Here is a 55916-nt window from a genome sequence, read left to right as displayed (position 1 = left end):
ACGTCGTGGTCTCCAACTGCGTCCTGAACCTGTCGCCGGACAAGCCGCGCGTCTTCTCCGAGATCTTCCGCGTCCTCAAGCCCGGCGGCGAGCTGTACTTCTCCGACATCTTCGCCGACCGCCGCCTGCCCACCCCCCTCCTCGACGACCCCGTACTCGTCGGCGAATGCCTCGCCGGAGCCCTGTACACCGAGGACTTCCGCCGCATCCTGGAACGCGCCGGCTGCCCGGATGCCCGCACCGTCAGCGCCTCTCCGGTGGAGATCAGCGACCCGGACATCGAGCGGAAGATCGGCTTCGCCGCCTTCACCTCCCGCACCGTCCGCGCCTTCAAGCTCCCTCTGGAGGACCGCTGCGAGGACTACGGCCAGGTCGCCGTCTACCGCGGCACCATCGCCGAGCACCCGCACGCCTTCGAACTGGACGACCACCACCACTTCCGCACCGGTAAGCCGATGCTCGTCTGTGGCAACAGCGCCGACATGCTCGGCGCCACCCGCTACGCGGCCCACTTCACCGTCACCGGCGACAAGAGCCACCACTTCGGCCTGTTCCCCTGCGATCCCGTGGACGGGGCAGCCGTGCCGGCCATGGGCGCACCGTCGGGCTGCTGCTGACCGGCACGCCGGGCCACCGGGACGCCTGGCCGCCAGGGATCGCGCGCGGGATCGGTGTCCTTCAACGGCGGGGTCGATCCTGGCCCGGCGGCGTGGTGAGGTGATGAGCGAAGCGCCGTACCCGGGCCGACGCGAGAGACGGCGGTGTCCGCTGGGGATGGTGCCGGAGGGACGCCTTGACCAGCCGCAGCAGTTGCAGACTGCCGCTGCATGCCCAGCAGCAGGCGATGTGGGCGGCCACCCGCACGCGGTGCGCACCTGTGAGCTGCCCGTCGACGTACGCTTCCACGTCACCGCGCAGCCGCACATGCCGTATTTTCTCCCGGCACTCGGCCCACACTCGCCCCGGCCCGGGAACGCGCTGCCATTTCATACAGCGGAAACCCGTCCCGCGGCACGCGGCATTCCAGCTCCCGCACAAGCTCCTCCTCTCGCCGCTGACCACAGTGGCGCCGGGGACCTGAAAGCAGAAGGATGAAGAGGATGGAATGCGGGTCCGGGGAGAAGGGGTTTCCAACGTGTGGAAGACGAAGTGACAGCGCCGCCTGACCCCGCGGACCCTCGGGGTCAGGCGTTCGCCGCCTATGTGCTGCCGGAGGTGGAGGTACTGCTGCGGGTGGCGATGACGCTGACCGCGCAGCCGGCGGATGCCGAGGACCTCGTGCAGGACACCCTTCTGCGGGCCTACCGGGCCGTGGACCGCTTTGACGGAAAGCATCCGCGCGCGTGGCTGCTGACGATCATGCGGCGGGCCGAGATCAACCGTCACCGCCGCCGCCGTCCTCATCTTCTGGACGACCCGGACACCGATCTGGACCGGCTCAGTTCCACGGGCCCCAGCGGGTCGGCGGAGGAGATCGTGGTGGGTGAGGTTTTCGACGAGGTGGTGGACGAGGCCCTGCGCGCGTTGCCGGACAAGCACCGTCATGTGGTGCAGCTGGTGGACATCGACGGCCTCACCTATGCCGAGGCCGCCCGCTTGCTGGACGTACCCGAGGGCACCGTGATGAGCCGGCTGCACCGGGCGCGCAAACGGATACGGGCGCGGCTGGCCACGGCAGGACTGGTACCGAAGCGAGGTGTGATGTGAAGAGGCGTCCATGGTGGCGGCGTGCGGCTGCCGAGCGCCGAATGAACTGTCTGCAGGTCGCCCGCGTGCTGCAGTCCTACCTCGACGGCGAAACCGACGAGGTCACCGCACGCCGGGTCTCGGCGCACCTGGAGGACTGCCGCCGCTGCGGCCTGGAGACGTCCGTCTACCAGGAGATCCACAACGCGCTGGCCCGCCGCACGGAGCCCGACAGCCAAGCGGTGGAGCGCTTGCAGGCGTTCGGCGCATCGCTCCTGAGCGACCCGCCGACCGGAGACGACGACGCGGAACACGGCACGACGCCTGCGACAGGCCCGTAGAGAACTCTCCAAGAGGACGGCTTCTCAGCGGCTCCCAAAAGAACAAGACGCCTTCGCTTGGGGAGCAGGAGCGCTTCCCGACGGGGTGTGGATCGTCCATCGCCGGAGACGTGCCACTTGTGCTGGGCCGACCGGCGGTGTGCACGGCGCGCGCACGGACCGATGTGAGGGTCGGCTTCATGGCCGTGCTCGACGCTGGCTCCGCACTGGCCCGGACCTGCTGACCGGACTGCGGGGCTCTTAGCTATTCGGAAGACGGCGGGCGTGCCGCGACTGCGCCGCGTGCGTACGCTCAGATCAGGGCACAGAAGGGCTTCTACAGGCAACTGGCAATTCGTTCGCCTATAACTTTGGAGGACATTGTGCCGCGCCAGAACGCCCGCGACGTGCTCGTGTTCGATGTCAACGAGACGCTCAGCGACATGAGCCCGCTGGAGAGCCGCTTCGAGGAGATCGGCGCCCCGCCGTCCTTGTTCCGTCTCTGGTTCGCAGGCGTCCTCCGTGATGGCTTCGCACTCACCGCTGCCGGAGCGTTCGCGGAGTTCTCCGCCGTGGCGCGAGAGGGATTGCGGGGGTTGTTGCCGAGCGTGCCAGGGTGGTCCGGCGACGTCGAGGAGGCGGCCGGTCACGTGCTGGACGGGTTGTCCCGCCTGGAAGTGCACCCGGATGTGCCCGACGGTGTCCATGCTCTTCGAGAGGGGGGATTCCGGCTGGTGACCATGACCAACGGCAGCTCGCAACTCAGCGAACGGCTCCTTTGCCGAGCCGGGCTCACGGACTGCTTCGAGGGCCATCTGGACGTGAGCGGGCCACGCCGCTGGAAACCGGCCCGAGCTGCCTACCAGTACGTCGTGGAACAGACAGGAGTACGTCCGGACGAAGCAGTGATGGTGGCAGTTCACCCGTGGGACATCGACGGTGCACAGCGCGCGGGACTCCGCGGCGCCTGGCTGCGGCGGGGAGCGGCGCACTATCCGCAGGTCATGCTGAGTCCCACGTACACGGCCGAGGACCTACGGAACTCGGGCAGGCGGATGCTCGCCGACGGCAGCTCCGCCGTCCTCCTCGACCGTCGTGGGTCCATCGACTGGATGTGCGTGCCGCGCTTCGACAGCCCGGCCCTGTTCGCGCGCCTGCTCGACCCGGTTCGGGGAGATCCATGAGAGCGTGCAGGGCTTGGAGTCCAACCTCATCCGCACCCAGCGCCGAGCTGGGAAGGCCGACCGGCGCAACTACTCCGGCGAGCACCGCAGCCACGGCCCGCACTTCCTCGCCCTGACCGACGAAAACGGCCGCTTGATCTGGATCTCCTCCACCCGGCCCGGCCGCACCCACGACAACACCGCCGCCCGCAACGACCACATCCTGGCCCACCTGCGCACCGCCGGCTTCGGGGCGCTGGCCGACCTCGGCTTCCGCGGCCTGGACAACGACCTGCGCGACCCCGTGATCGTCACCGGCCACACCGCCAGCCGCACCCACAAACTCACCCCCGGCCAGAAGACCGCACACCGCGCCCTCGCCGTCGGACGGGCACCCGGTCGAGCACAGCTTCACTCACCTCAAGAACTGGCGGATCCTCACCAAACCCCAAACCGATCCAGACCGCGCCACCCAGCTCCTGCGCGCTCTGCTCGTCCTGACGAACATCGCATCCCGCTTACGACACTCCGACAAGACCTCGTCCACCAGCTCGGGCGTCACCCACCGCGTGACCAACCCCAGCCGCACTCGCTCAGATACCCCACTCCACGGATGCGCACCAGTCATAACGCCGCGACGCTCAGCCCGTCGCTACGAACTCTATGAACCCTCAAACAACGGCATTGGCCAGGTACTTCAAAATGGAACAAGATTGAGCACCGGCTGTTCTCCCACATCACCATGAACTGGCGTGGCAGGCCGCTGACCAGCCACGAAGTCATCATGAACAGCATCGCAGCAACGAAGACCCGCACCGGACTGACGGTGCACGCCGAACTCGACACCACCGCCTACGAGACCGGAGTCCGGATCGGTGAATGACAGGCGGACGCCCTGCCCCTGCGCCGCCACGAGTGGCACAGCGACTGGAACCACACCCTCCGCCCGAGGCGTTCGCCCAGGTCAATGACGCGCCGGACCCCTTCGACCAGCCCAGCCCCGATTCGACCAGCCCAGCCCGACCTCGCCTGGCTCTGGCACCCCGCCCTGACCGGAATACCGGCCCAGCAATGGGACACGTTCATCACCACGCTGACCGCGCTCCACGAAGACCAGCGTGAGAAGAACCTGGACAAACGCCGCGGCCACCGCCCACGGCTCCAGGCCCCCGGCACCGGCCGACGCCCCATACTCGCCCTCGCCGACCGACTCCTGGCCACCGTCCTCCACCAGCGGCTCGGCCTGCGCCAAGTCGCCGTCGCCACCCCCTTCGGCGTCCGCCCCGAGACGATCAACAGGCGCCTCCGCGATATCCGCCAGCTCCTGAAGACGATGGAGCACAGCATCGCGGCCGCAGGCTGCCAACTCGCCACACTGGCAGACCTCTACGACCACGCGAGCGCGGTCGGCATCACGTTCCCGCCGGAGATCAAGACGGCGAGTTAATGCTCCGCAGGCCCAAACGCAACGGCGTTGCTGTCCAAGTCGACAACGCCGCTCATTGGGTAAAGGAATCTCCCCCAGTCCCTGATCGCTACGGCGTGGCAAGGGGGACGTACTTGTAGCCCACGCCGACGGCCGTCGCGATGACCTCCCGGTACTGCGGCCCGAGCCGTCGGCGCAGCCGGGCGACATGCACATCCACAGTGCGCTCACCGCCGGGTGAATCGGGCCATATCGCTGCAATGAGCTGGCGGCGCGTATGGACATGATGCGGCCGAGAGATGAGGTAGGCCAGCAGGTCGAACTCCAGTCGCGGGAGATCGAGTTGGCGCCCGGCGACATGGACCGTGCGAGCACCGCAGTCGACCTGAACCGGGTCCGACAGCACGACGGGCGCTGCGGCCAGTTCGGCTCCGACCAGCGGGGCGGGCCCGGGCGACGGTACGAACACGAGGTGCACCTCGGAGTCGCTCTGGCGCACCGCGACGGGGACGTACCCCTGAGCGGCGAGCATCCATCGCCCGCCGGAGATCGGCTCGACGGTCACCGCGGGGTTGGCGGGTGGCCGACCCGACAGGGTGCGCTCTCCTGAGCCGGCTGGACGGTGCACTGTGAAAGTGCCTGCGGGCATTGGCTACTCACTCCCGTCGGGACGTGCGGAGCAGACGTTCACGGCATACGGCATGCCGACGCGAGCGAGGCCCCTGGCGGTGGACCAACGGTTGATCGGCACGCCTTCACTTCCCGTGAACGGGCGCGACAAACACTACACGTGATGACCCAAGCGCGGAAAGTGAACTCCAGGCACGAAGTCCCCGCCCGACAAGCTCACCTGGATCGCCGCCACTACGACGCGATCCGCGCCGCTCTGACCACCGGCATGAGCAACCGACTCATCGAGTCGACGAACACCAAGACCCGCCTGATCATCCGCCGCGGCTTCGGCCTCCACTCGCCGACGCCATCATCGCCCTCGTCAATCTCACCCTCGCCGGCGACAAGCCCACCCTCCCCGACCGCCGACTCACCACAAAGTGACCCACACATACGGCAGGAGAGCCGAAAAGGCTTGAGGTGACTGAGGGGCCCTGGGCTTCTCGGACAGCGGTGTTGAGGGTTCTCGTTATGCCGCCGCCTGCAACTCCTCGTACTCGGCGTGGACTTCTGCGGGAGTCTTGTAGCCGAGTCCGGAGTGGAGGCGCTTTTGATTGTAGAACATCTCGATGTAGCGGACGATCGGCCGGCGGCCATGTGCGCGTGTTGCGACCGCAGTTCGGTGCACGAGTTCGTTTTTGAGGGCGCCGAAAAATGATTCAGCCATCGCATTGTCCCAACAGACACCGGTGCGGCCGACCGACGTCCGTAGGCCCAACGAGCGGAGCTTGCAACGAAGTTCCCGGGACGTGTATTGACTGCCGCGATCGGAACGAAATATGCAGCCTTCGGCGAGGTCGATGTTCCGGGCCGCCATATCGAGTGCATCCGATATGAGAGAGGTCTTCATATGGTCGGTCATCGCCCAGCCGACCACAGCTTTGGTGTGGCAGTCGATGACGGTCGCGAGATAAAGGAACGTGACCAACTACGGCGCCCTCGCCACCTGCCAGCTCCTCAACACCGCCTGCGTGGACACCTTCGTCACCGGCCAGGTCCTCGCCGCGCTGGCCCCCGCCGCGGTCGAGGTCTCCCTGACCGCCGCCGGCCAGGTGCTGGCCGAGCGTGCCGAGCTGGAGAAGGTGTGGTCGCAGCGGCTGGAGCGGGCCGAGCACGATGCCGACCGGGCCCGCCGCTGCTACCACCTTGCCGAACCGGAGAACCGCCTGCTCGTCCGCCAGTTGGAGAAGGACTGGGAGAACGCACTCGCCGCTCAGCAGAGACTCCGTGAGGAACACGACCACTTCACCCACACCAGCCCCGCACCCTCAGCCCCGCCGAACAGCAGACCGTCACCGATCTGGCCAGCGACATCACCGGCCTGTGGAACGCGGAGACGACCACGGTCAGGGACCGGAAGGAGATCATCCGCGCGATCATCGACAAGATCGAGCTGACGGTGATCGGCACCAGCGAGCGGGTGAAGGTGACCATCATCTGAGCCGGTGGCACCACCACGACCGGCGAGGTGGTCCGGCGTCCACGACGTGGCGGAAGACGCCCCGGTCGGGAACCCGGTGGCGGTGGCACCCCCATGGATGCGCCGGATCGAACTCGCGCCGGTCAGGAAGCAACGCGCTGAACTGGTCCCGCAGCGGTTCGAACAGGGATGATGGAACGGTAGGCACGAATCCTCCGGCGATCGCTGAGCTTCGAGAGCTTCATAAACGCGAGAAGTCGTGCCTGCGAGCCATCGCTCTGAGCCGCACCTGGCCGACACCTTGGAGAACGAGAGTCTGTGGGCATATTCGGCTCACGGCAGGCCATCGTCCGTTCACCGAGTAGGTCGGTCGCAGCACACGTCGTCACTGACTCCCGGTTTGTACCGCGCTGCCGGTCGTCGCCACGGCATCGGACGGAAAGTCCTGCTGCGGCTGAGCGGCGGTCATCGCGGCCGATCGCTACTTGCTGGAGGTACCGCCCGCTCCGCCGAGATCGTCATGGCTCACGTGCTCGCCCGGTGTCGCCAGCTGGTCGACCGCGTCCGCGCCGACCACCGCGCCGGTGGACTTCTTGCCGCGCCTCAGCTCGCCTTCCAACCAGCTCGCGAAGGACGTGAGCGCGAAGTTCAGCACGACGAAGATCACCGCGACCACGGTGAAGCTGGCGATGGTGTTCGCACCGTAGTTCGCGCTCATCGGGCGGACCGACGCCAGCAGCTCGGAGAAGCCGAGCAGCGCGCCGCCCAGTGCTGTGTCCTTCACGATGACCACCAGCTGGCTGACGATCGCCGGCAACATCGCGGTGACCGACTGCGGCAGCAGCACGTGGCGCATGACCTGGTTCTTGCGCATGCCGATCGCCTTGGCCGCGTCGGTCTGGCCCCGGGGGAGGGACAGGATTCCGGCTCGTACGATCTCCGCGAGTACGGAGGCGTTGTAGAGGACAAGACCGGTGACCACGGCGTAGAGCGGCCGGCTGTCGGGGCTGATGTCGGTGAACTCGGAGTACGCCGCGTTCGCGAAGAGCATCAGGATGAGCACCGGGATGGCGCGAAAGAACTCCACGACGGTGCCGGCCGCACCCCGCACCCACCAGTGTTCGGAGAGCCGGGCGATGCCGAACAGCGCTCCGAGCGGCAGCGCGATGACCATGGCCAGCGACGCGGCGATGAGCGTGTTCTTGAGCCCCGGCAGGAGGTACGTCTCCCAGGCGCGGGAGTCCGCGAAGAAGGGCCGCCATTTGACCCACGCGAGTTGGTTCTTGTCGGCGAGGCTCTGGACCACCCACCAGATCAGGGCGGCGAGGGCGACCAGGAACACCACCGTGAGCAGCACATTGCGCCGTTTGGCACGCGGCCCCGGGACGTCGTACAGGACGGACTGCTCGCTCATCGCCTCACCGACACCTTCTTGCTCACCCAGCCGAGAAACAGCCCGGTCGGGAGGGTGAGACAGATGAATCCGAATGCGAAGAGGGCGGAGATGAGGATGAGTTGAGCCTCGTTCTCGATCATTTCCCGCATCAGCGCCGCCGCCTCGGCGACACCGATCGCGGCGGCCACTGTGGTGTTCTTGGTCAGGGCGATCAGCACGTTCGCCAGCGGGCCCACCACGGAACGGAAGGCCTGTGGAAGGACGATGAGCCTCAGCGCCTGGGTGAAGTTCAGGCCGATGGCACGCGCCGCCTCCATCTGGCCGACGGGCACCGTGTTGATGCCGGACCGCAGCGCCTCACAGACGAACGACGAGGTGTAGGCGATCAGCCCGAGTACGGCGAGCCGGAAGTTGATCGTCGTGAAGTTGTCGGCGCCGAGACTGACGCCGAGTGTCTGGAACAGGCCCAGCGAGGTGAAGACGATGATCACAGTGAGAGGGATGTTCCGGACCACGTTGACGTAGGCGGTGCCGAAGCCACGCATCAGGGGCACAGGGCTGACGCGCATGGCAGCCAGTGCCGTTCCCCAGATCAGGGCGCCGATGGCGGAGTAGAGGGTGAGCTGCACCGTCACCCAGAAGGCGGCCAGCAGGTCGTAACCCTCGAGAAAATCGAACACGGTCTCCCGGCCTTCCGCGTGAGTGAAGGGCGACGCGCGCCGCTTCGAGGGCGGCGCGCCGTGAGTCACCCGCTTCAGCTGACGATGACGCCGATCTTCGGCGCGGGCTCGTTCTTGTAGCCGGCCGGGCCGAAGTTCTTCTTGACGGTCGTGGCCCAGGAACCGTCCTTGACCATCTTCTCCAGGGCGGTGTTGATCTGCGCCTTGAGATCGCTGCCCTTCTTGACGCCGATGCCGTAGTTCTCGTTGCTCAGCTTGAAGCCGCCGAGCTTGAACTTGCCCTTGAAGTCAGGCTGAGCGGCATAGCCGGCGAGGATTGAGTCATCGGTGGTCAGGGCGTCGATGACCTTGTTCTCCAGACCGGTCAGGCACTCCGAGTATCCGCCGTACTCCTGCAGCTGAGCCTTCGGCGCGATCTTCTCCTTGACGTTCTGCGCCGAGGTGGAGCCTGTGACCGAGCAGAGCTTCTTGTTGTTGAGGTCCTCGGGCTTCTTGATGGAGTCGTCGTCCGCCCGGATCAGGACGTCCTGGTGTGCCAGGAGGTAGGGGCCAGCGAAGTCGACCTTCTTCTCGCGCTCGGGGTTGATCGAGTACGAGGCCGCGATGAAGTCGACATCGCCGCGCTGGAGCAGCGTCTCGCGGTCGGCGCTCTTGGCTTCCTTCCACACGATGTCGCCGGAGTCATGTCCGAGCTCCTTGGCGACGTACGTGGCCACGTCGACGTCGAAGCCCGTGTACTTGCCGTCCGGCGTCTTCAGGCCGATGCCCGGCTGGTCGAACTTGATGCCGATGGTGATCTTCTTGTCGCCCGAGCTCGTGCCGCCGCCGTCGTCGTCGTCCGAGCTGCAGCCGGCGGCGGTCAGGGACAGCACGAGCGCGGCGGCGGCCGCCACAGTGACCTTGTGAAGCTTCATGGTGATCATTCCTAGTGCTCAAGGGTCAGGACCAGTGGTGAAGGATGCCCGGATCAGTGGTGAAGGATCTTCGAAAGGAAGTCCCTGGCCCGCTCGCTGCTCGGGTTGCTGAAGAACTGAGCGGGCGTCGTCTCCTCCACGATGCGGCCATCCGCCATAAACACCACGCGGTTGGCGGCCGAACGGGCGAATCCCATCTCGTGGGTGACGACGACCATGGTCATTCCGTCATGGGCGAGCTGCTGCATCACCTCAAGCACCTCGTTGATCATCTCGGGATCGAGCGCAGAGGTCGGCTCGTCGAAGAGCATGATCTTCGGGTCCATGGCCAGCGCTCTGGCGATCGCGACGCGCTGCTGCTGGCCACCGGAGAGTTGCGCGGGGTACTTCTCCGCCTGGGAGGCGACACCCACCCGGTCGAGCAGCTGACGCGCCCTGTCCTCGGAGGCTTTCTTGTCCTTCTTGCGCACCTTGACCTGGCCGAGCGTCACGTTGTTCAGAACGGTTTTGTGCGCGAAGAGGTTGAAGGACTGGAAGACCATGCCCACATCGGCCCGCAGCGCGGCCAGCTCGCGGCCTTCGGCGGGCAGGGGCTTTCCGTCGATGACGATCTCACCGGAATCGATGGTCTCCAGGCGGTTGATGGCGCGGCACAGCGTGGACTTCCCGCCCCCGGACGGCCCGATAACGACGACAACCTCGCCACGGGCAATGGTCAGGTCGATGTCCTGGAGGACATGGAGCTCGCCGAAGTGTTTGTTGACGTCGCTCAGCACGACCAGATCGCCCGCGGCCGGGGTGGAAATTTCCTTGGTCACGGCTACTCCGCTCTTTGGCTTCATGGTCCGTCTTCCAAAGGGAAGCCGCACACCGAGAGCCGGGGGGTTACGACTACCGGTGGGTTGTGGACAGCGGAGTGGGTCGGCAGGAGGCCGGATAGCCGGGGTGGTTACGGAGACCGCTCGTCGTCCGTGTCCGCCGGCTCCGGGACCGCTGGAGGAGTACGCCGTCGGTTCGACGATCTGTTCGTCTCCCTGGCCCGGCGCCGAGGATTCCGTGAGTAGCTGACGGGGCTGCTGGCGCCGCGGGGCGGAACAAGACCCTGACCTGCCCGGTCGGGGCCGAGCCGGTGACCGGTGCGCAGCATCCGGCCGTGCAGCGGCTGCAGTTCTTCCTTTCCGAGTCCACCTGGGACCACGAGCAGATCAACACCCGCCGTCTGGAGCGGTTGCTGGCCGACGACCGTGTCGCGCCGCATCCGTACGGTGCGCTGGTCATCGACGACTCCGGCGATCCGAAGGACGGCACGGCGACCGCGCACGTGGGGCGGCAGTGGCTGGGCCGGTACGGCAAGACCGGCAGCGCCGTGGTGACGGTGACCACGCTGTGGGCGGACCACAGCGCGTACTTCCCACTGCACGCGGTGCCCCCCATTCGTCGTGCATCTCGACGAGGACGGCGGTGGTGAGGCGTTGGAGGGCTTCGGGGTGGGGAAGATCTGGACGACATCGACGCGGCACTTGATCTCCCGGTTGACCCACTCCAGGGGGTTGGTCGACTGAATCTTCTTCCAATGTCGCTCGGGGAAGCCCGCGAAGGCGGTCAGATCGGTCTTGGCCTCCAGGAGCATCGTCCTGACCTTGCGGAACTGTCGTCCGAGCATGTCAGCAACCGTGTCGAGCTGGGTGCGGACGGCCTCGGCGGTGGGCTGGGCGAAGATCGTGCGGATCGTCGGGGCCACCATCTCGGCGGAATCCTTGGGGATCACCGCGAAGACATTGCGCAGGAAATGAACGCGACAGTGCTGGTAGGCGATGACCAGGCGGACCCCGGTCAGACCCGCTCACGCAAAGAGCGCAGGAACTCGCTCCAGAACACCTCGGTCTCGCTGTCGCCGACCATCAGCCCGAGCACCTCGCCCGCCGTCCTCGGTGATGCCGGTGGCGATGACCACGGCCTGGGAGACGATCTGATGGTTCACCCGGGCCTTGCGGTACGTCGCGTCGAGGTGAATGTAGGGGAAGCGCGTGTGGTCCAGGGGCCGAGTGCGAAACACATTCAGTTCCACGTCGAGATCGCCGCAGATCCTGGAGACCTCGGACTTGGAGATCCCCGTGTCACCGCCCAGGGCCTTCACCAGTTCGTCCACGCCACGGGTCGACACGCGCCCCCTGCACGTACGCCTCCATGATGACCGCGTAGAACCCCCATCGACCCTCAACCTCGGACCTACGCATTACGATGCGTAGACCACGAGTGTCCGATTAGATCGAATTCCGAGTCAACGAAAAAAGAAACCCCAGATCAGAAGCCTGACCTGGGGTTCTCCATGGAGCCGCCTTCGGGATTCGAACCCGAGACCTACGCATTACGAGACCGTGAGAGTTCGTGCTGCCGGGTGCCGTGTTATGCCGTTGGGTGGCGTCGTGCCTGATCAGAGCACATACGACAGGTTGCCCCCTGTTACCTCGTGATGCACCGTCCAAAGGCGTCCGGCCACCGGCTGGCCACCGAGACGGGCACCGCAGGTGACAAGGCACCGCATCAACAGGGTTGTCAGACTCCTACAGACCGCACCGGGCACTCCTCCTCCGGCCAGGCCCGTACCTGCTTGTGCTGCTGCCGGTAGGGAGCGGCGGGCGGGACACTGCACGAGAGGCCATGCCGGCACAGCCAGTACCTCACCCAGCGCTCTGTCCTCGAGGCAAAGCCCTCCCTTCGTCATGCGCCGAGCACGGGGGGCACGATGGGCGAGGCTGCGCATCACGCTCGCAGGCCGCAGGCCGTTCTCTAGCTGGAGGAGGAAGGACACCGGGGAGTTGCTGAGGGTTTCGTCGCGCTGCTTGGTGCTCTGCCGCCGCTACCCCACCAGGCCGAAAGCGAGGCCGATGGCGGAGGAGTAGGGCAGACCTCTGGCCGCATCACCACCTACGGCTCCCAAGACTGCAGGGGCTTCGTCTGGACGTTGCGCACTCCAGTGGCCGCGTCAATCTTGAGGCTTTTCATCGCTGCCTTGAGGTCGTTCAGTGGGCGCTCGAAACGGGTCCGGTGCAACTGCCGCAGGCGGGCGGCGAGAACTTCGCGATCCTCGATCTCCGCGAGGTGCCCCTGCATCTCGCGTGCGACACTGTCGACCTCATCCATGAGAGTCTCGAATTCGGCCCCGTATTTCTGCCGGAGTTCGACCACCTTGCCGACTGACACATTCGTAAGGTCGGCTGGCAGGACCATCCGGACGGCCAGTTCAGTGTGATATCTGCGTTCACCTGAAACCGTATGTCGGCCACCTGCGCCTCGACAAGCTCCGCGTGCACCACATCGATTCGATGTTCGACGCGATCAACGAGCGCAACATCGAGATCCAGGAACAGAACGCCCAGCGGCGTGTCGTGCGCGACGAGCTCAAGGCCACGCCGAACAAGGGTGCCGAGAACCGCGCTCGACGCCATTGGCTACGAGCCCAGCTCGACGCCATGCCCCCTTTCGGCGGATTACCCGCCTCAACACCCAGCCACACCCTCGTCGAGGGCGATCAGGCGGATGTCGCTGTCGGACTTGGGGCGCCCTCGCGGTCTTCCCAGCGGACGCCGCAGCCTTCGCCACGTCGAGTGCCCCGGAAGGCGATGATGCGCCAGAGCGCGTAGAGCGGGTCCTGCTCGACGAAGTCGAGGAACGTTGCCGTCTGCTCGGCGGTCCAGACCATGACCGGCGAGGGTTTCTCGCCGGTCTCCTTCCAGCGCGCGATGCGCTCGTCGCTCCAGATAAGGGCCTTCGGCTTCGTCCCTGGCAGCAACTCGACGTGCGCGGCCGGATTGAAGGCCGGCATCACCTGTTGGGCGATGGTGACGTTCAGTGCGACGCGCAGGGTGTCCCGGACGGAAACCAACCAGGACCTCCTGGCTCAGTAAAAGCCCGCCAGCAACGGGAGCCGGAAGCGTGGGGCGAGGGAACCGAAGCCGTGGCGAAACCCGGCGAATACGCACGTCGACGGCGGAGCGCTCACGGCGTCCGCACGATGCCTGGTCTCGACGCAGGAGGTGGGGCGCCTCGGTCCGGTTTTCGGCGGCACCCTCCCGGCAACGAGTCGCTGAGGGAACGCCCCTGTCCCTTTCGTTCGGCGATGGATGGGAGAATCACTGGCATGGCGGACTTGGCGGTGTTCGAGGAGCAACGCAGTCGAATGTGGGGCGTGGCGTACCGCCTCACCGGCTCGGTCATGGACGCCGATGACGCGGTGCAGGATGCATGGCTGCGCTGGCAGTCCCTGCCGAACGGGGAAGCGACGCATCCGCGCGGCTATCTCACCACCGTTGTCAGCCGGATCTGCTATGACCAACTCGGTTCCGCGCGAGCCCGCCGCGAGTCGTACGTCGGGCCCTGGCTTCCAGAGCCGGTCGTGGCAGAGATCGGCCCCGAGGCATACGTCATATTGGACGAGTCGGTGGGGCTGGCGATGCTCGCTGTGCTGGAGCGGCTTACTCCCGCCGAGCGCACTGCGTTCGTGCTGCACGATGTCTTCGCAGTCCCGTTCCCGGAGATCGCGGATATCGTGGGCAAGAGCCCGGAAGCCGCACGGAAACTGGCCTCCCGGGCACGCAAGCGAGTACGGGCGCAGACCCCGCTCCGTTCCCCGGACCGCGGTGAGCACCGCCGGGTTGTCGAAGCCTTTCTCGCCGCCGCGACCGAAGGCGATCTCCAGGCATTGCTCAAAGTCCTCGACCCCGGGGTGGTCTGGCGGTCCGACGGCGGTGGCAAGGTGATCGCGGCCCGGATACCGGTGGTCGGCCCGGAGAAGGTCGCCCACTTCGCACGGCGCCTTGCCAGAGGATTTGACGCCGCCACGATGAGCGTCGCCGTACGGGACGTGAACGGTGCCCCCGGCCTGGTCTTCGTAGACCCGGCCGGAGGGCGTATGGCTGTCCTCGGCTTCACCGTGTACCGCGGTCGGCTCACCGCTATCGACCTCATCGTCAACTCCGACAAGCTGAGCCATCTCGACCCCGGCCGGATATGACTGGCTCACGGTCACAGTCGCCCCGCCTGCGTCGTCTCCTAGGCATGACAGCCAAAGAACTTCACAAGCGGCAGATCGTGGTGCTCGGCGCGGGTTACGCGGGACTGATGGCAGCCCTGCGCCTCGCACCTCACCACCATGTCACTCTCGTCGACTCGAACGCCGGCTTCAGCGAGCGGGTGCGGCTGCACGAACTCGCCGCCGGGCATCGTGAATCCGTAGCCCACCCGTTCACTGGTCTCCTGCACGGCACCGGCATCAGGCACGTCGCCACTTACGCCACCGCCATCGACCTCGCAGCCCACCAGGTCACCACCGCCGACGACCGCCACATCCCGTACGATCGGCTCGTCTATGCCCTCGGCAGCCACACACCGACCCCCGGCGGCTCCCGGGCCCACACCGCCGCAACGGCCTCCAGCCTCCGCAAGCGGCTGTTGAAGGGCCCAGGGAAACTCATTGTCGTTGGCGGCGGCCTCACCGGCATCGAAATGGCCGCCGAGCTCGCGGAGGCCTACCCTCGCTGGCAGGTAGGCCTGGTGACCGCCGGACTCGTCGGCGCGGGCCTCTCGGACCGAGGCCGCGCCCACATCCGGACGACGCTGACGACGCTGGGTGTGCACGTCGAGGAGGGACGCCGTGTGACGTCCGCCGACACGATCGACGCCGACGCCGTTGTCTGGGCCGCCGCGATGATCGCGAACACCCAGCTCGCTGCGACGGCAGGCCTTGCCGTCGACGACGCGGACCGCGTTCGCACCGACCCAGCCCTGCGCTCGCTTTCCCACCCGGAAGTCCTGGCCGCGGGGGACTGCGCCGCCGGGCACCGCATGGCCTGCGCCACCGCACTTCCCACTGGTGCGCACGCGGCGGCCACGGTCCTGGCCGAGGCGCGCGGCCAGGAGCCGGACGCACTGCGGCTCCGCCTCGTAGTGCAGTGCATCAGTCTGGGGCGCCAGGACGGCCTGATTCAATTCGTCCGCCCCGACGACTCTCCCCGAGTTCGCATCCTCACCGGTCGCAGCGCCGCGTGGGTCAAGGAACGCGTCGTACGCTCCACCGTCCGCTCTCTACAGCTGGCGGCAAAACACCCGCGCCTGGCCCAGTACGCTGCCGGGATCGGCTGAGACCCAACGGCTTTTTCCTTGCGGCCAAGGCATCAGACGGTCCGGCCCACCGCCCGGTCCACCAGGTTCCCGGCGGCGCCTGTGTACTGTCGCGGATCACACAGCGACGACAGCTCCGCGACGGTGAACAGGCCCTTGAGCTCCGGAACTTCGGAACTTCGGAGAGTGTGGCGGCCAGCGGCCGACCCGTTGTCTCGGTGGCGAGGGATGCCAGGCGGAGCAGTCGCTCGGCGGCCGATTTGCCCAGCCGAGGGGCCAGGACAGCGGTGATCCGTTCCGAGACGATCCGACCTCCGGTGAGTTCGAGGTTGGAGCTCACGCGGTCGGGTCGTACCTCGATGCCTTCGGCGAGCTCCACCGCGGTGTGGACGGCGCCGCCGGTCAGCCGCAGGCACTCCCGTAGCAGCTGCCATTCCGCGTGCCAGGCACCGGCGGAACGCTCGTCCTCACCGGCCAGAAGCTGCGTCAAGATGCCTGCCAGCCCCGGTACTTGGAGGGCCGCACTGCGAATGAGCGTCGCCAGCACCGGGTTGCGCTTGTGCGGCATGGCCGAGGAAGTGCCACGTCCGGTGGTGGGACTGATGGCCGCCTCCGGCACCACCGACATGGCGTCGCTCTCCGCATGGCAGGCCGCCGCCGTATCCGCGATACCCGCCGCGCTCTCCGCGCTCTCCGCGCTCTCCGCGCTGAAGTCCACCCTCGGCACCGTGCTCGGTCGGCCCGGCACCGCATCCTGGCTGCCGCTCAAGCGCGACCCGGCCACCCCCGCCCGCTGACCTGCGCCACGAGACAAGGAGGAGCCCTGTGCCGGAGGGAGAGGTCGCGCTGGCCCTCACCGAGCTTCGCAGCGCACTGGAAGTCGGGCTCGCGCGCATCGACGGACAACTGGCCCTGCTGGTGCAGCGATCCGACCAGACCGACAAGGCAGTGGAGGACCTCGGGGACAGGGTCACGTCCCTGGAGAGAGGCCGGTGGCCACTGCCGACCATCGCCGTTCTCGCGAGTGTCACTGCCGTAGCACTCGCCCTGTACGGGGCAGTGAGGGGCTGAACCCAATCCTCTCGTTTCGGAGGGCTGTCAGACCCGCGACCGCCGCACGCCCCGTTGGGGCAAGGGCACGCGGTCGTCGGCTGCCGGTTCGTACAGCCCTCGCCCAGCCGTCCCATCCCACCTCGGTCGGCGGCTCAGCTCTTGTCGACCTTGATGACAACCGTGCCGCACACCTTGTCGGCGAAGGTCTGCTTCTTTATGTCCCACAGCGGCCACAGCCAACCGAGGTAGCAGGCAATGCTGTCCAAGACATGCGCAAGCTTGCGCATGAACGCCATGCCGAAGCCGAGCGTGCTGCCGTCGGCCTCCCGGTGCAGGCTGATACCGAGGACCTTCTTGCCGGTCGTCTGACCGGTCTTGCCCTCCTTGTAAAGCTGGAAGATGCCCATGCCGAGGGCGTAGACCAGGCCGATCATGAAGAAGGGCCCGGGGTCGGCGTTCGCCGGGTCGTCGCTGTTGGCGAGGTCAATGAACCCCAGCGCGTACATCGGACCCACGATGATCAGCGCGTCGAGCAGGTGCGCCCCGACGCGCTGCCCCCAGTGGGCCAGCGGCGGCAGCCCTGCCCCCGGCATGCCGGGAATTCCGGCCGATGAGTACGCCCCGTACGGCTGCGGCGCGTGCTGCTGGTAGCCGTGTTGCGGCACCTGCTGCGGCACCTGCTGCGGGTAACCGGGTGGGCCCTGCGAAGGCTGTTGGCTGTAGGGGTTGTTAGGGTCGCCGAAGCTCATAGCGAAGTCTCTCCAGGCCTGAAAATAGGGGACAAAGCGGCCTGAGCGGAGGGATGTTCGCGGCATGAGCGGTTCGCCCCCGTGCAGCCGCGATCTTGCGCGCCCATCGTGTTCGAAACATCGACTGCTTGTCCAACTCGATCAGCAGAGTCCGCGTCTGAATGTTCATGCCGAGCCGCCATAGCAGCAGCTCACACCGCTCCGGACGGGCGTCGGCCTGGGATGAGACAGGAGCGGATGGGACGGGCGCGGTCCTACCGATTCAATGCCGCATATCGCGGGGAACGCCCTCTCATGCTCGGGTCTTGGGCCTGCGGCCAGGCCGGGACGGTCCTGGCCGCAGGCCCAAGACCCGAGCAGCCGCCATGGGCAAGATCACGCCACTTGATCCTCAACTGCGTTGCGCCTGCAACGTGTTTTCGATAGACATGAGCGTTACATGGCGTGACGTACGTGTTGCAGGCGGACACAGCGCCGCGTGATGCGTCGTTGTGCACGACTAATTCGGGGGTGAGTGCATGAAGTTCGACATGGGCAGTACGACACTGTCCGACCTTGGCAACAGCACGGTGGGGTCCACCACAGACCTGGGCACCCTGATCCGGTTGCTGATCGCGGCCGCCGATCCGCTGGAGGGGAAGTTCAACGGGGCCGGCAAGGCCGCGTTCGACTCCTTCAAGATACGTGCGGATGAGATCACGAATGCGTTGAACGGATCGCTGAACTCGATCCTGGGCGGGCAGTCCGGCATGGACACGGCCTTCGGCACCGGTGATCAGGAGCAGGAGTCCAACGCCCACCAGAGCATGGCCGGGGCCAACTTCGACGCGGCCCGGTTCTCCGGGCGATAGAGGGGGAAATCGCGATGGGGCAGAACCAGGACCGACGCAGTTACGACACGGGTGCCTCGGTGGAGGTGCAGGGCGGACTGCAGGGAATCATCGGCCAACTCGAGCTGGTGCTCGGTGACCGGGACCGTGCGGTGAAGGCCGCGATGACCGAGTTCACCGCCGACGGAGTCTCCGACGAGTACCACGGCAAGGAAATCCGCTGGAACAGGGCGGCGGCCGAGGTGCGCGAGATTATCCGGCTGGTGCGCGGCACGCTGGAGCAGAACGACGGGACCGCACAGAGCACACTGGCCCGGGCCAAGGCCGCGGTCGACGCGATCGGCTGAGCCGTGCGGTAGCGCAGCGATGGCAGGTGCTCGGGGGACAGCAGGGGGATGAGCATGCAGGGGTGGGACATCACTCCGTCCGGAGTCCAGTCCGTGACCTCACTGGTCGGGGATGCGATGGACGGCGTGGCCAAGAGCGTCAAGTCGTACGGGACGCACGTGAAGAGCGCGGCGAGCTCGGCCGGGACGATCGGCGGGGAGTCCGGCGGCACTGTGCCGACCGGGCCGATCGGGGCGGCGCTGTCGATGTTCGTGGAGAAGACCGCGACTGATGTGCTGTTCCTCGGAGCACGGGCCGCCAAGTCCGTGAATGGCGCGCGTGAGGCCACGGCGTACTACGTCGTTGGGGACCTCGACATAGCAGCGACCGTGGCGCACAACGCCCTCAGCGCGCCGGAAGTCAAGCTGCCGGAGCCAGACGGCCCGCAGGGGGGCAGTAAGTGAAGATGATCGAACCGTCGGGCATTCCGCAGTTCGTCGGAAACCTCGACCAGTTGGAGAAGGACGTCTCCGGGCTGCGCAGCGATGCGATCGGCACCCGCAACGGCGGCAGGGACGTGCACTCCCGTTTTCAGGCGCTGGGCGGCGTCTACAAGGCACCCGAGGCTGAGCAGCTCTTTGCCTCCACGCGGCCGGTGATGGACAGGGCCGAGCTCTTCGCCCAGGATCTGGAGACGGTGGCGGATGCGCTGGACACGTTCTCCATCGAGGCCCGCCCGCTCGCCAAGCAACTGACCCAGCTCAAGGATGATGCCGTTGCATTCGTCGACAGCGTCAAGGATGACGACGAGTGGACAGAGGACGAAAACAAGATCAGCCGGCACCAGGGGCTCCTTGACGGCGTGAGCGCCGCGCGGGCCGCCTTCCAGGAAGCCGAGAACAGAGCCGCCAGTAAGATCTCGGCCGTCGTAGGCGGACCGAAGTTCGTCTTCGACGACGGCAGCCACACCGTCAACGACAAGACGGTGATGTACGGCAACGACCTCGACACCCTCAAGCAAGCCGAGGAACTGCCCTGGGGTTCCCCCGTCTCCGAGACCCACTCCGGGTGGGAGATCGGCTACTGGGCCAAGAGCTATGTGTGGGACGGGCTCATCGTCGACAACATCTGGGGCGGCCTCAAGGGCCTGGGAACCCTGGTCGGTATCGGCGACGACGACACCAGCGATGCCTGGAGCCACCTCTTGGACGTCGTCGGCGGCATCGGTCAGTACACTGCCACGCCCTACAACTGGCTCATGGACCAGGCGTTCGGCGAGGAGCCCAAAGATCCAGAGGTGGAAAAGCAGAAGCAGGCCACCCGTGACTTCGGCAAGGCCCTGGTCGGATGGGACATGTGGGACGAGAACCCCGCCCGCGCCGCCGCGACCGTCACCTTCACCGTCCTCACCCTCGGCAGCGGAGCACTCGCCACCGGCGCCAAAGCGGGTAGTGGCGGCGCGCTCGCCAAGACCGCCGGCGCTGCTTCCAAGGTCGGCCTCTACATTGACCCGCTATCCGCCGGCCTCAAGCTCGGCGGGAAGGCGGTCGGTTCCCTGCCGAGGCTGTCCGAGGTCACGGCCGGGATCCGGCACACCTTCGACACCACGGCAACTTCGCAGCGCCTGCACAGCGTCATCGAACTCGAGAACGGCTCCAAAGTCGTTATCAAGGACGGCGAGTTCATTCCCGTCGACGCCAACGGCAGGGTCAACGCCGCCACACCGCGGCAGGAGACACCCGTCGGTGCGCACGCCACACCGGAGGAGGTCCCTGCTCGGCGGGATCTCGCAGCGGTCGGCGCGCACCCCCGCGCCCCCGAAGCCAGCGCACATGCAGGCGGGGATCTACCGCAGCGGGCCAATCACGAACCCCTGGTCCGGGACGGTAGTAACACTCCCCGAGGTGTGGGAGACACGGCCGGTGGTTCTGGCGCCGGCGCGCTCCCCGGCCGAGCCGGCACTTCACCTACGTCCAGTTTCGGCCAGAGTGTGCCCGGCCAACGTGGCGGCGGCAGCGGCAATGGAGCGCCCGGCGGCTACAGCGGCCCAAGCAGGTGGAACGGTGCCACCCCGGAAGAAATCATGCGGCACCAGGTCCACCGGGCGAACAATGAGCCCGGGTACTTCGAGAGGTACTACAAAACCAGGGGTAAGTCCATCGGCTACCGGAAGTTCGCTGACATCCCGGATGAGAGCGGTCTAGTCCCGCCTCAGCTGATCCCGGACCCGCATAACCCAGGCAGCAAGATATCCATCGATGACGCCCCGCCCCCCATCCCGGAGAAGTACATCGCCGGGGGAGATGTGACACGTACGCCGAAGACGGTGTCGAGCCCCGATTCGCTCAAGATACTCAATGACGCGGCCCAGACTCGACACACTTCTGTCACTGCGGATAATCTGTTCCACGGCACACTTAGTGACGCCGCGGACGCACTAAAGGCGGACAAGTCTCAGGCGAACATTGACGCCCTGAAAGCGGCGGAAATCGAGCACAAGCCGCTGCACGAAAGCATGACGAAGGACACTGAGGCATACGGTGAGGCCGTTGCCGAGCACCATGTGATTCCCGAGCACTATCCCAACGCCACACGGGAGACGCTCGCCGGGCCCAAGAACGGCAATGACCAGTTCGACCAGCTCTGGCGGCGAGAAGACGGCGGCTACGTCGTGGTCGAGGCAAAGAGCAGCGTCCGCACGGAGCTCGGTAAGCGAAACTTGCCGGATGGTTTTAGCGCCCGTCAGGGGTCGAAGGAATATTTCCTCGACATCTTGAATGAAATGCGGGAGCGCGGGCTCAACGGCAACGCGAATGAGACCAGGCTGTACAACGAGCTGTTGGATGCCCTTGAAGACGGCAAAGTCGATTACATCCTGGTCAAGGGGAAGCCCAACACAGGCGCGTATGCTGGCTACTACATGCGGCGATTCGATCTCGGGTGACGGAGAACTTGGTGACTGTAGAGGTAACGCGACACGGCAGTCCGGCGACTGTCGACAAGGAGGCTGTGCAGGAGCTCGGCAAGGGCCTGGCCAAGACAATCCAGAGACTGGATCGGAGGTTGGAGCGGTCACCGGGCATGTTTGGCGGCATCGCCATGAACGAGGCGCTCATGCATGTGCACGCGCGCCTGGCGCTCAATCCGAACGCCTCCCGCATCGAGACGTGGGAAGCCGTCGTCACAGCCATGCAAGCACACTCCGCGCTCTTCGCCTCGGCAGCCGCGACCGAGGGAACCGTCGAGTGCCGCATCGACCACGACATGCGGACCCTCCCCTCCACCGGGCCGCAGGTCTACGCCAACGCGGGCAGCTGGCTGACCGCGTTCTGGTTCGCCATCGTCTGCCGCGACCAGGCACGAATGACGCAGCTCTGCGAAGTTTCCCTTGATCTGCTGCGTGCCTCCGGGGCGCAGGGAGACGAGTACGTCTACCACTGGGTGGACTCCCTCCAGACGTACTGGCGTGAAACGCCGGGCCTAGTCGAGAAGTTGACCACGACGATGAACACCTCCTCCCCGGAGATCGCGACCATCGCCCCCCGCGATCTACTCCAAAATGTCCTTTACCAGCCGATCAACCTCTTCTATCGCTTCCTGCTCAAGGACCACGACGCCTTCAATCAGGCCCTGCTCGAAGCGGTGGAGGCACACAAGGCGTACTGGACCGCGGACGAGGACCGGGGCGGACGCATCGCTGGATATCTGGCCCTCGGCCCCCTCGCCATCGCTTGCCTCGCCTATGACGCCGGTTTCCCCATCGAGGTCGAGTCCGATTACCTGCCCAAGCATCTTCTCGAGCGCAGCTGGCTGGGCGAGTTCCCGACGTGACGGGCGACCAGCGCAGAACGGGTAGTTGCTAGCCGTGGCCGCGCAGGATTATGACAGTCAGTTGCTGGAGTCGGTGTCGGTGCGGCGCCGACGGCTGCGGGATGCCTTGTTGTTTGGCGCTCAGCGGCAGCGGCGTTCGGTGGATGAACGTCTGGGGAAGGCGTTGGCCGGGATTGTGATCGCGGCTGTATTGTGCGCAGGCTGCGTGGGCTGGTCGTTCATTTCTCACCGGCTCATCGGAAAGAGCCCGTACGGGCCTTCGGTCCAGCAGTCTTCTACGCCCTCCGTGGCGCCTTCTTCTCGACGATAGGTTCGAACGCGTGATATCTGCGGGGGCTATGAGCCGTACGGCGTTGAGCCGGATCACTCTGGTCGGTGAGCGGCAGCGTGTTGATCTTGTGCTGCCGTCGCAGGAGCCGATCGGCTTGCTGCTGCCCGAGGTGATGCGGCTGTTGGACGACCGGGTGTCGGGGCGGCCGATGCTGCGGCATCTTGTCACGGCGGACGGTTCGGCACTGGCGCATGACAGCACGCTGGAGTCGGCGGGTGTGCCGGATGGTGCGGTGCTGCGGCTGGTGCTGGCGGAGGACGCTCCGTCGGCGCCAGTGGTGCATGACGTGACCGACGAGGCAGCCGACGATCTGGATGTACGGGCGTGGAGGTGGCGGCCCTCGGCCCGGCGGAAGGTGGCGGGGCTCGCGGCCGTCGGCTGGGCGCTGGCGGCCGGAGCACTGGCCCGAGCCGAGTTCGCACTGTCCGCAGTGGGCGGTGCGCTCTCGGCCGTCGCCGTGGTGACGGCGCTCGTGGGCGTCCTGCTCGGAAGGGCTGGTCGGCGCGGCCTGGCCACCACGCTCACCGTCATGGGTGGTGCCACCGGCGTGCTGGGGGCCTGGACGCTGGCGGACGCGCACGACTGGTCCGGCGGAATGCGTCTGGCTGGTGTGGCGGCGGCCTTGGTCGTATCGCTGCTGCTTCTCGGCTGGGTTTCGCCGTTGGGCCGGGGCGGACTGGTCGGTGCGGGGGCCGTGGCTGGAGCGACGGCATGCTGGGACGTCGCGGTCGCGCTGCAGTCGGATGCCGGTACCGCTGTAGGTCAGGCGCGTGCGGGTGCGCTGCTGACGGTCGTGTCGGTGATGGTGCTCGGGCTGCTGCCCCGGCTGGCGCTCATGTCTTCAGGACTGTCCGGGCTCGACGACCGCCGCTCGGGCGGGGCGTCGGTGAGCCGGTACGAGGTGTCGACCGCGCTGGCGGCCACTCATCGCGGGCTGGTGCTCGCCTCGGTCGTCACGGCGGTCTCTGCGGCTGCGGCGGGAGTTCTGGTGCTGCGGACGCCAACGGTGTGGACCGTTCCGCTCGCGGTGATCGTCGCCGTCGTACTGGCTCTGCGGGCGCGGGCGTTCCCGTTGACCGCCGAGGTCGTGGCCTTGACAACAGCCGCTTCGGCGGTATCCGCGCGCCTGGCCTGGGTCTGGCTGGAACGTTACGGCGTGGCCGGCCCCCTGAGCCTCCTGGTAGTGCTCGCCATGGTTCCGCTAGCGGTGCTGTCGGTTCAGCCTGCTGAGCATGTCCGGGTACGGCTGCGGCGGTTCGGCGATGCGCTGGAGTCGATCGGCGTGATCGCTTTGTTCCCTTTGGTGCTCGGCGTGTTCGGTGTGTACGGGCGTCTGCTCGGCACATTCGCGTAGAGGTCCGGCGATGACTCAGGCGGACTGGCAGCGCGATGTGCTGCGCGAGTTGGGCCGGCAGGCTGCCACGGCCGATGAGCTTCCTGCACCTGACCGGCCTGCGCCCGGCCCGCTGGCCGCGCCCTCGCCCGCTTCCTCGGCTGCGACGCCCGGCGAACCACGTGGCGACCTCACCGGCCGAACGGTGGGTGCGGTCCCACCCCCCGGGCAGGCTTCACAGCAGCCCATCGTCCATGCCGCGCGGGGTTCACGGCTTCCCATGGTCACGCCGGAGTCGCTGCCGACCGTTGATCCCCGACTGGCCCATGCCATGGGGCGTCCGCACCACGGCGATTCGATCACCCGGCGTACCGGACGCTCGCTCCAGAAGCTCACCGCTTCAGCCTCACAGGAGGTGACCGAGGAGACGCGTTGCGCACGGGAGGTCCAGCAGCCGGTGACCACTGGGCGGGTAGTCGCGGTTACTTCGATCCGGGGCGGGGTGGGAAAGACCACGGTGGCCGCTTTGCTGGCCCGGACGTTCAACCATTACCGGCACGATCCGGTACTCGCGCTGGAGGCCGACGCCGCCCTCGGTACATTGCCCGTGCGCCTCGGCGCGGAGTCGGTGCGCTGGTCCTGCCGTGAGCTGGCTGAGCTGCTCACACCCTCGATGCAGTTGACTGACGTGACCGGCTACCTTGTGCCGGTGGCAGACGGCGGCTGGCTGCTGCCCGCCAGTCAGGGGCGGGTCGGCGCGCCGCTGGACGTGGCGACGTACCGGATGGTGTCCCTTGCGCTGCGGCGGTATTTCGCTGTCACGGTGGTGGATTGCGAGACGCTGCCGGGTGCGGTGGCCCGTACCGCGATGGACACCGCACATGCCCGGGTCGTCGTCGCACCGTTGACTGCCGAGGGTGTCAACGGCACCCGCGTTGTGCTGGACTGGCTGGCCCAGCTGCCGCATGCGGCGCTCGCCGGCACTGTGGTCGCCCTCACCGCGAACTCACCCGATATGACACTTGATCTCAAGGCGGCCACCGCGCACCTGCGGGAAACGGGAGTCACGGTGGTGGCTCTCCCCTACGACCGTCATCTGGCCCAAGGAGGCCCCATCCACACCGCTCTGCTCGGTCAAGCCACCCGGCAGGCGGCCACTTCGCTGGCCGCCGAGGCGATGGAGCGGGCGGTGAGAGCGCGATGACGCTGCGGCTGGTCCACCGCCCGGCGCGCTCCAACCGGCCCCTCGCCCCGGCGCAGCCCCGCACCATTGAGCCGCCGCCGAATCTACCCGAGGGCAAGACGGGCAGTGCCGCGACCGCACTGTTGCCGATGGCCGGCGTGATGGGCTCGGTCGTGATGATGACCGTGATCCGCTCCAGTCAGTTCGCGGGCCTGGGCGCCGTGGTGCTGGTGATCGCACTGATGGGCGCCGTGGCGCTGTTCCTGTCCCAGAGGGGCAAGGCGCAACGCACCCGGCGCACCCAGCGCGAACGGTATCTCGAGTACCTGGAGGAGCAGCGCGAAGAGCTAGGGACGGCGATGCGGGAGCGCCGCCGGGCAGCCCGACTGCTCAGCCCACCGCCACAAGCGTTGTACGACCTCGTGCGGGATCCGGCGCGGCTGTGGGAACGCCGCCGTACGGATACGGACTTCCTACGGGTGCGCGTCGGAACCGGGGAGGTACCGACACAGCAGCTGTCGATCGGCCAGAACAGCGCCGGGGGCGTGCTGACGCCGCCCGACCCGTTCATGCTCAACGAGGCCCGCGCGCTGGTGGCCCGGTTCGCCACAGCGACGGAATCTCCGCTGACGGCGCCTTTGGACCGGGCTGGGAACGTCAGTATCGTCGGGGAACGCGAAGGTGTACTGCGCGTTGCCCGGGGCCTGTTGATACAGACTGCCGTCACACACGCACCCGACGACGTGGCGATCGGGCTCGGCGTGCCCGGCGAACGGTTGCCAGATTGGGACTGGGCCAAGTGGCTGCCCCACGTACTGGATCCACAGGAGAGCGACGGACCGGTCTCGGCGCGCCGGATCGCCCCCAGCCTGCCTCAGCTGGCCCGGTTGATCGCCGCCGAGCTGCGTCAGCGGTCCTCTTACGCCGCAGAGGTGCGGCGGGGCCTGTCCGACAGGAACGCTCTGAAGCTCGCCAGTCGGCTGGTGGTGGTCAGCGACGAGTACGGGGAGACCGCTGCCGAGCTGCCCCGCCCTGATGCGGCTGTTTCCCTGGCCGACATGGGCGTCACCGTGCTGCACCTGTTGGAGCAGCAGGTGCACGAGCCGGATCAGGTGACCGTGCGCATCACGGTCGACGGCGACCAGGTTGTGATCGAGGATCTACGGACTCCCGACGACCCGGCTGCCTCCGGGACCTCGGATGTCATCAACGCCGCGGGAGCCGAAGGAGTCGCGCGCATGCTGGCTCCGCTGCGGCTGTCCGCCGAGTCGGTGGCCGACGGCACCCCGGTGTCCGGACCCGTTGATTTCCCCACACTGCTGGGGATCGACGATCCCGCAGTCTTGGACATCGACCGGCTGTGGGCGCCGCGCGGCGAGCGCGCGTTCCTGCGTGTGCCGATCGGCGTGAACGACCGGCACGAGCCGGTGCTGCTGGACCTGAAGGAGTCCTCCGAGCTGGGCATGGGCCCGCACGGTCTGTGCGTGGGCGCGACCGGTTCCGGCAAGAGCGAACTACTGCGCACCCTCGTCCTCGCCCTGGTGACCTCCCATCCGCCGGAGGATCTGGCGATGGTCCTGGTCGACTACAAGGGCGGCGCGACGTTTGCCCCGTTCGCCGATCTGCCGCACGTCGCCGGGGTGATCACGAACCTGGAAAACCAGGCCGGGCTCGTCGAGCGCGTCCACACCAGCCTCGCGGGCGAGGTCAAGCGCCGCCAGCAGGTACTGAAGGACGCCGGCAACGTGGCGGACATCGGCCACTACGCGGCGCTGCGCGCCAAGCGCCCGGACCTGGACGCGCTCCCTCACCTCTTCGTGGTGATCGACGAATTCGGTGAGCTTCTCACCGCCAAGCCGGACTTCATCGACCTGTTCCTGTCCATCGGTCGCATCGGCCGCTCCATCGGTGTGCATCTGCTGCTGTCCAGCCAGCGCATCGAGGGCGGCAAGCTCAAGGGCCTGGACACGTACCTCTCGTACCGGCTCGGTCTGCGGACCTTCTCCGCCGACGAGTCGCGCACGGTGCTGGACACCACCGACGCGTTCCATCTGCCGCCGCTGCCAGGTTTCGGCTATCTCAAGGTCGACACATCGACGTACGAACGGTTCAAAGCGGGGTACGTCTCCGGCACCTACCGGGGCCCGGCCCTGGCTGAGGTGGTCGACAACCGACCGCTGGCCCTGGCATACCCCACCTTCAACTCCCCTGCCAACAAACGGATGTCGGAGGCCGGAGCCGAGCCGACGATGCGAGAGAGGGAAACCGGCCCGACTGTGATGTCCACCATGGTCGACCAGCTCCGTACCGCTGCCGAGCCCGTACGCCGCGTATGGCTGCCCCCGCTGCCCGGCGCCATCAGCCTCGACTCGGCCGCAGGGCCCCTCCAGGTCTCCGAGCGCGGTATGCACCTCGCCCACCCCACAGGCGCGATGCGGGTGCCGCTTGGGCTGCTCGATGACCCCGCCCGGCAGTGGCAAGGCCCGTGGACGCTCGACCTCACCGTGTCCGGCGGCCACGTCGCAGTCATCGGCGGCCCTCAGTCGGGCAAGACCACCCTGCTGCGCACCCTCGCGCTCTCACTCGCTCTGACCCACACCCCGACCGAAGTCGCCTTGTACGGGCTGGACCTGGTGGGCGGCGGCCTCTCAACCCTGGCTGGCCTGCCGCATGTAGGCGGTATCGCCGGACGGGCCGACCACGAACGCGCGGCGCGCACCGTCGCCGAGGTCCGTGCCACACTCGCCGCCCGCGAGGAACTCTTCCGCGAGCACGGCATCGACTCTCTCGAGCAGCTCCGCCACCTGCGCGCCCAGGGCCGACTGCCCGAACTCGGCGCCACCGACATCGTGCTGCTCATCGACGGGTTCGGTGCGCTGCGCGATGAGTTCGCCCATCTCGACGACACCATCGCCGACCTCCTCAAGCGCGGCAGCGGCTACGGCATCCACATCGTGGCGGGCATGCTGCGCTGGAACGACGTACGCATCGCCACCCAGTCGATGTTCGGCACCCAGCTCGAACTGCGCCTCAACGACCCCTCCGACTCCTCCATCGACCGCAAGCTCTCCGAGACCCTCGCCACCGACACGCCTGGCCGTGTCCTCACTGACGGCAAGCTGTTCGCCCAGGCAGCCCTGCCCCGTATCGACGGCAACCCCTCCTCCGGCAATCTCGGACCGGCCCTGGAAAATGCGGCGCGGGCGATCCGCACCACTTGGCACGGCGAACTCGCCGCTCCCGTACGGGTCTTGCCCACGCGGTTGCCCGTGCAGCTGCTGCCGTCTGTGACCGCCGAGCCGAAGCGGATCCCGATCGGTGTTGACCAGGACGCGCTGGACCCTGCCCTCCTCGACCTCTTCGTACACGACCAGCACCTGCTGATCCTCGGAGACAACGAATGCGGCAAGACCAACCTTCTGAGGCTCGTGGTCCAGCAGCTTATCGACCGTTACAGCGACGACGAGCTGGTCTTCGCCGTCTTCGACCCGCGTCGCGGACTGCGCGGCGTCGTCCCCGAGCCGTACCGCGGCGGCTACGCCCACAACGCCAAGATCAGTGCGGGGCTCGCCTCCGGAATCGCCACCGAGCTGGAGAAGCGCCTGCCCGACGAGAACGTCGACCACGACACCCTTCCAGACGGCCCTGCCTTCACCGGCCCCCGCATCGTCATCCTCGTCGACGACTACGACATCCTCACCACCGCCGGCCAGCAGCCCCTCGCCCCCTTCCTGCCCTACGTTTCGTCCGCGCAGGACATCGGCCTGCACTTCGTCGTCGCCCGCCGCGCCGCCGGCTCCTCGCGCGCCCTGTACGAGCCCTTCCTGACCACCCTGCGTGAGACCGGCACCGCCGCACTCGTGATGACGGGCGACCGGACCGAGGGCCAGCTCTTCCCCGGCCTGTACGCGTCCGCGCAGCCATCCGGCCGGGGAACGCTGGTCCGCCGCGGTCGTCCCCACCAGCTCATCCAGACCGCCCTCGTGCCCGAGGCAACAGAAACAGAGCACCCGTGACCAAGGACGTCATCGCCCTCACCCCGCAGATGCCCGACATTCGCACGATCCTTGCGGGCCTCTACGCCGGAGGGCCCGAGGTGGCAATCAACACCACGGCAGACGGAGCCGTCATCCAACTCTGCACCCCGGGCGGACGCTCCCTGGTCTCCATCGAAGCCCCGATTCTCCTCCAAGTGCCGGGCGAGACCAGACGGCTCCTTGACGCCGACACGGGCGCCTGGGACAGCCCACTGTGGTGGACCGAAGCCCGCGCCATCACCACCGCCCCCGAGGCCGAACTTCTCGCCCAGTCCTTCGCCGGCCGCCTCGTCTCCGTACTCAGCGGCACCATCTGGCCCGCAGGACCGCTAACGACCGACGTCGTCCCCCTCACCACGGACACGGCCGCCACCCCGCCCACCGACACCGCCCCCCTGGGCATCGACGTGTTCACCGACAAGGCTGCGGTTGTCATCCAGGACCGCCCCGTCGTCGCCATGACCAGTTGGCTCTCGGAAGCCCTGCGCGTCGCCAATGCCAGCGACCGCGCCCTCCAGATCGTCACACCCAAATCCTCCCGCCTCACCCTCCCCACCCGCATCGCTCTACGCGGCCACCCCAACCGCTGGGTCGTGCAAGACCCCCAAGGCGGCTACTACGACGGCCTCTCCGGCGCCGTACTGCACTGGCACAACGGAGTCTTCGCCCCCGCCCGAACAGACGCCGGCGCCACCCCCGTCGCTCAGGCGTTCACCCAGGCCTCCACCACCGGCGAGTGCCAGCTCATCGTTTCCCTCCGCACGCGGTACGCACCGGAGGCCGACCTCATGCTGGGCTCCGCACTCGAAACCGCCTGGGAACATCTCACCGGCGCGCCTCCAGCCGGCTGGAGCACCGCCGAGCCGGTCAACCTCCCTTGGTCTCCCCGTGTGTTGACCGACCTCGCCCGCAATCGCGCTCCCCAACCCACGTGGCTCGTCGCCGTCGGCCACCCCGAGCGCCCCGCAATCGCCACCGTCCACATCACTCGCACCACAGCAGGCGTCGAGGAAGACATCACCCTCGCTCTGGGGTACGGTCCCGGCGAGATCCCGCCCCTTGGCGCCGTCGAAGGACTCGCCGACACGCTGGCCGCCGAGCACCACCTGACTTCGATGCTCACTTCGCTCCGTCCCGCGTGCCGCGACCTCACCGTCCCGCCGCAGTTCGAGGCGCCCCCCATACCTGTCGCCTTCACTCTCGGCACCGACACAGTCCACGAAGTCGGACTGGCCCATGCCAGCCGCCCACCCCTGGCGCCGCACCCGATCCAGATCGGCCCAGCAGCACGTCCCGCCCTCCACTACCTCCTCGGCGACGGCACCAATGCTCAGGCGGGGACCATGCTCCAACAGTTGACACAGCACCTGAAGAAAGCGCAGATGGGCCACACCGGCCGGTAGAAGCGCGGATGGCTGGGCGCACGCAGTCCAAGAGCGTTCCACACCCATGTGCACCGATGAGGCGGATACCGTTCACGGAGAGCGCGCCGGGCGGGCGTCCGCATGGGGGATGGCTCATACGGTGACCGCGTGCCGGAAGCAGGAGGGCGACTCCGTTCCCATCGGTTTGGGTCCATCGAACAGCGGTCCGCTGGACGGCCCGCCGATCGACACCCATTTACCTATCCCAGCGCCCGAAGTGCGGGCCGCCTATTTCTCTCGGTTCGCCGCCGAGCACGACCGTGCCGGGCAGTTGGAGACTGTCAAAGCTGAACTGCTCGCCGACCTCGGTACGTCCACTCAGGTCTTCACCATCGTCACGCTCGTCCCAGATCTGGGAGGCGGGATGACGATCGGCACGGCAACCGTGAAGGCGTATCAGGAGCAGACGGTCGGAGGCAGCCCAATGATCGTCAACGGCAGCGGGATCAACTGGATACGCGCACAGTTGGGTGCGGGACGGTTGACCGCAGACGGCTCGTCCGGGCCCGATCAGAAGGCCACGTGATTGGCCTGTCATCTACATGCGACAGGATCAGGCGCCTTCGCGGCCACCGTGGACCGTACGGGTCGAGGCAACTCGACCCAGGCCGACGTCGGCGATGAGCATCTCGCCGACGAACTGCTCAGCACTTGCCGAGCAGGCTCCGGGCCGACGCAACTTCGATCGCTCTTTCAACGGAGAGAGCTGATAGTGCGATTGTCCGGATGGCACAGTTCTTGCCCAGAGCCCGCCTGCGATCACAAGCCTGACCACAGGGCCATCTGCACCGTGGCGGCACGCTCGGCCACCAGATGGCCACCACGCCGACCCGAACGGACTGAAGTGGACGGACGGCAAAGAACAAAAGGCCAGGTCACGGCCCTGCAGAGCGGATTCAGTACGCACGGTCAAACATCGACCTACGCATTGCGATGCGTAGATCACACGCGCCCGTTCAACCCGAATTCCAAGGTCACCGAAACGAAGAAACCCCAGATCAGAAGCCTGACCTGGGGTTCTCCATGGAGCCGCCTTCGGGATTCGAACCCGAGACCTACGCATTACGAGACCGAGAGCGCTCATGTCGGATGGTGCCGCACGGTGCTGTCTGATGACGTTTTGCCTGATCAGGCCATGCCCAGCAGGTTTCCGCGTGCGGCCTCGTGCTGGCTTGTCCGAAGGCGTCCGTCCACCGGCTGTCCACCGGAGCGCGTCTGCAAGCCGCTCCCAGTGACCGCCTGGTTGCGCTGCTGGACCGGCCGGTAACCGATTCCGTGCGCAGTCCGACGTACTTGTCGGGGACCGACAAACCCCAGTCGACGGTCGACGCTGTGGCCGGGTGGTCACCGGTAGGTCACGGCACGTCGATGCCCGGTTCGCTGTCGGGTCGGCATCGCGGGCACGGCACGAATCCGGGGCCGGTAAGAGCAACCCGCGCCTCGTCGGCCCTGATCGCCGACAACGCTTCGCCGCTCACCGGGCAGTCGGTCAGGCAGAGCACGGCGGTCCGTGACCACGGTGGCCGCTCGTCGACGAGGTAGCCGATTCGCGGCTGCGGGGCAGCCACGAGAGGTATCTCCGCGCCGCTCATGCGGCGCCACTCGACGACGCGAGAGGAACGCCTCACTCAGCTTGCCCTGGGACGGTTCGCTCATCGAGTCCCAGGAGGTCAGCACGCTCGTCGCGCTCGCCGTCGAACCACGTTGGTAGGCCCTGCGGGCGCAACGCACCCTGCACTTCTCGACGGAAACCGCCAGTGGGTCGTCACCGCGTACGCGCTCGCCTTCGACACGCTGCTACTCGCTCATCGCCTCATCCCACCGGCCATCACAGCGAATCGGTAGGGGACGGAACTCCACAACCGCCACCGTCCGAACGGAGCAGAACATGACCGAGACGAAGACGCAGGCACCCACGAGGGCCCGCCGGTTCATCACCCCGGCCACGCCCGCGCCAGGGCATCCCGCAGGTCCGCCAGCGACCCGGGTCCCAGTTGGCCTGCCAGAACCTGTTCCAGGTCATCAAGAATTCCTGACGCGACGTCACAACGCCGACGCCCCGCGTCGGTCAGTCCGATCAGTGTGCTGCGCGGGAATCCCGGCCCCGGCGCACTGGTCAGCAGGCCTTCGTCGAGGAGCTGCGTGACGGCGCGGTGCATCGTCTGGCGGGTGACGCCGGCGCGGCGGGCGAGTTCGGCGATGCTCAGCGGTGCGTCACGGCCCAGGTGTGCGAGTACGGCCGCGTGGGCCGGCGTGATGGAGTCCACGCCGGCGGCGTCCAGTCGCTCCATCAGCTCGTCGGAGAACCACCGGACACCCCGTTGCATGAGTGTGAGGAGGGGCGGGTTCACGTCCGGGGCATCCTCGGCACTCATTGCTCGCGTTCCTTTCAATCATGTAACCTCCTGCGTCAGCATCGCTGACGCAGGAGGAGTTGATAGCCATGACAGGCTATGACGTTGATGTCCTCGTCGCCGGGGCCGGCCCGGTCGGACTCACAGCGGCACTGCAACTGGCCCAGCGCGGCGTTTCGGTTCGCCTGGCGGATGCCGCGCCCGGCCCGGCCACGACCAGCCGCGCGCTGGGTACGCACGCCCGCAGCCTGGAGATCTACGATCAACTCGGGATCCTCGGCGACATCGCTCCGCACGGAACGAGGATCAACGGATTCATCCGCCATCAGGCCGGCTCCACGACCCGGCTCGACTTCGACTACGGCGACCTGGCGACCCGGTTTCCGTACATGTTCAATATCGATCAGGTGATCACTGAACGCGTCCTTCGCGGACATGTCGCCACGGCCGGGGTCGAGGTGGAGTGGAACACCAGGCTGGAAACCTTCCAGCACGACGACGAAGCCGTCACGGCCGTGTTGCGCAGCGGGGATGGCTCCGGCACGGGGCAGGAGACCGTACGTGCCCGATACCTCTGGGGCTGCGACGGCGGACACTCCACCGTCCGCAAGACCCTTGAGCTCCCCCTGAAGGGCGAAGCCGTCCACACTTGGCTGATCGCCGACGCGATCGTGCACACCGACCTGGAGCGAGACGGCGTGCACTGGCTGTTCCCGGCCGGCGGCGCGCTGATGATGTTCCCTTTTCCGGATCCGGGCAAGTGGCGACTGCTGGACACGACCGGCGAAGGGGAGGCCGAGCAACCCGGGCAGATCGCCCGGCAGTTCAGCACCAAGCTGTCGCAGGCACTGGGTCGCGACACCGTCGTGGACAACCCCACCTGGGCGTCGAAATTCACCGTCCAGCAGCGCGCGGTACCCGCGATGCACGTCGGGCGCTGTTTCGTCTCCGGTGACGCCGCCCATGTCCACTCTCCGGCGTCCGGGCAGGGCCTCAACACCGGCATCCAGGACGCGTACAACCTGGCGTGGAAGCTGGCCATGGTCGTGCACGGCCACGCCGACGCCGCATTGCTCGACACCTATGACGCCGAACGCGTTCCCATCGGCCAGGCCCTGCTCGCCTCCACCGGAGAGGTCATGAACAACGCCATGGTCGACACCGGCACCACCAAGGAAGCCCTGGAGGAGGACCGTGGCTTCATGCGCCAGCTCATTCGGAACATGTCCGGTCTGAGCATCTCCTACCTCGACAGCCCGCTGACGGTGCCCGGCGACGAGTCGGCTGCGGGTCCGCGCCCCGGTCAGCGACTCACCCAGATCACCGCCGCCGACGCCCAGTCACCCGGCTGGCTGGCACTGCGCGCGTTGCTCAGGACCTCGGCCTGGCACCTGCTTGTTTTCGCCGGGAGCAAGCACGCCACCAGTCAGGACCAGATCACCGCGGAGACCGGCTCGCTGCCGGCCTGGCTGGACAAGGTGACGATCAGTCGGCGTCGGCCGGATGAGGACGGCCACGGCGTATGGGATCCCGACGGCCGAGTCCAGGACACGCTGGCCGCGACTGAAGGAGACTGGATCCTCGTCCGCCCCGACGGTTATCTCAGCGCTCGCGGCACCGGCGGCACCAGCCTCCGCGATGCCCTGGACGGGGTGGCCGGCCTCCACATGAGGGGGTCAGCGCGATAGAGGGCTCGTTGCTGCACAAAGGAATCCCGCTGGTAGCGGTGAGCGACGTGCTCACGATCAGCATGCACCACCACGCGCTGCCCCGTCTCGAAACGCTCGGCCGCACCACTGCCGGCGACACCGCCCACACTGCCCGGTGCACCGCGGCGAGGTATGCCCACCTTCACCGTCGGCGGAGAGTACCCGACACGGGGGACTTGAAGGTCGAGGCCTTCTTCCGCCCCACCGACGGCCTCAAGATCATCGGTGAGACCACTGCACGTGCCCGCCAGAGTTCGTCGGCGCGGAATCGCCGACGCAGACAGGAGCAGAGAATGGCCGAGGACGAGCTGCCGAGCAACTGGGCACGGTGGGGTGGCGACGACCAGCTCGGCACCCTGAACCTGATCGATACAACGGCACGTGCCCGGGCGGCCACCGAGGTGCGCGAGGCGCGGCACGTCAGCCTTGCCCGGTCCGTCGATCCGGTGCCGCTCACAACCGGGCTCGGGCCGGTCGGGGGTCCGGCGACGATGCCGGCCGGCGTGCTGCAGATGGTGAACTTCAACGGGGCGAAGCCGCTCGCGTTGACCGATTCGCTCCTCGTCAACACCCACAACGCCGCGTTGACTCATCTCGATGCCGTGTCCCACATGCCGGTCGGTGATCAGATCTACCCGGGCGTGCCGGTGCAGGAGGCCGTCACGCCGACCGGCGTCACCCACGGCTCGGCCGAGCCCTTCACAGCGGGCATCGTCACACGCGGCATACTTCTGGACCTGGCGCCGGAGCGCGGCAGCCTCCCGGCCGACCAGTACATCGGGGCGGCGGATCTCGACGACGCGCTCGCCCGTACCGGCGTCTCGTTCGAGTCAGGGGACGCGCTGGTGCTGCGTGGCGGGTGGGACATCAACCTGCCGGTCGGCCAACCGGTGCCCGGTCTCGACCTGAGCGCGGTCAGGTGGATGGACGAACACGGGGTCAGTGTCTACGTCGGCGACATCGGCGACCGGCGTCCGCCTGAATTCCCGATGCCCGTGCACCAGGTCGCGCTCGCCCGGCTCGGCCTGCCACTGGTCGACGCCGCACACCTCGATGACCTCGCCGAGGTCTGCGCATCACTCGGCCGCTGGACCTTCATGCTCGTTCTGGCCCCACCGCGCATCACCAAGACCACCGGACTCCTCGTCAATCCGCTCGCCATCTTCTGACCGACGAAGGCAAGGGCTCATGGCCGCACCTGATCCGGAAGACGGACGGGCGATCGACTCCGAGACCCACTTCAAGATCGTCGCATTCCTTCCGCACATGTTCCTCGGCGGCGTCTTCTCCCGGCCGCTCCTGGAGCGGCGGGCGGCCGACACCGACTACCTCCAGCGCTACGTAAACACCGCCGTCCTCCCCCTTGCTGCTGCACGCCTGACCGCCTCCGGCCACTGACGGCCTCCGGCTCCCGACAGACCTGGAAGGATCACGCAATGCCCACCCCACCCGACGCGCGCGAGCGGCCGGCCGCGGCCTCGTCCGCACAGCCGCCCCCGGGCGCCCCGGCCGCGCACCACGTGCCCCACCGCTGGTGGGTGCTGGCTGTCATCGGCCTCGCCCAGCTGATGGTGACGCTCGACATGACCATCGTGAACATCGCCCTGCCGTCCGCCCAGGCGGACCTGGTCTTCTCCGACGACGGCCGTCAGTGGGTCGTCACCGCCTACTCGCTCGCCTTCGGTAGCCTCCTGCTGCTCGGTGGCAAGCTGTCCGACCTTTTCGGACGTAAGACAACGCTGCTCATCGGTCTCATAGGGTTCGGGGGCTCGTCCGCCCTCGCCGGTGCCGCCACCGGCTTTTCGATGCTCGTCGCGGGCCGCACCCTGCAGGGTGTGTTCGGCGCGGTCCTCGCGCCGACCGCGATGTCGCTGCTGACGACGACGTTCACCGAGCCGAAGCAGCGCGCCCGCGCGTTCGGCGTCTTCGGTGCGATCGCGGGTTCCGGTGGTGCCATCGGCATGCTGCTCGGCGGTTTCCTCACCGAGCACCTCGACTGGCGCTGGACGCTCTACGTCAACCTGGTCATCGCCGCGGTCGCGGTCGTCGGCGCGATCGTCTTCGTCCGCAAGCCCGCGCCCGGCCCGCGCCCGAAGCTGGACCTGCTGGGCACGCTGCTCGTCGCGGCGGGCCTGTTCAGCATCGTCTTCGGTTTCTCCAACGCCGAGACGCACAGCTGGGGCAACTGGATGTGCTGGGTGTTCCTGGCCGCGGGTGTCGTTCTGCTCGCGCTGTTCATCTTCTGGCAGACGCGGGCCAAGCATCCGCTGCTGCCGCTGCGCGTCCTTGCCGACCGCAACCGCGCTGCGTCCTTCGTGAGCGTGTTCATCGCCGGTGCGGGCATGTTCGGGATCTTCCTGTTCCTGACGTACTACCTGCAGATCATCCTCGGCAAGAGCCCGCTGGAGACGGGCGTCGCCTTCCTGCCGATGATCCTGTCGCTGATGGTGATGGCGCAGATCGCCCCCATCGTGCTCGTCCCGAAGCTTGGCCCGAAGCCGGTCGTGCCGGTCGGCATGGGGCTGGTCGCGGGCGGCCTGGTCTGGCTGACACAGCTCGGCGTGGACAGCTCGTACGCGGCGCACGCCCTGCCGCCGCTGATCGTGATCGGCCTCGGCACCGGCATGGTGGTGCCTGTCGCGATAAGCCTCGGCACTCTCGGGGTCGCCCCGAAGGACCAGGGTGTCGCCGCCGCGACCGTCAACACTATGCAGCAGGTCGGCGGTTCGATCGGTACGGCGCTGTTCAGCACCATGGCCGCGACGGCCATCTCGAACTACATAGCCGACCACGGTGTCTCGAAGGCCAGCCAGGCCGAGGCCGCCGTGCACAGCTACGCGACCGCGTACTGGTGGGCCGCCGGATTCTTCGCGGCCGGTCTCATCGTCTCGGGCCTGCTGTACCGCGCGGGCCGTCCGCAGGCCCCCACGCAGCAGAAGTCCGGGCCGGCGGTCGAGGCGCCACCGAGGCGGCCGGCGCGGCCGTGACCGCGGCCTCTCCCGTCGCCACTGCCCCCGCGGTGGCGGGCCCGGGCGTGCACGGCCGGATCACCGACGGGCAGGGCGCTCCCCTGACGGGCGCCGTCGTCACCCTGATCGACCGCACCGGCGCCCAGCTCGGCCGCGGCGCCGCCGCCTTTGACGGCAGCTACGCGGTGTCGGCCCCCTCCGCCGACGGTAACGGTTACGTCCTTGTCAGCTCGGCTCCCGGCCGTGACCAGGGTCGCCACGCTCGCGCTGCGCGCGGACGAGCCGGTCGACTTCGACCTCGTCCTCAGCGGCGACGGCGGCCCCTACGGCACCGCGCGAGCCGAGTCCGACTCGGCCCCCGTCGCCGCCGCGCTCGTCGTCACCACCGACGAGCGCGGCGAGACCGTCGGCTCGACGCTCACCGACACTGACGACGGCCATGCGCTCCCCCACCTCCCGCCAGACGCTTACACGTTAACCACCAGCGCGGAGGGCTTCCAGCCCTACGCGGGCCAGGCCCACGTCGCGAACGGCACCGCCACCCTCCAGGACGCCGTGCTGCGCTCCGCCGCGGCCCTGACCGGCACGGTCGGCGACACCGACCGACTCCCCCGTGAACGGCGCCCGCGTCACCCTCTCGACCAGGTGGGCAATGTGGTCGCGGTGCACACCACCGGCTCCGACGGCGCGTACGCGCTCGCCGGCCTGTCCGGCGCCACGTACACGGTGATCGCCAGCGGTTACCCTCCGGTGTCGCAGCCGGTCACGGTGGCGGGCAGCGGCAACCCGAGCGACCTCGACATCGCGCTCACTTACGGGGACTGACACCGCTGTCAACCCGGACACACACCGCCGCGGGCCGCCAGGGACAGCAAGCGACCGTCACCGAAAACGTCATCACCGTCCGACGGGCACCGCGCTCCTCAGCAATTCCTGACCGAGGGAGTCCGGCCGTAGAGAACGGCGGATAACCTGCCACCTGGGATGTTCCCCGCCGGTCGGCAGCACGGGTGCGGTAACCGACGATGAGGAGACAGGCCATGGCGACCACCGCCCGCGCCACCGTGCAGCACGAAGACGAGCGGGTACGGGTCACCCGCTGGGACTTCGAGCCCGGACAGAGCACCGGTACGTCACGTGCACGTACGACTACGCCGTCGTGCCCGTCACCGACGGGCACACGGACGTGATCACCCCCGACGGCACGGTCACCTCCTCGCAACTGCGGGCAGGCGAGTCCTACGCACGCCCGGCCGGCGGCGAACACGAAGTCGTCAACGCCGCCACCGCCCCGCTGGTCTTCGTCGAGATCGAACTGAAGTAACCAGTAGCCGAAGTCAACGAAATCCGTCGAGCGCCCGGCCGGCCCATGTGGCTACGGTACGGCGATGATCAGCACTTACCGCCCCGCCCGGGCCGCCACCCTTGCGGACATCGACGCCCTCGTCTCCACAATGACCACCGCCTTCTTCCACGACCCGCTGTGGGGGCCGGCCTTCCCCGACCAGTCGCGTCGCGCCGTGCAGGCGGCGGCCGTGTGGCGCATGTATGTCATCTCCGCCCTGCGCTACCCCTGGACACTCACGCCGGGCGTGGAGTGTGGATCCCGCCGGGCGGCACCGCTCACCCCGGAGTCCACGACGACCACCGAGGCAAGGGGCTTGGCATGGGGCTGCTCGCGGAGAGCCTCGTTCGCATCGACGCCCATGGCGCCCCCGCCTACCTGGAATCATCCAACCCCGCGAACATCGCCCGCTACGAAAGCGCCGGCTTCACCGCCCGCGACGAGATCACCACCGCCACCGGCCACGTCGTCACCACCATGTGGCGCCCCGCCCGCTGACCCGAACGGCAGCACGAAGACCCTGACCGCTCGGGTACATCAGGGCAGCCTTGGCGCACCGAGGGGAGCTGACGCGGCGCAGACGCGGGGCGGGAATGGGGGCGACGGACCACCAGCCCGCAGAGGCCCCGCGGCAGCACAGCGCAATGGAGTGCCCGACAGCCGGGTCCGGCCGGGCCGCGAAGATCAGCTCGGCATGCTCAACCTGATCACCGGCCCGTGACCTGACATGCGCGAAACGTGCCGCTTACGGCCGCTCACGCCCGGACAGGGCATCCGGCTGGGCACCGGTAGCGAGGGAGTCCGGGTTCAGTTCCTCGACCAGGCGGTACAGCAGACGGTGCAGGTTCGTGTTGTCCGTTGGAGAGAAGTGCGAGGTCGCCTCGGCTGTGATGCGGCCGGCGACCGCGTCGGCACGGGTGACTGCGGCGTGCCCCTTCTCTGTGGCGAACAGGCACATGTTGCGGCGGCTCGTCGGATGTGGCTCCCGGCGCAGTAGTCCTCGCCCGATGAGCTGGTTCACCGCGGCTCCCATCGACTGGGCAGTGATGCCGGAACGGCGCGCGATGTCCGCCGAGGAGAGTCCCGGAGTGTGCACGGTGTGCAGCAGGGCGTTGTACTGCGCCAGCGTCAGGTCCAGCGCCCGCAGCTCCCGCTCCAGCCTTCCGGCGAGGTTCTGCGAGAGCTGCCAGGCGAGGTATCCGATGGTGGGAAACACGGTGTCCGTCACAGCTCCAGTCTAGGAACGGGTACGTCGCGGCCGGCGGGAGAGGCCCGGTCTACCGCGTCAGACGGCGGCCCTGCGGTGAGGGCGGTGCGAGTCGCGCCAGTACAGCGCCGCCGCGGTGGCCAGGGCCCATGACGCGAGGATGAGGACACCGGCGAGCACGCCGTCGTTGTCGAAGTGCGACAGACCCTGCAGGGCGCGCACACCAACTCCCACCGGAAGGATGTCCGACAGCGGCTGCAGCCAGCCGGGGAGGTAGGCGGGAGGCAGTGTGCCTCCACTGGTCGCGTTTCCGAAGGTCAACAGGACGACGGAGGCCAGCGACATGCCGGCCTTGCCGAACAGCCGCATGAAGGCCATGGTCGTGCCGCCGATAGCCGCTGCCATCAGGGCGACGAGTCCCGCGATCCCCAGGAAGGGGCCGGGCATCGCCTCGAACCCGAGGCTGCCGACGATCAGAGCCACGACGACGCCGCCGAGCACGCTGAACGCGCCCAGGCTCGCCATCCGCCAGCGGTACTGGAGACGCGGCGCCATCTGATAGGTCATCATGCCGAACAGGAAGCCCGCCAGGACGATGCCGAAACCGGCGTAGAAGACGGACATGCTCCGGCTGTCGCCGGCCGAGGCGGGGACAATGTCCTGCTGGCTGAGGCGGTCACCGCTTGCCTGGGCCACTTGGGAGAAGGCGCCGGTGACGGTGGAGGTCACGGTCGGGCCGTTGGCCCCGGCGTACAGCAGCTCGGAAGAGGCGCCGTCGCCGATCAGGTAGGCGGCGTAGACCGCGCGCTCCTGTACGGCCTGCCGGGCGGAGCCCTCGTCGGCGTAGCCCTTCACCTCGAACCCGCCGGGCAGTCCGCGCTCCAGGCCGTCGGCGACCCGTTCGACCTGCGCACCGGTACCGACGACCGCGACCGGCAGATCATGAGGCTTGGGGTCGTGGAACGCAGCCAGGAAGACGCTGACGAATATGGCGCCGATGATCAGCACGATCGCGACCGGGAGCAGGACACCCGCCAATCCGGCGGCGCCTTGCTGTCCGGGCGCGGCGTCCACCACGTGGGGAGGGGACGCGGGGTGCGGTTTGGTGCGGGCGGTGGGTTCGGACATGGATAGGGAACCTGCTCTCTTCGTAAGGTACCTTCTAATCTTACATGGAACTATAAGGTGCCTGATGATGCGTGGGGGTGAGGCGTTTCGATGAAAACCGTCACACGCGCCCCGTCCCCAGTGAGTCACCCGCACCGGCGTCAGCGAAGGGGGCGTGGGATGAATGCCCGCAGCGTGCCTGAAGAAGTGAGGCCGGACGCACCCGCGCGCCCACCGCTCGTCCGTGAGCTGCTGCTCGTGTCCGGGCTCTTCCTGGCGTACGAGTTCGGTCGGCAGCTCGCGACGGGTCACACCGCCGAGGCCCTGCGCAATGCCCATCACGTGTGGGACTGGGAGCGCTTCCTGCGGCTGCCCGACGAGAGCACGGTGCAGTCCCTGCTCCTGCACGGCGACACGCTGATACACGTGGCGAACACCTACTACGCCACCGTCCACTTCCCGGCCACCGTCGCCTTCCTGGCCTGGCTCTATCTGCACCGGCCCGCGCACTACCTCTGGGCCCGCCGGATCCTGGCCGCGCTGACCGGCGCCGCACTGGTGCTGCACCTGCTGTTCCCGCTGGCCCCGCCGCGGATGCTGGGCGCCACCGGCCTGATCGACACGGCCCGCGTGTTCGGCCCCTCGGTGTACGGGCCGCCGAAGACCGACCAGGTGTCGAACCAGTTCGCGGCGATGCCCTCGCTGCACTTCGGCTGGGCCCTGACGGTGGCAGTCGGCCTGATCATGGCGACGCGGTCGCAGTGGCGCCGGCTTTGGCTGCTGTATCCGCTCACCACGCTGACGGTCATCGTGGGCACCGCGAACCACTACTGGCTCGACGTGCTCGTGGCAGCCGCCCTACTCGGGCTCGCCCTGACCGTGCTCCGCCTGCCGCACAGGCCGCGGCGCACCCTCGCCCCGCGGCCGGTTCACCACCACCGACGGCCGGAGTCCCGGCGCCGGGCAACGGCCGAGCGGCGCGAACTTGTGGGGGCGGACCGATGAACGCCGCTCTCGTCGCCGTCCTGCTGTCCCTGGTCTCCGCCTGCGCCTACGCCGCCGCGGCAGTCGCCCAGGAACGCCTGGCCGCCCGCCACGCCCACGCGGGCGCGGGCGCGCTGCGGATGCTGGCCAACGGCGCCTGGTGGTGGTCGGTCGCACTCAACGCCTCGGCCGCGCTGCTGCACGTCGTGGCCCTCACATACGGTCCCTTCACTGTGGCCCAGCCCCTCGGCGCACTCACCCTGATCGCGGCCGTACCCCTGGGGGCACGGCTCACCGGCTGGCGGGTCAGCGCCGCCGAATGGCGGGGCACCGGGCTGACACTGCTCGGGCTGGGCACGCTGCTGCTCACCGCGTCCGGCCCGGCACCCGACGACGTGCTGAGCGCGCCCGAAGCTCTGACGGTATCCGGCGCGACGGCGGCACTGGTCGGCCTGCTGGCCAGGCCCGGCGCACGGCCGGGACTGCGACACGCCACGGCGTCCGGCATCGCCTCCGGCGTCGCCTCGGCGCTCACCCAGAGCGTCACGGTCGCCGCCACGGACCGCTCGGGCCCGCTGCTCAGCGTCCAAGTAGTCAGCGTGGCCGTGCTGGTGGCCGCATTCGCCGCGGGCGGGCTACTGCTGGCGCAGACGGCCTACCGGGGCGGGCTCGGCGCTCCGCTCGCGGTGGTGACCCTGGCCAACCCCGTGGCCGCCGCGGGGATCGGCCTGTCCCTGCTCGGCGAGCGGCTGCGCGGCGGGGCCGGGGGCGTGCTGCTCGCGCTCACCGGTGCGGCACTGGCCGCCTGGGGAGTGGTCCAGCTGAGCCGGGTGACGCCTCGGCCTCCGCAGGACGCCGCCCTTACGGTGCCGGCCGGGCCGGCGGCGACACCGGAACCGGCGACAGTGCTCGAAGCGGCGGTGGAACCGGCGGAGCCGGCTGCGGTGAGGGCGGTGCTGATGCCTCCGCAGCCGGGGCGGAGGCCTCTGACGCGGCGGTAGTCCGGCGGGGGGCGAAACGCTTCACGCAGCGTGCCGGACGAGCAGGTCACGGTGACGGTCGACGTGGGCGACGCGTTGGATCGGGAAGTGGCAAGCTGTCTTGTCGCACGCAGCGAAGCAGCCCGGGAGCGGCCCCTTCCCTCGCACCGTCAGTGCCGTCGCTTGTCGACCACCACGGGTGGCCACCAGCCTGTCGGAACAGCACAATCCCTACGCCGCCGGCCACCACTCCCAACGCATCCGAGAGCATCGGCTCAGCCAGGGGGTGGCGAGGCGATTCTGACGAGCTGTCACGCACACTTGTCCACCGCCTGTCCACCGGAGCATTTGCCTGCATGGCCAACCGAAGGGCTCAGCGCACCAAAACCGCAGGTCAAAGCCTTCTAACGGCTCGATGACAACAGGTAGCGAAACCGCGACCAACGCATTGCGATGCGTAGACCACGAGTGTCCGATTAGACCGAATTCCGAGTCAACGAAAAAAGAAACCCCAGATCAGAAGCCTGACCTGGGGTTCTCCATGGAGCCGCCTTCGGGATTCGAACCCGAGACCTACGCATTACGAGGGCCTGCAAGATCGTGACGGGTGGTGATCCGTGATCACGATCAATCCGGTTTTACCTGGTCAGAGACTTGCAAGGGTCGACAGCGTGACGTCCGATCCCAATGAGTGCTGAAACGTCCGCTCACGCATCGCTCACGAATTCGGCGCATCTGGCCAGGACCTGCCAGAGGCGGCCACCAGGTCGACGACCCGCTCACCGTGGGCGGGTGATCGTAGACCCGCTCAGCTGGGGCGAGCAGCCGATCAAGAACGAGGTCGAGCAATATCGCCTCCCGCGTCGCCACCGAACTCCAGGACCAAGGACAACCCAACCAAATCTCAACGTGCCGGAGGTCGGCCGCCGGAGCGAAGGGCTGAGGCTCATCCGTCGGGGGCCCTTGGTGACAACGAACTTCGTCCCCGCGAGCGCCGCTCCGACACGCGTCTCGCCCACTTGGCGAGGAGGTCCGGGTCGTGTTCGAGCTGATTCAGCAGATCGGCGATCTCGCAGGCCAGGCACTGAGGCCGCCGAAGGACCGCACTTGGGCGCCGCGCGGAGCACGCCCCGTGGTGCGGGCGCGCGGTCGGGAAAACGGCCGAGTCAACATCGCCGGCGTCGTCTGCTTCCGACCGTCCTCATTTCTTCTACAAGCAGCACATCTGGCACGGGCGCAAGAGCGAGCCGAAGACGTTCGCCTGGCACGAGTTGCCGCGATCTATCCTCCTTGCCCACTGGTGTGGTGCTGGGACAACCTCAACGTCCACCTCACCAAGGAGCTCGTCGCCTTCGCCAAGGCGCACGCAGAATGGTTGCGGAACTTCCATATGCCTTCGTACACAACCGAGTTGAACGCCGTCGAAGCGTGTGGTCACGCCTCAAACGCGCCATCACCAGCTTCGCCGCAACGGCCTCAAGAGACTCGTCTGCATCGTCAAACGCAAGCTGAAGAAGATCCAGTTCAGACCGTACCTGATGGCCACACCGGGACCGGGCTGATCATCGCACCCTGGTGATCACCCAGACGGACACTACGAGTTCAACCTGAGCACCACAGCTACGCAGCTGTGGGAAATTGGAAGTCAAAACGGGCTCTCGTGCTTCGCAACATGGAAAAGGTGTTGGCGTAGGTCACACCCATAGCGTCGCAGGCATCAGGAATGAGAACGCGTTTACGGGAATCCGGGCGTGGCTGCTCGTGAGTCACAAGCGTATGATCATGGGCTCTCGCGTAGGCCACGAGATAGAAGTCAGCCGTGTTGGTAAGGAATTCGGTGATCGCGGCAGCCGTATAATTACGCGAGTTCGTCCAGCGCGTCAATGGAGTGAAATGTGTGATAGTCGCGGCATCGATTGGACGGAAAAATTCTTGATGGCTCCGCGCCCAAGTGGCAAGTTCATCACCTCCCCCAATTAGCTCGTCACGGACAGGCTCAATGCTGCAGGCTATGGAGTTGGCGTAAGCATGGTCAAGCCATGCCCAGAATCCCGGTGCTATGTCGAATGCGTAGTAGCGGTTCTTAGCCTCGATGAGTACGTTGGAATCGACTAGGAACATCAGGCAGCTCCGATTTCCGCGACCAGGTTTTGGAACGTCTGATGCTTCTTCGTGCCCAGCAGGTGGTACGCATCCCGATATGGAGTCCTTCCTTCGAAGGTGTCCGCGATAACTGCGCGCGCGAACTGCCGGCTTAGCCGTATGGGCTGGGTGAAATAGTAGTTGCCACCCCCTGACTCGCCTCGCCGTGCGTTCATTGCTGCAGTGACCCGATGGAGTTCTGTCTCGTAGATTCTCTGATATCCGACCCAATCAAAGAAGCGAGCATCGTAGAGTCGTTTGAGAATTACTAGGGTGCTGACACGGTACTTTCGTGCCAACCGTTCCAGTTCAGCAGTTGTCGGATCGCCCCGGTATTCACTGCGGATGGCGACCAGGGGGACAAGGACTTCCGCGGAAACGCGGTTGCACCAAAGTTCAGCGTCGTTGTTAGTCCGTCGCGCCATAGCTGCATCAGACAGGGCACTTTCACCAAGCCAGACGTGAGCAAGCTCATGGATCATAGTGAAGATCTGGGCCGCCTTCGTGTCTGCACCGTTAACGAAGATCAACGGTGCATTCGGCTCGACAAGAGCGAATCCGCGAAACTCCTCGGGTTGCAACTTGCGGTGAGTGTCAGAACCAACGATTCCGCTAACCATCACCAGGACGCCGACGTTCTCTATGCGGTCGATCAATTTCCGCAGGGCGTCTTCCCAAGAGTCAAACGCAGTGCGCTCCGAAAGTTCGAAATGCAACATTGACCGAATTTGTGCAGCCACGCCATTAGGGGCATCAGAAATATCGGCAGAACCCACGAATTCAAGATCGGGCAATCCATGATTGACGGCGTAACTGCGGTACCAATCTTGCCTGGATTGGCAGGAATAAATGGTATCAAGGAGATCAACAGACGGACGAGTGATGGCACGATTGCCCAAGGTGCGCATGTCGGGGATGGGTACCGGTTCCTCCGGTGGTTCAGGCAGGAACAAAAGCCCAAATGGTGCGTGCGCTGCGTGAGCGAACTGCTCCAACTGCTTAAGCGTCGGCCGATTGCTGTCGGCGAGCCATTCGTCAAGACGCGGAGCACGCTGAGCGATTGTCTCCTCGGACCATCCAGCCCGCTCTACAGCCCAGCGCAAGAGGGCAGGTTCCACTCGGACACGGACGACCACACAACTCACCTCCCCCTCGACCTTAGGTTAGGCGCCTGAGTGACGCAGGCGAACCACACTGCCAGTCACGGAACAGTTACTTATGTAACTTCTTCCCTTCCCGGAAGTTGCACGAAGCATGCGGCTGAGACGGCGTGCCCAAGGGTAGATCGCGGTGGTGCAGGCGGTGGTGACCTGAGCGCCGGCTTCGGGCGGATCTACGAAGGCGTACGGGGGAAGACGACGCCTCTAAACTCGGCTCCCTTATCGTTCCCCACCATGAGCGCGAAGCCGTGGCCGTCCGCACAGGGGAGATCCCCCCACCCGTGCATAGTTACTGCTGTCCCGAGACGGCTTCCGTAGCCATCCCTGTCGTTCAACCGCCTCACCTGCCCGACAATGGCCACGCTGTAGCCCCCACGGCCCTGCCCCAGCGCCCTTTCCAACCCTGCAGGGCAAAGTTGGAATAGGTCAACTCCGCCCACGCGGGCCGATCAGTCGCTGACGGAGTGGCGCTCCGTCACCACAGAAAAACCGGGGCAGGGCATAGTTTCCCAAGAATCGGACCGAGAGACGAGGTGGCACGCCGACTGACCATGCGCTGGCATCACCACACTTGGAATGCGGTTCACCTAAGGCACTAGATTTCCATTACTGGATACCGCAGGCTGCTGCGGCGCCATGGGAGGATTCGCTTGCGGGGATTCGGAAAGTGAAGTTTCGACTGCTTCAAGTAGGCCCTTTGGTGATGCTCCGAGCCTGCGGCTTCCCCACAGAACTGCGGGCCCCAGCAAGAATACTAGCGCTGCGGGCGCTCCTACAGCCAGCGGCATACCAACAGCAATTACAGACCCGAGTACGATGGCTGCTACAAGCGAACCGCTCATCACGATCCAGGTGTCTCGACGGTCACGCCGAATGTCATCTTGAGTGTCCAGCCCGGCTACCGTTTCTGCGGAATCGTCAATGTCCAAAAGATTTAGCCAGCGTTCGGCTATCAGGCGATCCAGTAGCGTCGACAGCGTCACTACCAAACCGAGGCTCTGAGCGACACCTCCTCGAAGAACTTCCCCTGAGCTGCGCTTCAGTTCTTTCTGGACCGCCGAAATATGTGCGAGGACAGTGGGGAGTCGCGCATCGGTTGAGAGAGATACATTAGCCACAGGAAAACGTGCAATATTGTGGCTAATCTCCCCAACTCGCTTCTCCACTGCAAGAATACTGCCATGGCCGCGAATGAGAGCTTCGCAGGCCGTTAGTGCCGCGAAGCACGATCTAATTGCCTTTAAGTCGCTGGCGCGATCGCTCAGTATCTTCTCCCACCTCCTGTAGTTAATAGCCGCAACGGCAAGCATGATGTTTGCGGAGAATCCTGCGGCTAGATACGGGGTAGTCTCTGGAGTAACCTTATAAGATTTGGCTAGCTCAGGGTCGAGTCCCCGAAATCCCAAAAATAGTACAACCACCCCAGAAGTAAAAGCGGTGAACATTAGTATAATGTTACGCAGAAACCAGCGTTCAGCTAATTCGGACGCACTGTAGGCCGATTCTAGTTGCGAAATTCTGCTTTCGGTGACGCGGCCGCAATATCGCGACAAGGCCGCCACCTTCCTGGCCTCTCGCTTTGGCCGGGTTGCGTTCAACCTGATACTGAAAGGCAGGAAAGGGATAATTTTGGGGGAGCGCCACGATTCGGCAAGGACGGCGTGACGGCAGAGGATTTTAATAACCATATAGAGCATGGCGGGTGTAAAGATGCACCAGAGGAGCAGTGCGCTGACAGCTTCTTCCCAGTCTTCGGCTTTCATCGAACCTCTCGCCCTGACGCACTTTTGGGATCGTGGGGCAGGTCTACCAGGTTGTTGCAGTAGAAATACCTAGAAAGGCAAAATCTCCTAAGAGCTCGTAACAGGATCTTGGTGAGATGTCCTGGTCAGCCGTGACCGGCGTAGAAGCCTCAGGGTGCATGACGTCAAGGATCCCGGAGAGGCCATGCGGGCTCCCACTTGCGGCGAGGTGACGGAGAGCACGGCGTCGGCCCGGGACTCAACGTCACTTGCCGCAGTTCACCCTTTGGCATTCGCGGTGAGCTCGGGGGCGGGGATCGAGCGACCGAGCAGGTGGGTGGCACGGTCTCGTAGCGCGCCGGCGAGTGGGAGGTGGTCGCCGTTGGCGGTGGCGTGCAGCGTCTGTGTGACCACGGCGAGTTCCGCGAAGCGTCCTTCTGGGGTGACGAGGATGGGGAAGGCGTCGCGGATGCGGGCGGCGACGGTCGGCACGAGCAGGCTGTAGGTGTGCAGGACGGCCGCGTCGTACCCGGTCGGTGCCCGGCCCCAGCCCTCCCAGTCGCCGATCTGGAGTCCGGGCCCGTAAAGGTTGGCCCAGTGGAGGTCGCCGTGGGCCGTGGTCCACGACGGCGCCGTGGCGGTACTCGGTGGACCGATAAAGCGCGGCATCGCCGAGTCGAGATAGCGCTGCTGGGTCGTGAACCGCCGCGTGCGGACGCGTTCGAGGTCTTCGACGGCCGCGCGGAGTTCGGCCCACCAACTTCCCGGCAAGCCAGGATCAGCGGTCAGTACCGGCCCATGTGCCACCTGGTCGCCGTCGGCCTCTTCGTACAGCTCTGCCCGGTACGCTCAACGGCTGTCGGTGAAATCGTGGTGAGCTTGCAGCCGGGGCGCGGGATGGTCGTCGAGACGGCGTCGGCGGCGGCGAGGGCGCCGTTCCAGAAGGTTGATGCGATGTCGCCGTGCGCCGCACACGCCAGCCGCAGCCAGGCAGGGCCCTGCGGCATGGCGACGGCCTGGCCGAGGGTTCGGCCGCGCCAGCCCCACGCCTCCGGCACGGCAGTGTCCGGGACGGCGGCGAAGTGGGTGCGGGGCGCGGTGGTGGGCGGTGCGCATGCGGTCGTAGGCGTCGTTCATCGGAGACCGTCCGCTACAGCGTCGCTGGAATTCATGACGGTGTCGCGGGCAGCGCGGGTGATCAGTGCCCTGGGTTCGGCCGGGAAGGCCGAGCCGGTTCCAGTGGAAGATCACGTGGTGGGCGAGGACGTCACGGATGCCGCGTTCCAGGGTGCCCATGTGAGCGGCTGCGGCGAGTTGTTGCCCGGCGTGGGTGAACGCGGCGGAACTAATCGAGCCCCGGCCTGAGGCGCGAGTTCTTTCGTCGTTGTCGATCAGCTCAGGGCTAGAACTACTTCGTCGATTCTCGGCCGGCCATCGGCATCGTAGGAAAGCATGTGCTCAATCAACGCTCCGAGCCGGCTTGCCATGTTCACGGGCCGGTGTGCGCCGTTCACGATGGCGCACCTCTGCTCCGTGCGCGAGGCGTCGTCGGGATATTCGACTGCGCGCCATCCTGTCGCGGAGATGAAGAGCGAAGCCCCCAGCGCGTAGACGTCGGCCGCCGGGGTGGGTTCCGCGACTCCGCGTTCGAGGATGCTGCGGGAGATCTCTGGTGCTTCGTAGTGGACGAGGCATCCGCGGTACGGGAAGTCGTAGCCGGGGGGCAGGGGTTGCCCGTGTGCCAGTGCCAGGTCGATTAGGTGCGTGTCGTCCGGGCCGATGACGAAGTGGGCGGGCTGGACGTCCCCGTGGGCCCATCCTTGCGCGTGAAGTCGGGCCAGGGACTGGGCACAGGACAGGGCGACGCTCGCGTACGGCTCGATCGTGGAGTCCTTGGCCCGGCATGGTTCCCAGAGCGCGTAGAGGTCGGGGCCTTCGTGCCAGGGCTGGATGTTCCAGGTGCCCAGCTCCCATTCGCCGTAGGCGATTCCGTCCACGTCCAGCCGCTGGAACACGGCGCCCTCGCGGCCGGGTGCAAGGGCGGTCCACGGCTGGGCCGGCCACTCGGAGGTCTGCGCGATGGGGTATCCGAGCTTGACCGCGTATCTGCCGGTCCCGGTCTCGACGTCCCACACCGCGGAGCCTCGCCGGTTCAGGATCCGCCGTTGAGAGGTGGGGCTGAGGGCCTCCAGGATCACGGCGGGGAGTTCCGAGGTGGGGTCCGGCACGGGATGTGGTCCTTCGATGAGGGTGCGGCCGACCCCTCTTTGTCGGGCGCCGGCCGCACGGTTTCCAGCTGAGAATTACGCCTGACCGTACGGTCGGCCGCAGTCCGAGTCGCACTGGGCGGCGTTCTCGCCGTTCACGGTCCAGCGCTCGTCGAGGACGAGGTACCCGGCTGCCTTCATTGCGTGGGCGGATGCGGTGACGTCCTCGACCTTTCGCGGGACGCCGGGGCGCGCGTTGTGGTGCAGGAAGCGGCCCGCGTGCTCGGTGCAGAAAGCGTGGTGGTCAGGCGTGTGGAGGATGAAGGCGTGCAGGCCCTCATCCACGTCGTCGCTGGGCACCATGGGGACGGTCGCGACGGCGGCCGTGGCGATGAACGCGACCGCCTGGTCCGTCACCTGCTCGGCGAAGCTCCGCTCGCGCCCCTTCTCGTGCATGACCATGCGCACGATGCTCTCGAAGAGATCGTCGGCGACCAGGGAGCGGCCCGTACGGAGTTCGTTCACGGTTACTGACATGTGCGTGCCTCCAGGACTGGGGGGTTGTGGGCCCCGCCTGAGCGCCACGGGGGACACCGCTCAGGCGGAGCCGGTCTCAGTGCCGCAGGGCGGAGGCGCCGGCCAGGTACAGGCCGACAGAAGCGGCGATCATGAAGAGGAAGGCGTGGTCCGCAATCCGGTCGAGTGGGATGCGCCGCTTCACGGCTGCATCCATGCCTTCCACGGTCTGGTGATGACCTCGGAGAACGTGAGGTGCATCGGGTTGCGGCCGGCGTGCCCCAGGGCCCAGGTCTGGGGAGCCTCCCACTCGCCGCTGTCGTCGGACTTCTCGCCGCACACCACGCATCTCATGGCGTGGGTCACGGGTTGTGAGTCAGGCTCTCGGTCCGGCTGCAGGGTCCATGTCTTGCGCTCGATGATCGTGTGAGGGCCGCTCATCCAATGCCACCAGCCTTACGTCGCCGCATCTGGGGCATCGACAGGGAGGCCAACTGCTGGTGGTTTCAGGAGTCTCGGCCGGCGCGACTTCTCGTTCGCGCCTCACCACATGGTGGTGTCCTCGGCCATCCACTCGGTACACCGCGAGCGTCATCATGTCCGCTCCCCGATCCATGCCCGGTTCGTTGCCTGCCATCGCTTGCTGCGATCTGCAACGAACGTAGCTGCGCCGGAACTCAACTCCCAAGGAACTTGCATCAGTTTGCAGCACCTTCATTGACGGGCTCAAATGGCAGGCTGACTATCGAGTTGTCGCGCAAGGTGGCGCAAGGCACCAGACGGGAGAACGACCATGAAGCTACGGTTCCTTGGTAAGAACTCCAACGTGGGGGACTGCCCCACGCTCTACTCAACCGACCGAGACACCTACCTCGTCCAGGGCTGGCAGGTCTACGCGAACGACCTGCTGGCGCAACTCACCATCCCCGAGGGGCAGACGGCCGTAGAGGTCCCCACAGAGCTCTTCGAGCACCTGGAGAAGGACGATCTCCCCGCCGGGGAGATCAGGCGTATCGCGGATCCGATCATGATCCTCACCCCGAGCGGTACGTTCGTCGTCCAGGGTGCGGTGGTGACCGACTCCGAAGCCCTGGCGCACATGGACATCCCGGACTACGAGACCGTGGTCGAGGTCCCCAAGGCCGCGATCAGGGCCCTACTGGAGGAACCGCGTGGAGCTGATCTCCGGCGCCGAGCGCAACCAGCTCTTTGAGAGCTTCGCGCAGGACGCCTTCCACTTGGAGATGAGGGACGACTACTCCGTGCCCGACGAGGACGGCCCGTTCGCGGACTGGCTTCGCGGAGTGGTCGACCACGCCTACATGGCGCCGTGGACGAACATGATCAGGCGGGTTACGAGTGAGGGGAAGTCGGTTAGGCGCGTGCGCGTCGTGAGCGAGCCGCACACGCGGTACATCCAGTGGGAGTACGCCACCACAGCGGTCAACGTAGAGGCCGGCGAGGACATCCGATGGCTTCCTCGGCACCAGGTCCCCGGGCACCTGGTGTTCCCCGTAGGTGGTAACGACTGGTGGCTGTTCGACGACAAGACGCTGGCCGTGGGGCACTTCGACGAGACGGGACGGGTGCTGGGCTCGGAGCTGGTCGAGGACCCCGGCATCGTGGCGGAGTGCGTTCGCGTACGAGACCTCCTATGGGCCGCTGCCACACCACACCGCGAGTACAAGCCCTGATCCGTCCGTGAGCAATCAAGCACAGGAGACGCGCGAGGCACTGGGCGCTCGGCTGCGTAACTTCCGGCGAGACGCCGGATACGCCAGCGGCCGGGCATTCGCCGGTGTACTCGGCTGGCACGAGTCGAAGGTCTCGCGCATCGAGCACGGCAAGCAGAACGCCAGCGAGGACGACGTTAGGGCCTGGTGCGGTGCGACCAGGCAGGCGGAACAGATCGACGACCTCATTGCCACCCTGCGCCATATCGATGAGCTGTGGTTGGAGTGGCGCCGACAGCTCCAGACCGGAGCCGCCTCCCGGCAGAAGAAGGCGCTGCCGATCTACGCGCGGACCAAGGTGTTCCGGATCTGGCACCCCAACGCCATCTGGGGCACGTTCCAGACCGCTGACTACGCCGGCGAGATCTTCCGCCAGGCCGTTCGGTTCTACGAGTTCCCCAACGACACCGAAGCCGCAGTCGCCAAGCGCCTGGAGCGACAGAGGTACCTGTACGAAGGAACCCGGATCTACAACGTCCTTTTAGGAGAGCAAGCGCTGTACTCCAACGTCGGCGGCCCGGCGGTGATGAGATCGCAGCTCGACCGGCTGATCGCGCTCATGGGGCTCGCGCGCGTCAGCGTGGGCATCGTCCCGAAGGCAGCGCCTACGGACATCTGGCTCGGCCACTCCTTCTCCATGTTCGACGACCGGCTCGTACTCGTCGAGACATTCTCCGCGGAGATGTCCGTCTCCCAGCCCAGGGAAGTCGAGCTGTACGCCAGGGCCTTCGCACTCCTGCAGCAATCCGCGGTCTACGGAGCCACCGCCCGGGAGATCATCTCCGCCGCGATCAGCCACTTCGACCGCATGCCCGCCGACTAGGAGGCCGCCGCCATGAAAGCCGAACCGAACTGGCACACCAGCTCGTACACAAGCGGGAGTGTCATGAATCAGGTGTGGGTCTCCCCGAAGGAGTGAGCCTGATGAGTACGACGACTGATCACCTGATCGAGGGCGTCGACGGCGTGTCACTTGCCGAGGTCGGCGATGGCGCTCAGGGTGCCGACGTGAAGTCGATGCCGGTATCGCACAACGGTCTGTCCAGCGAGCTGCTGGAGGAGCTGGCCGCGCTCGCGGCCGAGAAGGTCCGCGGCGGGGGACTGCGGCTGATGGGCGAGGGCGGCCTGTTGCCGGAGCTGGCCCAGCACCTGATGCAGTCCGCTCTGGAAGCCGAGATGGACGAGCATCTGGCCGTGGAGGCCGGCCGGGTCGGTGGACGCGGGTCGCGCTCGGGTGGCAACACCCGTAACGGGTACCGGGCCAAGAAGGTGATGACGGAGGTCGGTGCTGTCACGGTGCAGGTCCCCAGAGACCGGCTGGGTACCTTCCAGCCCCGGATGCTGCCCAAGTACGCCCGCCGCACCGGCGCGTTGGACGACCTGGTGCTCTCGCTGACCGCGAAGGGACTGACCTCCGGTGAAATCGTCTCCCATCTCGCCCAGACGTACGGGATGACGACGACAAAGGAGACCATCTCCACGATCACCGACAAGGCCCTGGAATCGATGGCAGAGTGGCGCACGAGGCCGCTGGACTCGGTCTACCCGGTCATCTTCATCGACGCCGTGCACGTGAAGATCCGGGACGGCTCTGTCGCCAACCGGCCCATCTACGTGGCCGTCGCGGTCACCGCCGACGGCTATCGCGAGATCCTCGGGCTGTGGGCCGGGGACGGCGGCGAGGGCGCCAAATACTGGCAGACGGTGCTGACCGAGATCAAGAACAGAGGCGTCCGTGACGTGCTGATGCTGGTCTGCGACGGGCTCAGCGCCCTGCCTGACGCAGTGAACGCAGTCTGGCCCCAGACCGTGGTCCAGACCTGCGTGGTGCACCTCCTGCGTGCCAGCCTGCGTTATGCCTCGCGCCGCGACTGGGCCGAAGTCGCCCGCGACCTCAAGCCCGTCTACACCGCCGTCAACGAGGACGAGGCCCGGACACGGCTGACGGACTTCGACGACAAGTGGGGCAAGCGCTACCCCTCGATCGCCGGGACCTGGGAGCGGGCCTGGAGCGAGTTCGTGCCCTTCCTCGGCCTTCCCGACGCCATCCGGCAGGTCGTCTACACCACCAACGCGATCGAGTCCCTCAACGCCCGCTACCGGCGCGCGGCCCAGGCCTGCGGACACTTCCCCAACGAGACCGCCGCCCTCAAGCGCCTCTACCTCGCCACCCTCGCCCTGGACCCCACCGGCCGCGGCCGCCAGCGCTGGAACAACCGCTGGAAGTCGGCGTTGAACGAGTTCGACGTCCTCTTCGACGGCCGCCTCACCGCCGGACGGGTGTAGACCGAACAGCCCACCGAAAAACCTGTAGGCCAAACAGACGAACCACACCTGAATCCTGATAGACCCACACAAGCACCGAGACCTGCGTTGAAGTGGCCGACAACTGCCCGGAGTCGATCATGATTCGAGATTCGAAGAATCGTGACGGCGGCCACGTGAGTGTCGGGCCGACTGCCTGGGCCGCGTTCGTGGGGTTCTGCTTGCAGGCTCACCACTCATGCTGCGAGTCCCCCGCTGGCGTTAGCGCAGAGACGCATCGCTGAGGGCCCCTGTAGCACCGGCCAGAGGCGCCAAGATCGCTTGCGACGACGACCAGATGCCACCCGTCGCTGAGAGCTGGGCAGTGCCAGAGGTCGGCTGCACCACCTGCCGATCAAGGTGTAGACGGCGCAACCGCTGTTCAACCGTTGAAGTGAGCGGCCGTTCAACGGTTGAACCGAGCGGCCTTCAACCGATGAACAAGTCCGGTTTTGCGGTCAGCGCGATCGGCGCGGACGAGGTAGCGGCGGGGCGGCTGCTGCCCGGTGGGTCAGGGGGGCCGGGCGTTGGGCGGTGCTGCGGGCCTTGGCTGCCTCGGCGC

General features: G+C 66.9%; 58 protein-coding genes and 6 pseudogenes (2 of these 64 only partly in view). 39 read left to right on the top strand and 25 right to left on the bottom strand.

Features of this window, described 5'->3' with window-relative positions:
- Positions 1–617, top strand: the 3' portion of a protein-coding gene (locus tag ACLLJJ_RS21605; protein WP_434594058.1) for a methyltransferase domain-containing protein. It extends 463 nt beyond the left edge of the window; 617 of the gene's 1080 nt are visible here — the last part of the coding sequence; its start codon lies beyond the left edge, outside the window; it ends in the stop codon at positions 615–617.
- Between the two features lie 61 nt (positions 618–678).
- Here ACLLJJ_RS21605 and ACLLJJ_RS21600 read toward each other — a convergent pair whose 3' ends face one another.
- Positions 679–990 carry an anti-sigma factor family protein gene (locus ACLLJJ_RS21600; RefSeq protein ID WP_434594055.1) on the bottom strand — a complete coding sequence of 104 codons (312 nt, stop codon included), beginning with the start codon at positions 988–990 and terminating at the stop codon, positions 679–681.
- A gap of 159 nt (positions 991–1149) precedes the next feature.
- Between ACLLJJ_RS21600 and ACLLJJ_RS21595 the strand changes: the two genes are divergently transcribed.
- The 5 genes and pseudogenes from ACLLJJ_RS21595 to ACLLJJ_RS21575 all read left to right on the top strand — a co-directional run.
- Positions 1150–1707, top strand: a complete 558-nt coding sequence (locus ACLLJJ_RS21595; RefSeq protein ID WP_434594053.1) for an RNA polymerase sigma factor — start codon at positions 1150–1152, stop codon at positions 1705–1707.
- Between the two features lie 41 nt (positions 1708–1748).
- A complete protein-coding gene (locus ACLLJJ_RS21590; RefSeq protein ID WP_434594051.1) occupies positions 1749–2027 on the top strand; it encodes an anti-sigma factor family protein in 279 nt (92 codons plus the stop codon).
- Positions 2028–2389: 362 nt separating this feature from the next.
- Positions 2390–3190, top strand: a complete 801-nt coding sequence (locus ACLLJJ_RS21585; RefSeq protein ID WP_434594048.1) for a haloacid dehalogenase type II — start codon at positions 2390–2392, stop codon at positions 3188–3190.
- Between the two features lie 13 nt (positions 3191–3203).
- Positions 3204–3836, top strand: a complete 633-nt coding sequence (locus tag ACLLJJ_RS21580; protein WP_434594046.1) for a transposase family protein — start codon at positions 3204–3206, stop codon at positions 3834–3836.
- 21 nt (positions 3837–3857) lie between these two features.
- A pseudogene (locus tag ACLLJJ_RS21575) lies at positions 3858–4616 on the top strand (ISAzo13-like element transposase-related protein); the annotation flags it as partial.
- An 88-nt stretch (positions 4617–4704) separates the two neighbouring features.
- On the opposite strand, the gene ACLLJJ_RS21570 reads toward ACLLJJ_RS21575, so the two are convergent.
- On the bottom strand, positions 4705–5244 hold the full coding sequence (locus ACLLJJ_RS21570; RefSeq protein ID WP_434594043.1) for a winged helix-turn-helix domain-containing protein: 540 nt from the start codon (positions 5242–5244) through the stop codon (positions 4705–4707).
- On the opposite strand from ACLLJJ_RS21570, the gene ACLLJJ_RS21565 reads away from it, so the two are divergent.
- Entirely contained in the window at positions 5218–5691 is a 474-nt protein-coding gene (locus ACLLJJ_RS21565) for a transposase (protein ID WP_434594040.1), read from the top strand. The two genes, ACLLJJ_RS21570 and ACLLJJ_RS21565, sit on opposite strands and share 27 nt — an antisense overlap.
- Positions 5692–5736: 45 nt before the next feature.
- Here ACLLJJ_RS21565 and ACLLJJ_RS21560 read toward each other — a convergent pair whose 3' ends face one another.
- Positions 5737–6195, bottom strand: a complete 459-nt coding sequence (locus tag ACLLJJ_RS21560) for an IS3 family transposase (protein ID WP_434594037.1) — start codon at positions 6193–6195, stop codon at positions 5737–5739.
- On the opposite strand from ACLLJJ_RS21560, the gene ACLLJJ_RS21555 reads away from it, so the two are divergent.
- Positions 6188–6664 (top strand): hypothetical protein, encoded by a 477-nt coding sequence (locus tag ACLLJJ_RS21555; protein WP_434594035.1) that lies wholly within the window; start codon positions 6188–6190, stop codon positions 6662–6664. The genes ACLLJJ_RS21560 and ACLLJJ_RS21555 overlap by 8 nt on opposite strands.
- Before the next feature lie 78 nt (positions 6665–6742).
- Here ACLLJJ_RS21555 and ACLLJJ_RS21550 read toward each other — a convergent pair.
- The 5 genes and pseudogenes from ACLLJJ_RS21550 to ACLLJJ_RS21530 form a co-directional block, all read right to left on the bottom strand.
- Positions 6743–6895 (bottom strand): annotated as a pseudogene (locus ACLLJJ_RS21550) (IS5/IS1182 family transposase); the annotation flags it as partial.
- Between the two features lie 273 nt (positions 6896–7168).
- Entirely contained in the window at positions 7169–8101 is a 933-nt protein-coding gene (locus tag ACLLJJ_RS21545) for an amino acid ABC transporter permease (protein ID WP_434594033.1), read from the bottom strand.
- Positions 8098–8763: an amino acid ABC transporter permease gene (locus tag ACLLJJ_RS21540; RefSeq protein WP_434594032.1), complete on the bottom strand. Its 666-nt coding sequence runs from the start codon at positions 8761–8763 to the stop codon at positions 8098–8100. The genes ACLLJJ_RS21545 and ACLLJJ_RS21540 overlap by 4 nt, the downstream gene beginning before the upstream one ends.
- Before the next feature lie 74 nt (positions 8764–8837).
- Entirely contained in the window at positions 8838–9677 is an 840-nt protein-coding gene (locus tag ACLLJJ_RS21535; protein ID WP_434594029.1) for a glutamate ABC transporter substrate-binding protein, read from the bottom strand.
- A gap of 53 nt (positions 9678–9730) precedes the next feature.
- Positions 9731–10519 carry an amino acid ABC transporter ATP-binding protein gene (locus ACLLJJ_RS21530; RefSeq protein WP_434594026.1) on the bottom strand — a complete coding sequence of 263 codons (789 nt, stop codon included), beginning with the start codon at positions 10517–10519 and terminating at the stop codon, positions 9731–9733.
- Between the two features lie 103 nt (positions 10520–10622).
- Between ACLLJJ_RS21530 and ACLLJJ_RS21525 the strand changes: the two are divergent.
- A pseudogene (locus tag ACLLJJ_RS21525) lies at positions 10623–11106 on the top strand (transposase); the annotation flags it as partial.
- Between the two features lies 1 nt (position 11107).
- Here the strand turns inward: ACLLJJ_RS21525 and ACLLJJ_RS21520 are convergent.
- From ACLLJJ_RS21520 to ACLLJJ_RS21510, 3 genes and pseudogenes are all read right to left on the bottom strand, one after another.
- Positions 11108–11878: pseudogene (locus ACLLJJ_RS21520) on the bottom strand (IS256 family transposase); the annotation flags it as partial.
- 727 nt (positions 11879–12605) lie between these two features.
- Positions 12606–12908 (bottom strand): DUF6236 family protein, encoded by a 303-nt coding sequence (locus ACLLJJ_RS21515; protein ID WP_434594024.1) that lies wholly within the window; start codon positions 12906–12908, stop codon positions 12606–12608.
- Positions 12909–13248: 340 nt separating this feature from the next.
- Positions 13249–13554: pseudogene (locus tag ACLLJJ_RS21510) on the bottom strand (site-specific integrase); the annotation flags it as partial.
- 264 nt (positions 13555–13818) lie between these two features.
- Here ACLLJJ_RS21510 and sigJ point away from each other — a divergent pair.
- The 4 genes from sigJ (at position 13819) to ACLLJJ_RS21490 (ending at position 16868) form a co-directional block, all read left to right on the top strand.
- Entirely contained in the window at positions 13819–14691 is an 873-nt protein-coding gene (gene sigJ, locus ACLLJJ_RS21505; protein WP_434594021.1) for an RNA polymerase sigma factor SigJ, read from the top strand.
- A gap of 44 nt (positions 14692–14735) precedes the next feature.
- Positions 14736–15818: an NAD(P)/FAD-dependent oxidoreductase gene (locus ACLLJJ_RS21500; RefSeq protein WP_434594019.1), complete on the top strand. Its 1083-nt coding sequence runs from the start codon at positions 14736–14738 to the stop codon at positions 15816–15818.
- Between the two features lie 509 nt (positions 15819–16327).
- Entirely contained in the window at positions 16328–16594 is a 267-nt protein-coding gene (locus ACLLJJ_RS21495) for a hypothetical protein (protein WP_434594016.1), read from the top strand.
- Between the two features lie 28 nt (positions 16595–16622).
- Complete coding sequence (locus tag ACLLJJ_RS21490; RefSeq protein WP_434594014.1) at positions 16623–16868, top strand: hypothetical protein; 246 nt, start codon at positions 16623–16625, stop codon at positions 16866–16868.
- A gap of 134 nt (positions 16869–17002) precedes the next feature.
- Here ACLLJJ_RS21490 and ACLLJJ_RS21485 read toward each other — a convergent pair whose 3' ends face one another.
- Complete coding sequence (locus ACLLJJ_RS21485) at positions 17003–17599, bottom strand: RDD family protein (RefSeq protein ID WP_434594013.1); 597 nt, start codon at positions 17597–17599, stop codon at positions 17003–17005.
- Between the two features lie 518 nt (positions 17600–18117).
- On the opposite strand from ACLLJJ_RS21485, the gene ACLLJJ_RS21480 reads away from it, so the two are divergent.
- The 11 genes from ACLLJJ_RS21480 (at position 18118) to ACLLJJ_RS21430 (ending at position 31421) form a co-directional block, all read left to right on the top strand.
- Positions 18118–18450, top strand: coding sequence for a hypothetical protein (locus tag ACLLJJ_RS21480; RefSeq protein ID WP_434594011.1), 333 nt, complete (start codon positions 18118–18120; stop codon positions 18448–18450).
- Positions 18451–18464: 14 nt separating this feature from the next.
- Complete coding sequence (locus tag ACLLJJ_RS21475) at positions 18465–18776, top strand: pore-forming ESAT-6 family protein (protein ID WP_434594008.1); 312 nt, start codon at positions 18465–18467, stop codon at positions 18774–18776.
- A 48-nt stretch (positions 18777–18824) separates the two neighbouring features.
- Entirely contained in the window at positions 18825–19220 is a 396-nt protein-coding gene (locus tag ACLLJJ_RS21470) for a DUF6507 family protein (RefSeq protein ID WP_434594006.1), read from the top strand.
- The gene (locus ACLLJJ_RS21465; protein WP_434594003.1) at positions 19217–21700 is read left to right on the top strand and encodes a hypothetical protein; all 2484 of its coding nucleotides are present in this window, start codon (positions 19217–19219) and stop codon (positions 21698–21700) included. The genes ACLLJJ_RS21470 and ACLLJJ_RS21465 overlap by 4 nt, the downstream gene beginning before the upstream one ends.
- Before the next feature lie 11 nt (positions 21701–21711).
- On the top strand, positions 21712–22587 hold the full coding sequence (locus tag ACLLJJ_RS21460; protein WP_434594000.1) for an immunity 49 family protein: 876 nt from the start codon (positions 21712–21714) through the stop codon (positions 22585–22587).
- A gap of 34 nt (positions 22588–22621) precedes the next feature.
- On the top strand, positions 22622–22897 hold the full coding sequence (locus ACLLJJ_RS21455) for a hypothetical protein (protein ID WP_434593997.1): 276 nt from the start codon (positions 22622–22624) through the stop codon (positions 22895–22897).
- Between the two features lie 10 nt (positions 22898–22907).
- Positions 22908–24272, top strand: coding sequence for a type VII secretion integral membrane protein EccD (gene eccD, locus ACLLJJ_RS21450; protein WP_434593995.1), 1365 nt, complete (start codon positions 22908–22910; stop codon positions 24270–24272).
- Between the two features lie 259 nt (positions 24273–24531).
- Positions 24532–25455 (top strand): type VII secretion protein, encoded by a 924-nt coding sequence (locus tag ACLLJJ_RS21445; RefSeq protein WP_434593993.1) that lies wholly within the window; start codon positions 24532–24534, stop codon positions 25453–25455.
- The gene (gene eccCa, locus ACLLJJ_RS21440; RefSeq protein WP_434593990.1) at positions 25452–29450 is read left to right on the top strand and encodes a type VII secretion protein EccCa; all 3999 of its coding nucleotides are present in this window, start codon (positions 25452–25454) and stop codon (positions 29448–29450) included. The genes ACLLJJ_RS21445 and eccCa overlap by 4 nt, the downstream gene beginning before the upstream one ends.
- The gene (locus ACLLJJ_RS21435; RefSeq protein ID WP_434593987.1) at positions 29447–30874 is read left to right on the top strand and encodes a DUF6177 family protein; all 1428 of its coding nucleotides are present in this window, start codon (positions 29447–29449) and stop codon (positions 30872–30874) included. Before eccCa ends, ACLLJJ_RS21435 begins: the two co-directional genes overlap by 4 nt.
- Positions 30875–30920: 46 nt before the next feature.
- Positions 30921–31421 carry a hypothetical protein gene (locus tag ACLLJJ_RS21430; RefSeq protein WP_434593984.1) on the top strand — a complete coding sequence of 167 codons (501 nt, stop codon included), beginning with the start codon at positions 30921–30923 and terminating at the stop codon, positions 31419–31421.
- An 829-nt stretch (positions 31422–32250) separates the two neighbouring features.
- Here the strand turns inward: ACLLJJ_RS21430 and ACLLJJ_RS21425 are convergent.
- Together ACLLJJ_RS21425 and ACLLJJ_RS21420 are read right to left on the bottom strand one after the other, a co-directional pair.
- Complete coding sequence (locus ACLLJJ_RS21425; RefSeq protein WP_434593982.1) at positions 32251–32523, bottom strand: DUF6233 domain-containing protein; 273 nt, start codon at positions 32521–32523, stop codon at positions 32251–32253.
- Between the two features lie 306 nt (positions 32524–32829).
- Positions 32830–33270, bottom strand: coding sequence for a MarR family winged helix-turn-helix transcriptional regulator (locus tag ACLLJJ_RS21420; RefSeq protein ID WP_434593979.1), 441 nt, complete (start codon positions 33268–33270; stop codon positions 32830–32832).
- 68 nt (positions 33271–33338) lie between these two features.
- Between ACLLJJ_RS21420 and ACLLJJ_RS21415 the strand changes: the two genes are divergently transcribed.
- The 7 genes from ACLLJJ_RS21415 to ACLLJJ_RS21385 all read left to right on the top strand — a co-directional run bounded on the left by ACLLJJ_RS21415 (position 33339) and on the right by ACLLJJ_RS21385 (position 39770).
- Complete coding sequence (locus ACLLJJ_RS21415; protein ID WP_434593977.1) at positions 33339–34937, top strand: FAD-dependent oxidoreductase; 1599 nt, start codon at positions 33339–33341, stop codon at positions 34935–34937.
- Between the two features lie 38 nt (positions 34938–34975).
- Entirely contained in the window at positions 34976–36127 is a 1152-nt protein-coding gene (locus tag ACLLJJ_RS21410; protein ID WP_434593974.1) for a cyclase family protein, read from the top strand.
- A gap of 19 nt (positions 36128–36146) precedes the next feature.
- Entirely contained in the window at positions 36147–36356 is a 210-nt protein-coding gene (locus ACLLJJ_RS21405) for a hypothetical protein (protein ID WP_434593971.1), read from the top strand.
- Positions 36357–36394: 38 nt separating this feature from the next.
- Positions 36395–37945 carry an MFS transporter gene (locus ACLLJJ_RS21400; protein WP_434593968.1) on the top strand — a complete coding sequence of 517 codons (1551 nt, stop codon included), beginning with the start codon at positions 36395–36397 and terminating at the stop codon, positions 37943–37945.
- Positions 37946–38170: 225 nt separating this feature from the next.
- The gene (locus tag ACLLJJ_RS21395) at positions 38171–38752 is read left to right on the top strand and encodes a carboxypeptidase-like regulatory domain-containing protein (RefSeq protein WP_434593965.1); all 582 of its coding nucleotides are present in this window, start codon (positions 38171–38173) and stop codon (positions 38750–38752) included.
- Positions 38753–39086: 334 nt separating this feature from the next.
- Positions 39087–39251, top strand: a complete 165-nt coding sequence (locus ACLLJJ_RS21390) for a hypothetical protein (protein WP_434593963.1) — start codon at positions 39087–39089, stop codon at positions 39249–39251.
- Between the two features lie 342 nt (positions 39252–39593).
- Entirely contained in the window at positions 39594–39770 is a 177-nt protein-coding gene (locus tag ACLLJJ_RS21385) for a hypothetical protein (protein WP_434593960.1), read from the top strand.
- Between the two features lie 247 nt (positions 39771–40017).
- Here ACLLJJ_RS21385 and ACLLJJ_RS21380 read toward each other — a convergent pair whose 3' ends face one another.
- Positions 40018–40500, bottom strand: a complete 483-nt coding sequence (locus tag ACLLJJ_RS21380) for a MarR family winged helix-turn-helix transcriptional regulator (RefSeq protein ID WP_434593957.1) — start codon at positions 40498–40500, stop codon at positions 40018–40020.
- Positions 40501–40557: 57 nt separating this feature from the next.
- Positions 40558–41607 carry an ABC transporter permease gene (locus ACLLJJ_RS21375; protein WP_434593954.1) on the bottom strand — a complete coding sequence of 350 codons (1050 nt, stop codon included), beginning with the start codon at positions 41605–41607 and terminating at the stop codon, positions 40558–40560.
- Between the two features lie 159 nt (positions 41608–41766).
- Here ACLLJJ_RS21375 and ACLLJJ_RS21370 point away from each other — a divergent pair, with 159 nt between their 5' ends.
- From ACLLJJ_RS21370 to ACLLJJ_RS21360, 3 genes are all read left to right on the top strand, one after another.
- Positions 41767–42591 carry a phosphatase PAP2 family protein gene (locus tag ACLLJJ_RS21370; RefSeq protein WP_434593951.1) on the top strand — a complete coding sequence of 275 codons (825 nt, stop codon included), beginning with the start codon at positions 41767–41769 and terminating at the stop codon, positions 42589–42591.
- A complete protein-coding gene (locus tag ACLLJJ_RS21365) occupies positions 42588–43571 on the top strand; it encodes a hypothetical protein (protein WP_434593948.1) in 984 nt (327 codons plus the stop codon). The genes ACLLJJ_RS21370 and ACLLJJ_RS21365 overlap by 4 nt, the downstream gene beginning before the upstream one ends.
- A 1018-nt stretch (positions 43572–44589) precedes the next feature.
- Positions 44590–45129: a transposase gene (locus ACLLJJ_RS21360; RefSeq protein WP_434593945.1), complete on the top strand. Its 540-nt coding sequence runs from the start codon at positions 44590–44592 to the stop codon at positions 45127–45129.
- Between the two features lie 41 nt (positions 45130–45170).
- Here the strand turns inward: ACLLJJ_RS21360 and ACLLJJ_RS21355 are convergent, their stop codons facing one another.
- The 8 genes from ACLLJJ_RS21355 to ACLLJJ_RS21320 form a co-directional block, all read right to left on the bottom strand.
- The gene (locus ACLLJJ_RS21355; RefSeq protein WP_434593943.1) at positions 45171–45671 is read right to left on the bottom strand and encodes a DUF4411 family protein; all 501 of its coding nucleotides are present in this window, start codon (positions 45669–45671) and stop codon (positions 45171–45173) included.
- Positions 45671–46687: an ImmA/IrrE family metallo-endopeptidase gene (locus ACLLJJ_RS21350; protein ID WP_434593940.1), complete on the bottom strand. Its 1017-nt coding sequence runs from the start codon at positions 46685–46687 to the stop codon at positions 45671–45673. The genes ACLLJJ_RS21355 and ACLLJJ_RS21350 overlap by 1 nt, the downstream gene beginning before the upstream one ends.
- Before the next feature lie 752 nt (positions 46688–47439).
- Positions 47440–48615 (bottom strand): hypothetical protein, encoded by a 1176-nt coding sequence (locus ACLLJJ_RS21345; RefSeq protein ID WP_434593938.1) that lies wholly within the window; start codon positions 48613–48615, stop codon positions 47440–47442.
- Positions 48616–48873: 258 nt separating this feature from the next.
- Entirely contained in the window at positions 48874–49365 is a 492-nt protein-coding gene (locus tag ACLLJJ_RS21340) for a hypothetical protein (protein WP_434593936.1), read from the bottom strand.
- A 14-nt stretch (positions 49366–49379) separates the two neighbouring features.
- Positions 49380–49652 carry a hypothetical protein gene (locus tag ACLLJJ_RS21335; RefSeq protein WP_434593934.1) on the bottom strand — a complete coding sequence of 91 codons (273 nt, stop codon included), beginning with the start codon at positions 49650–49652 and terminating at the stop codon, positions 49380–49382.
- 333 nt (positions 49653–49985) lie between these two features.
- Positions 49986–50822, bottom strand: a complete 837-nt coding sequence (locus ACLLJJ_RS21330) for a protein kinase (RefSeq protein ID WP_434593932.1) — start codon at positions 50820–50822, stop codon at positions 49986–49988.
- Positions 50823–50897: 75 nt separating this feature from the next.
- Complete coding sequence (locus ACLLJJ_RS21325; protein ID WP_434593929.1) at positions 50898–51338, bottom strand: glycine-rich domain-containing protein; 441 nt, start codon at positions 51336–51338, stop codon at positions 50898–50900.
- Positions 51339–51518: 180 nt separating this feature from the next.
- Positions 51519–51758, bottom strand: coding sequence for a hypothetical protein (locus ACLLJJ_RS21320; protein WP_434593927.1), 240 nt, complete (start codon positions 51756–51758; stop codon positions 51519–51521).
- Positions 51759–52110: 352 nt separating this feature from the next.
- Between ACLLJJ_RS21320 and ACLLJJ_RS21315 the strand changes: the two genes are divergently transcribed.
- The 5 genes and pseudogenes from ACLLJJ_RS21315 to ACLLJJ_RS21295 all read left to right on the top strand — a co-directional run.
- Positions 52111–52530 carry a hypothetical protein gene (locus tag ACLLJJ_RS21315; protein ID WP_434593925.1) on the top strand — a complete coding sequence of 140 codons (420 nt, stop codon included), beginning with the start codon at positions 52111–52113 and terminating at the stop codon, positions 52528–52530.
- The gene (locus tag ACLLJJ_RS21310; RefSeq protein ID WP_434593922.1) at positions 52490–53011 is read left to right on the top strand and encodes a DUF6879 family protein; all 522 of its coding nucleotides are present in this window, start codon (positions 52490–52492) and stop codon (positions 53009–53011) included. Before ACLLJJ_RS21315 ends, ACLLJJ_RS21310 begins: the two co-directional genes overlap by 41 nt.
- Before the next feature lie 7 nt (positions 53012–53018).
- Positions 53019–53873, top strand: a complete 855-nt coding sequence (locus tag ACLLJJ_RS21305) for a helix-turn-helix domain-containing protein (protein WP_434593919.1) — start codon at positions 53019–53021, stop codon at positions 53871–53873.
- 194 nt (positions 53874–54067) lie between these two features.
- Positions 54068–55336, top strand: a complete 1269-nt coding sequence (locus ACLLJJ_RS21300) for an IS256 family transposase (RefSeq protein WP_434600248.1) — start codon at positions 54068–54070, stop codon at positions 55334–55336.
- Between the two features lie 89 nt (positions 55337–55425).
- A pseudogene (locus tag ACLLJJ_RS21295) lies at positions 55426–55599 on the top strand (DUF397 domain-containing protein); the annotation flags it as partial.
- 213 nt (positions 55600–55812) lie between these two features.
- On the opposite strand, the gene ACLLJJ_RS21290 reads toward ACLLJJ_RS21295, so the two are convergent.
- On the bottom strand, positions 55813–55916 hold the 3' portion of the coding sequence (locus tag ACLLJJ_RS21290) for a relaxase/mobilization nuclease domain-containing protein (RefSeq protein WP_434593916.1). Its footprint extends 1588 nt past the window's final position; the window shows 104 of its 1692 coding nt (coding positions 1589–1692); its start codon lies beyond the right edge, outside the window — the gene reads right to left on this strand; it ends in the stop codon at positions 55813–55815.

This window comes from Streptomyces sp. A5-4, from assembly GCF_051131715.1.
Lineage (GTDB): Bacteria > Actinomycetota > Actinomycetes > Streptomycetales > Streptomycetaceae > Streptomyces.
This window is presented reverse-complemented; position numbering and strand designations above follow the sequence as displayed.

Excerpts from the sequence above, each read along its gene's own strand:
- ACLLJJ_RS21365 (WP_434593948.1), top strand. The coding sequence starts at position 42,588 with ATGAACGCCGCTCTCGTCGCCGTCCTGCTGTCCCTGGTCTCCGCCTGC.
- ACLLJJ_RS21480 (WP_434594011.1), top strand. The coding sequence starts at position 18,118 with ATGAAGTTCGACATGGGCAGTACGACACTGTCCGACCTTGGCAACAGC.
- ACLLJJ_RS21475 (WP_434594008.1), top strand. The coding sequence starts at position 18,465 with ATGGGGCAGAACCAGGACCGACGCAGTTACGACACGGGTGCCTCGGTG.
- ACLLJJ_RS21470 (WP_434594006.1), top strand. The coding sequence starts at position 18,825 with ATGAGCATGCAGGGGTGGGACATCACTCCGTCCGGAGTCCAGTCCGTG.
- ACLLJJ_RS21420 (WP_434593979.1), bottom strand. The coding sequence starts at position 33,270 with ATGAGTGCCGAGGATGCCCCGGACGTGAACCCGCCCCTCCTCACACTC.
- ACLLJJ_RS21545 (WP_434594033.1), bottom strand. The coding sequence starts at position 8,101 with ATGAGCGAGCAGTCCGTCCTGTACGACGTCCCGGGGCCGCGTGCCAAA.
- ACLLJJ_RS21570 (WP_434594043.1), bottom strand. The coding sequence starts at position 5,244 with ATGCCCGCAGGCACTTTCACAGTGCACCGTCCAGCCGGCTCAGGAGAG.
- ACLLJJ_RS21535 (WP_434594029.1), bottom strand. The coding sequence starts at position 9,677 with ATGAAGCTTCACAAGGTCACTGTGGCGGCCGCCGCCGCGCTCGTGCTG.
- sigJ (WP_434594021.1), top strand. The coding sequence starts at position 13,819 with ATGGCGGACTTGGCGGTGTTCGAGGAGCAACGCAGTCGAATGTGGGGC.
- ACLLJJ_RS21485 (WP_434594013.1), bottom strand. The coding sequence starts at position 17,599 with ATGAGCTTCGGCGACCCTAACAACCCCTACAGCCAACAGCCTTCGCAG.
- ACLLJJ_RS21300 (WP_434600248.1), top strand. The coding sequence starts at position 54,068 with ATGCCGGTATCGCACAACGGTCTGTCCAGCGAGCTGCTGGAGGAGCTG.
- ACLLJJ_RS21400 (WP_434593968.1), top strand. The coding sequence starts at position 36,395 with ATGCCCACCCCACCCGACGCGCGCGAGCGGCCGGCCGCGGCCTCGTCC.
- ACLLJJ_RS21590 (WP_434594051.1), top strand. The coding sequence starts at position 1,749 with ATGAACTGTCTGCAGGTCGCCCGCGTGCTGCAGTCCTACCTCGACGGC.
- ACLLJJ_RS21600 (WP_434594055.1), bottom strand. The coding sequence starts at position 990 with ATGAAATGGCAGCGCGTTCCCGGGCCGGGGCGAGTGTGGGCCGAGTGC.
- ACLLJJ_RS21445 (WP_434593993.1), top strand. The coding sequence starts at position 24,532 with ATGGTCACGCCGGAGTCGCTGCCGACCGTTGATCCCCGACTGGCCCAT.
- eccCa (WP_434593990.1), top strand. The coding sequence starts at position 25,452 with ATGACGCTGCGGCTGGTCCACCGCCCGGCGCGCTCCAACCGGCCCCTC.
- ACLLJJ_RS21430 (WP_434593984.1), top strand. The coding sequence starts at position 30,921 with ATGTGCACCGATGAGGCGGATACCGTTCACGGAGAGCGCGCCGGGCGG.
- ACLLJJ_RS21375 (WP_434593954.1), bottom strand. The coding sequence starts at position 41,607 with ATGTCCGAACCCACCGCCCGCACCAAACCGCACCCCGCGTCCCCTCCC.
- ACLLJJ_RS21500 (WP_434594019.1), top strand. The coding sequence starts at position 14,736 with ATGACAGCCAAAGAACTTCACAAGCGGCAGATCGTGGTGCTCGGCGCG.
- ACLLJJ_RS21370 (WP_434593951.1), top strand. The coding sequence starts at position 41,767 with ATGAATGCCCGCAGCGTGCCTGAAGAAGTGAGGCCGGACGCACCCGCG.
- ACLLJJ_RS21355 (WP_434593943.1), bottom strand. The coding sequence starts at position 45,671 with ATGTTCCTAGTCGATTCCAACGTACTCATCGAGGCTAAGAACCGCTAC.
- ACLLJJ_RS21515 (WP_434594024.1), bottom strand. The coding sequence starts at position 12,908 with ATGGTCCTGCCAGCCGACCTTACGAATGTGTCAGTCGGCAAGGTGGTC.
- ACLLJJ_RS21495 (WP_434594016.1), top strand. The coding sequence starts at position 16,328 with ATGAGCGTCGCCAGCACCGGGTTGCGCTTGTGCGGCATGGCCGAGGAA.
- ACLLJJ_RS21530 (WP_434594026.1), bottom strand. The coding sequence starts at position 10,519 with ATGAAGCCAAAGAGCGGAGTAGCCGTGACCAAGGAAATTTCCACCCCG.
- ACLLJJ_RS21315 (WP_434593925.1), top strand. The coding sequence starts at position 52,111 with ATGAAGCTACGGTTCCTTGGTAAGAACTCCAACGTGGGGGACTGCCCC.
- ACLLJJ_RS21385 (WP_434593960.1), top strand. The coding sequence starts at position 39,594 with ATGGGGCTGCTCGCGGAGAGCCTCGTTCGCATCGACGCCCATGGCGCC.
- ACLLJJ_RS21325 (WP_434593929.1), bottom strand. The coding sequence starts at position 51,338 with ATGTCAGTAACCGTGAACGAACTCCGTACGGGCCGCTCCCTGGTCGCC.
- ACLLJJ_RS21415 (WP_434593977.1), top strand. The coding sequence starts at position 33,339 with ATGACAGGCTATGACGTTGATGTCCTCGTCGCCGGGGCCGGCCCGGTC.
- ACLLJJ_RS21320 (WP_434593927.1), bottom strand. The coding sequence starts at position 51,758 with ATGAGCGGCCCTCACACGATCATCGAGCGCAAGACATGGACCCTGCAG.
- ACLLJJ_RS21345 (WP_434593938.1), bottom strand. The coding sequence starts at position 48,615 with ATGAAAGCCGAAGACTGGGAAGAAGCTGTCAGCGCACTGCTCCTCTGG.
- ACLLJJ_RS21405 (WP_434593971.1), top strand. The coding sequence starts at position 36,147 with ATGGCCGCACCTGATCCGGAAGACGGACGGGCGATCGACTCCGAGACC.